At 63.5% G+C, this 55,826-nt stretch carries 55 protein-coding genes and 3 riboswitches (1 of these 58 running past the window's edge); of the genes, 19 read left to right on the top strand and 36 right to left on the bottom strand.

Annotated elements, in window-relative coordinates; all coding sequences use genetic code 11:
- Window positions 1-291 precede the first annotated feature (291 nt).
- Complete coding sequence (locus IE224_RS16830; protein ID WP_229849427.1) at window positions 292-576, top strand: HU family DNA-binding protein; 285 nt, start codon at window positions 292-294, stop codon at window positions 574-576.
- Between the two features lie 372 nt (window positions 577-948).
- On the opposite strand, the gene IE224_RS16835 is transcribed toward IE224_RS16830, so the two are convergent.
- The 10 genes from IE224_RS16835 to IE224_RS16880 all read right to left on the bottom strand — a co-directional run bounded on the left by IE224_RS16835 (window position 949) and on the right by IE224_RS16880 (window position 11,485).
- Window positions 949-1,704, bottom strand: a complete 756-nt coding sequence (locus IE224_RS16835) for an SDR family NAD(P)-dependent oxidoreductase (protein ID WP_191312064.1) — start codon at window positions 1,702-1,704, stop codon at window positions 949-951.
- Window positions 1,705-1,716: 12 nt separating this feature from the next.
- Entirely contained in the window at window positions 1,717-2,466 is a 750-nt protein-coding gene (locus IE224_RS16840; RefSeq protein WP_191312067.1) for an SDR family NAD(P)-dependent oxidoreductase, read from the bottom strand.
- On the bottom strand, window positions 2,463-3,953 hold the full coding sequence (locus IE224_RS16845; protein WP_191312069.1) for an FGGY-family carbohydrate kinase: 1,491 nt from the start codon (window positions 3,951-3,953) through the stop codon (window positions 2,463-2,465). Before IE224_RS16845 ends, IE224_RS16840 begins: the two co-directional genes overlap by 4 nt.
- 30 nt (window positions 3,954-3,983) lie before the next feature.
- On the bottom strand, window positions 3,984-4,319 hold the full coding sequence (locus IE224_RS16850; protein WP_191312071.1) for a carboxymuconolactone decarboxylase family protein: 336 nt from the start codon (window positions 4,317-4,319) through the stop codon (window positions 3,984-3,986).
- Window positions 4,312-5,856 (bottom strand): acetoin dehydrogenase dihydrolipoyllysine-residue acetyltransferase subunit, encoded by a 1,545-nt coding sequence (locus IE224_RS16855; RefSeq protein WP_191312073.1) that lies wholly within the window; start codon window positions 5,854-5,856, stop codon window positions 4,312-4,314. The genes IE224_RS16850 and IE224_RS16855 overlap by 8 nt, the downstream gene beginning before the upstream one ends.
- A complete protein-coding gene (locus IE224_RS16860) occupies window positions 5,853-6,848 on the bottom strand; it encodes an alpha-ketoacid dehydrogenase subunit beta (RefSeq protein ID WP_191312075.1) in 996 nt (331 codons plus the stop codon). Before IE224_RS16860 ends, IE224_RS16855 begins: the two co-directional genes overlap by 4 nt.
- Before the next feature lie 13 nt (window positions 6,849-6,861).
- Window positions 6,862-7,911 carry a thiamine pyrophosphate-dependent dehydrogenase E1 component subunit alpha gene (locus IE224_RS16865; protein WP_202380208.1) on the bottom strand — a complete coding sequence of 350 codons (1,050 nt, stop codon included), beginning with the start codon at window positions 7,909-7,911 and terminating at the stop codon, window positions 6,862-6,864.
- Window positions 7,912-7,926: 15 nt separating this feature from the next.
- Window positions 7,927-8,925: an ABC transporter permease gene (locus IE224_RS16870; protein ID WP_191312078.1), complete on the bottom strand. Its 999-nt coding sequence runs from the start codon at window positions 8,923-8,925 to the stop codon at window positions 7,927-7,929.
- Entirely contained in the window at window positions 8,922-10,433 is a 1,512-nt protein-coding gene (locus IE224_RS16875) for a sugar ABC transporter ATP-binding protein (protein WP_191312080.1), read from the bottom strand. The genes IE224_RS16870 and IE224_RS16875 overlap by 4 nt, the downstream gene beginning before the upstream one ends.
- Window positions 10,434-10,534: 101 nt before the next feature.
- Window positions 10,535-11,485 (bottom strand): sugar ABC transporter substrate-binding protein, encoded by a 951-nt coding sequence (locus IE224_RS16880; protein WP_191312083.1) that lies wholly within the window; start codon window positions 11,483-11,485, stop codon window positions 10,535-10,537.
- 174 nt (window positions 11,486-11,659) lie between these two features.
- On the opposite strand from IE224_RS16880, the gene IE224_RS16885 reads away from it, so the two are divergent.
- On the top strand, window positions 11,660-12,631 hold the full coding sequence (locus tag IE224_RS16885) for a sugar-binding transcriptional regulator (RefSeq protein ID WP_191312085.1): 972 nt from the start codon (window positions 11,660-11,662) through the stop codon (window positions 12,629-12,631).
- 230 nt (window positions 12,632-12,861) lie between these two features.
- Here IE224_RS16885 and cobD read toward each other — a convergent pair whose 3' ends face one another.
- The 8 genes from cobD to IE224_RS16925 are packed head-to-tail and all read right to left on the bottom strand — an operon-like array spanning window position 12,862 to window position 18,629.
- Window positions 12,862-13,839, bottom strand: coding sequence for a threonine-phosphate decarboxylase CobD (gene cobD / locus IE224_RS16890; protein ID WP_191312087.1), 978 nt, complete (start codon window positions 13,837-13,839; stop codon window positions 12,862-12,864).
- Window positions 13,839-14,798 carry an adenosylcobinamide-phosphate synthase CbiB gene (gene cbiB / locus IE224_RS16895; RefSeq protein WP_202380209.1) on the bottom strand — a complete coding sequence of 320 codons (960 nt, stop codon included), beginning with the start codon at window positions 14,796-14,798 and terminating at the stop codon, window positions 13,839-13,841. Before cbiB ends, cobD begins: the two co-directional genes overlap by 1 nt.
- Entirely contained in the window at window positions 14,788-15,561 is a 774-nt protein-coding gene (locus tag IE224_RS16900; protein WP_191312089.1) for a propanediol utilization protein, read from the bottom strand. The genes cbiB and IE224_RS16900 overlap by 11 nt, the downstream gene beginning before the upstream one ends.
- The gene (locus IE224_RS16905) at window positions 15,558-16,160 is read right to left on the bottom strand and encodes a histidine phosphatase family protein (protein ID WP_191312091.1); all 603 of its coding nucleotides are present in this window, start codon (window positions 16,158-16,160) and stop codon (window positions 15,558-15,560) included. Before IE224_RS16905 ends, IE224_RS16900 begins: the two co-directional genes overlap by 4 nt.
- Window positions 16,161-16,168: 8 nt before the next feature.
- Window positions 16,169-16,906, bottom strand: a complete 738-nt coding sequence (locus tag IE224_RS16910) for an adenosylcobinamide-GDP ribazoletransferase (protein WP_191312094.1) — start codon at window positions 16,904-16,906, stop codon at window positions 16,169-16,171.
- Window positions 16,903-17,907 carry a nicotinate-nucleotide--dimethylbenzimidazole phosphoribosyltransferase gene (gene cobT, locus IE224_RS16915; RefSeq protein WP_191312097.1) on the bottom strand — a complete coding sequence of 335 codons (1,005 nt, stop codon included), beginning with the start codon at window positions 17,905-17,907 and terminating at the stop codon, window positions 16,903-16,905. Before cobT ends, IE224_RS16910 begins: the two co-directional genes overlap by 4 nt.
- Window positions 17,907-18,410, bottom strand: coding sequence for a bifunctional adenosylcobinamide kinase/adenosylcobinamide-phosphate guanylyltransferase (cobU, locus tag IE224_RS16920; protein WP_191312099.1), 504 nt, complete (start codon window positions 18,408-18,410; stop codon window positions 17,907-17,909). The genes cobT and cobU overlap by 1 nt, the downstream gene beginning before the upstream one ends.
- Before the next feature lie 42 nt (window positions 18,411-18,452).
- Window positions 18,453-18,629: a hypothetical protein gene (locus IE224_RS16925; protein ID WP_191312101.1), complete on the bottom strand. Its 177-nt coding sequence runs from the start codon at window positions 18,627-18,629 to the stop codon at window positions 18,453-18,455.
- An 86-nt stretch (window positions 18,630-18,715) separates the two neighbouring features.
- A riboswitch (cobalamin riboswitch) is annotated at window positions 18,716-18,914 on the bottom strand.
- Window positions 18,915-19,038: 124 nt separating this feature from the next.
- Between IE224_RS16925 and cobF the strand changes: the two genes are divergently transcribed.
- Entirely contained in the window at window positions 19,039-19,806 is a 768-nt protein-coding gene (cobF, locus tag IE224_RS16930) for a precorrin-6A synthase (deacetylating) (protein WP_191312103.1), read from the top strand.
- On the opposite strand, the gene cobA is transcribed toward cobF, so the two are convergent.
- Genes cobA through cbiE form a run of 5 tightly spaced genes read right to left on the bottom strand, consistent with a single transcriptional unit; the run spans window position 19,764 to window position 24,121 of the window.
- Window positions 19,764-20,510 carry a uroporphyrinogen-III C-methyltransferase gene (gene cobA / locus IE224_RS16935; RefSeq protein ID WP_191312106.1) on the bottom strand — a complete coding sequence of 249 codons (747 nt, stop codon included), beginning with the start codon at window positions 20,508-20,510 and terminating at the stop codon, window positions 19,764-19,766. The genes cobF and cobA overlap by 43 nt on opposite strands.
- On the bottom strand, window positions 20,507-21,814 hold the full coding sequence (locus IE224_RS16940; protein ID WP_191312108.1) for a cobyrinic acid a,c-diamide synthase CobB: 1,308 nt from the start codon (window positions 21,812-21,814) through the stop codon (window positions 20,507-20,509). Before IE224_RS16940 ends, cobA begins: the two co-directional genes overlap by 4 nt.
- A complete protein-coding gene (cobM, locus tag IE224_RS16945; RefSeq protein WP_191312110.1) occupies window positions 21,811-22,584 on the bottom strand; it encodes a precorrin-4 C(11)-methyltransferase in 774 nt (257 codons plus the stop codon). Before cobM ends, IE224_RS16940 begins: the two co-directional genes overlap by 4 nt.
- The gene (locus tag IE224_RS16950) at window positions 22,581-22,949 is read right to left on the bottom strand and encodes a cobalamin biosynthesis protein (protein ID WP_191312113.1); all 369 of its coding nucleotides are present in this window, start codon (window positions 22,947-22,949) and stop codon (window positions 22,581-22,583) included. The genes cobM and IE224_RS16950 overlap by 4 nt, the downstream gene beginning before the upstream one ends.
- Window positions 22,946-24,121, bottom strand: coding sequence for a precorrin-6y C5,15-methyltransferase (decarboxylating) subunit CbiE (gene cbiE, locus IE224_RS16955; RefSeq protein WP_191312115.1), 1,176 nt, complete (start codon window positions 24,119-24,121; stop codon window positions 22,946-22,948). The genes IE224_RS16950 and cbiE overlap by 4 nt, the downstream gene beginning before the upstream one ends.
- Between cbiE and IE224_RS16960 the strand changes: the two genes are divergently transcribed.
- Window positions 24,093-24,863, top strand: coding sequence for a cobalt-precorrin-6A reductase (locus tag IE224_RS16960; protein ID WP_229849428.1), 771 nt, complete (start codon window positions 24,093-24,095; stop codon window positions 24,861-24,863). The genes cbiE and IE224_RS16960 overlap by 29 nt on opposite strands.
- Here IE224_RS16960 and cobJ read toward each other — a convergent pair.
- From cobJ to IE224_RS16995, 7 genes are read right to left on the bottom strand one after another with little or no spacing between them, the layout of a single operon-like run.
- Window positions 24,842-25,576 carry a precorrin-3B C(17)-methyltransferase gene (cobJ, locus tag IE224_RS16965; protein ID WP_202380210.1) on the bottom strand — a complete coding sequence of 245 codons (735 nt, stop codon included), beginning with the start codon at window positions 25,574-25,576 and terminating at the stop codon, window positions 24,842-24,844. The two genes, IE224_RS16960 and cobJ, sit on opposite strands and share 22 nt — an antisense overlap.
- The gene (cobI, locus tag IE224_RS16970) at window positions 25,573-26,289 is read right to left on the bottom strand and encodes a precorrin-2 C(20)-methyltransferase (RefSeq protein WP_191312119.1); all 717 of its coding nucleotides are present in this window, start codon (window positions 26,287-26,289) and stop codon (window positions 25,573-25,575) included. Before cobI ends, cobJ begins: the two co-directional genes overlap by 4 nt.
- A gap of 2 nt (window positions 26,290-26,291) precedes the next feature.
- On the bottom strand, window positions 26,292-26,921 hold the full coding sequence (locus tag IE224_RS16975) for a precorrin-8X methylmutase (protein ID WP_191312122.1): 630 nt from the start codon (window positions 26,919-26,921) through the stop codon (window positions 26,292-26,294).
- Complete coding sequence (locus IE224_RS16980; RefSeq protein ID WP_191312124.1) at window positions 26,911-28,014, bottom strand: ferredoxin-like domain-containing protein; 1,104 nt, start codon at window positions 28,012-28,014, stop codon at window positions 26,911-26,913. The genes IE224_RS16975 and IE224_RS16980 overlap by 11 nt, the downstream gene beginning before the upstream one ends.
- Window positions 28,011-31,220, bottom strand: a complete 3,210-nt coding sequence (gene cobN / locus IE224_RS16985; RefSeq protein ID WP_191312126.1) for a cobaltochelatase subunit CobN — start codon at window positions 31,218-31,220, stop codon at window positions 28,011-28,013. Before cobN ends, IE224_RS16980 begins: the two co-directional genes overlap by 4 nt.
- Window positions 31,220-32,236 carry a cobalamin biosynthesis protein CobW gene (gene cobW / locus IE224_RS16990; RefSeq protein WP_191312129.1) on the bottom strand — a complete coding sequence of 339 codons (1,017 nt, stop codon included), beginning with the start codon at window positions 32,234-32,236 and terminating at the stop codon, window positions 31,220-31,222. Before cobW ends, cobN begins: the two co-directional genes overlap by 1 nt.
- A gap of 1 nt (window position 32,237) precedes the next feature.
- Entirely contained in the window at window positions 32,238-32,588 is a 351-nt protein-coding gene (locus tag IE224_RS16995) for a DUF1636 domain-containing protein (RefSeq protein ID WP_191312131.1), read from the bottom strand.
- A gap of 124 nt (window positions 32,589-32,712) precedes the next feature.
- Window positions 32,713-32,923: riboswitch (cobalamin riboswitch) on the bottom strand.
- 37 nt (window positions 32,924-32,960) lie between these two features.
- Between IE224_RS16995 and cobO the strand changes: the two genes are divergently transcribed.
- The 3 genes from cobO (at window position 32,961) to IE224_RS17010 (ending at window position 36,059) form a co-directional block, all read left to right on the top strand.
- Window positions 32,961-33,584 carry a cob(I)yrinic acid a,c-diamide adenosyltransferase gene (cobO, locus tag IE224_RS17000; protein ID WP_191312134.1) on the top strand — a complete coding sequence of 208 codons (624 nt, stop codon included), beginning with the start codon at window positions 32,961-32,963 and terminating at the stop codon, window positions 33,582-33,584.
- 11 nt (window positions 33,585-33,595) lie between these two features.
- A complete protein-coding gene (locus tag IE224_RS17005; protein ID WP_191312136.1) occupies window positions 33,596-35,029 on the top strand; it encodes a cobyric acid synthase in 1,434 nt (477 codons plus the stop codon).
- Between the two features lie 104 nt (window positions 35,030-35,133).
- Window positions 35,134-35,351, top strand: a riboswitch (cobalamin riboswitch).
- Between the two features lie 30 nt (window positions 35,352-35,381).
- Complete coding sequence (locus IE224_RS17010; RefSeq protein ID WP_191312139.1) at window positions 35,382-36,059, top strand: energy-coupling factor ABC transporter permease; 678 nt, start codon at window positions 35,382-35,384, stop codon at window positions 36,057-36,059.
- A gap of 75 nt (window positions 36,060-36,134) precedes the next feature.
- On the opposite strand, the gene IE224_RS17015 is transcribed toward IE224_RS17010, so the two are convergent.
- Window positions 36,135-36,356: a hypothetical protein gene (locus IE224_RS17015; RefSeq protein ID WP_191312141.1), complete on the bottom strand. Its 222-nt coding sequence runs from the start codon at window positions 36,354-36,356 to the stop codon at window positions 36,135-36,137.
- 181 nt (window positions 36,357-36,537) lie between these two features.
- Here IE224_RS17015 and IE224_RS17020 point away from each other — a divergent pair, with 181 nt between their 5' ends.
- Window positions 36,538-36,831 (top strand): hypothetical protein, encoded by a 294-nt coding sequence (locus tag IE224_RS17020; RefSeq protein WP_191312144.1) that lies wholly within the window; start codon window positions 36,538-36,540, stop codon window positions 36,829-36,831.
- Between the two features lie 258 nt (window positions 36,832-37,089).
- Here the strand turns inward: IE224_RS17020 and IE224_RS17025 are convergent, their stop codons facing one another.
- The 3 genes from IE224_RS17025 to IE224_RS17035 all read right to left on the bottom strand — a co-directional run bounded on the left by IE224_RS17025 (window position 37,090) and on the right by IE224_RS17035 (window position 39,128).
- Window positions 37,090-37,590 (bottom strand): lysozyme inhibitor LprI family protein, encoded by a 501-nt coding sequence (locus tag IE224_RS17025; protein WP_191312146.1) that lies wholly within the window; start codon window positions 37,588-37,590, stop codon window positions 37,090-37,092.
- 326 nt (window positions 37,591-37,916) lie between these two features.
- Window positions 37,917-38,372 carry a DUF2934 domain-containing protein gene (locus tag IE224_RS17030; protein ID WP_191312148.1) on the bottom strand — a complete coding sequence of 152 codons (456 nt, stop codon included), beginning with the start codon at window positions 38,370-38,372 and terminating at the stop codon, window positions 37,917-37,919.
- A gap of 591 nt (window positions 38,373-38,963) precedes the next feature.
- On the bottom strand, window positions 38,964-39,128 hold the full coding sequence (locus IE224_RS17035) for a hypothetical protein (RefSeq protein WP_158248114.1): 165 nt from the start codon (window positions 39,126-39,128) through the stop codon (window positions 38,964-38,966).
- Between the two features lie 532 nt (window positions 39,129-39,660).
- On the opposite strand from IE224_RS17035, the gene IE224_RS17040 reads away from it, so the two are divergent.
- The 3 genes from IE224_RS17040 (at window position 39,661) to IE224_RS17050 (ending at window position 42,213) form a co-directional block, all read left to right on the top strand.
- Window positions 39,661-40,764, top strand: a complete 1,104-nt coding sequence (locus IE224_RS17040; protein ID WP_229849429.1) for a hemerythrin domain-containing protein — start codon at window positions 39,661-39,663, stop codon at window positions 40,762-40,764.
- A gap of 126 nt (window positions 40,765-40,890) precedes the next feature.
- Window positions 40,891-41,346, top strand: a complete 456-nt coding sequence (locus IE224_RS17045; RefSeq protein WP_191312153.1) for a hypothetical protein — start codon at window positions 40,891-40,893, stop codon at window positions 41,344-41,346.
- A 414-nt stretch (window positions 41,347-41,760) separates the two neighbouring features.
- Window positions 41,761-42,213: a hypothetical protein gene (locus IE224_RS17050; protein WP_191312155.1), complete on the top strand. Its 453-nt coding sequence runs from the start codon at window positions 41,761-41,763 to the stop codon at window positions 42,211-42,213.
- 1,043 nt (window positions 42,214-43,256) lie between these two features.
- Here IE224_RS17050 and IE224_RS17055 read toward each other — a convergent pair.
- Window positions 43,257-43,430 (bottom strand): hypothetical protein, encoded by a 174-nt coding sequence (locus IE224_RS17055; protein ID WP_164555323.1) that lies wholly within the window; start codon window positions 43,428-43,430, stop codon window positions 43,257-43,259.
- Entirely contained in the window at window positions 43,427-43,555 is a 129-nt protein-coding gene (locus IE224_RS21305) for a hypothetical protein (RefSeq protein ID WP_268236168.1), read from the bottom strand. Before IE224_RS21305 ends, IE224_RS17055 begins: the two co-directional genes overlap by 4 nt.
- Window positions 43,556-43,919: 364 nt before the next feature.
- On the opposite strand from IE224_RS21305, the gene IE224_RS17060 reads away from it, so the two are divergent.
- The 8 genes from IE224_RS17060 to IE224_RS17095 all read left to right on the top strand — a co-directional run.
- Window positions 43,920-44,126, top strand: a complete 207-nt coding sequence (locus tag IE224_RS17060) for a cold-shock protein (protein WP_126156212.1) — start codon at window positions 43,920-43,922, stop codon at window positions 44,124-44,126.
- A 59-nt stretch (window positions 44,127-44,185) separates the two neighbouring features.
- The gene (locus IE224_RS17065; protein ID WP_202380211.1) at window positions 44,186-44,422 is read left to right on the top strand and encodes a hypothetical protein; all 237 of its coding nucleotides are present in this window, start codon (window positions 44,186-44,188) and stop codon (window positions 44,420-44,422) included.
- Between the two features lie 457 nt (window positions 44,423-44,879).
- The gene (locus tag IE224_RS17070; RefSeq protein ID WP_191312157.1) at window positions 44,880-45,770 is read left to right on the top strand and encodes a transglutaminase-like domain-containing protein; all 891 of its coding nucleotides are present in this window, start codon (window positions 44,880-44,882) and stop codon (window positions 45,768-45,770) included.
- 27 nt (window positions 45,771-45,797) lie between these two features.
- A complete protein-coding gene (locus IE224_RS17075) occupies window positions 45,798-46,019 on the top strand; it encodes a hypothetical protein (RefSeq protein WP_103175206.1) in 222 nt (73 codons plus the stop codon).
- Between the two features lie 278 nt (window positions 46,020-46,297).
- Complete coding sequence (locus IE224_RS17080; protein WP_191312159.1) at window positions 46,298-46,459, top strand: hypothetical protein; 162 nt, start codon at window positions 46,298-46,300, stop codon at window positions 46,457-46,459.
- A gap of 103 nt (window positions 46,460-46,562) precedes the next feature.
- Window positions 46,563-46,997 carry a hypothetical protein gene (locus IE224_RS17085; RefSeq protein ID WP_188716496.1) on the top strand — a complete coding sequence of 145 codons (435 nt, stop codon included), beginning with the start codon at window positions 46,563-46,565 and terminating at the stop codon, window positions 46,995-46,997.
- Window positions 46,998-47,207: 210 nt separating this feature from the next.
- Window positions 47,208-47,696, top strand: a complete 489-nt coding sequence (locus IE224_RS17090) for a hypothetical protein (RefSeq protein WP_188716498.1) — start codon at window positions 47,208-47,210, stop codon at window positions 47,694-47,696.
- Window positions 47,693-55,826, top strand: the 5' portion of a protein-coding gene (locus IE224_RS17095) for a glycoside hydrolase family 94 protein (RefSeq protein ID WP_191312161.1). 260 nt of this gene lie beyond the right edge of the window; only the first 8,134 of its 8,394 coding nucleotides appear in the window; the start codon lies at window positions 47,693-47,695; the stop codon falls past the right edge of the window. The genes IE224_RS17090 and IE224_RS17095 overlap by 4 nt, the downstream gene beginning before the upstream one ends.

Genomic DNA, 55,826 nt, shown 5'->3' on the forward strand with positions numbered 1-55,826 from the left:
GATGTTGTAGGTGGCGATCCGCACGGCCCTGCCCTTCCTCTCCCATCAGGTGCTCTGGCTTTGAGCCTCGTTACAGGCGCCGCTCGCAGCAGGGGCCGGGACGCCGTTTGCCGGCAGATTGTGCCGCACTTGCACCTGCAACGGTCGGCGCTTGCCGACGCCTCAATCTCGTCTTGCAATAAGCATATCCCACGGGTCCCCTCCCGAACTTGGCCCAATCGCATTCAGGTGGCAAAACCAGCCGGCACTGGCTACCCCTATCCCAAATATTCACATGACAAGGACAGAACGATGAAGCCGATGACGAAGACTGAGCTGCTTGCTATCCTAGCCGAGAAGTCTGGCATTGAGAAAAAGGATGTCTCTTCTGTCCTTGATGCGCTTTCCGAAGTTGCGACCTCGATCGTGGCCGAAGGCGGCGCCCTCACCCTTCCTGGCTTGGGCAAGCTAGCCTGCCGCGATCGTCCCGAACGACAGGTCCGCAATCCGTCCACAGGCGAGGCCATGACAAAGCCTGCCGATCGCGTGGTAAAGTTCACGGTAGCCAAGGCTCTGAAGGACACCGTCAACTCTTAATTGCTGCCGACAACGAACATGGCTTGCTCCCGCATGCAGAAGGGGCAAGCCATATCAGCCGAAGTAGATAACGGGTCCATTCGGGCCCGTCCCGCGCAACCCCAGATAATTGCCAATCGGCATCGATGGCTATCAACGGGTTTTATGGAATGGCCGGAGAATAATCTGCAGCGTTCCGCGGGCCGTGCAACCGATGGACATCATCGAAGCGAATGGCGCTTCGCAACGTCGCAACATAGGTCTGCATCGTCTTTCTCCCCGGAACACCCGCCAAGTTATTGCATTGAAGCAGAGAGAGTATCCCCCTCTGCCGCTTATATACTGAGCGGCAAACGGTCTGAGCATCGATCTGGCTCCGCAAACAGAACAGCGTCAGCTTAGTACAATCCCGCCATCCACGTTCAACGTCTGCCCGGTTACAAAGGCGCTGTCATCCGAGCAGAAGAACGCGACCGGACCAACAACATCGTCGGGGTCGCCGATCCGCGCCATCGCGGTCTTTGCCTGCCACGCGCCGCGCACCTCGGGATCGTCCAGGTTTACACGACCCATGTCGGTCAGGATAATGCCGGGACAGATGCAATTCGCCGTGATACCGAAAGGTCCAACCTCTTGCGCCAGGACACGGGTAAAGCCCATGACGGCAGCTTTCGAGGCCGAGTAATGCGCTTGCTCGGGCGCGCCATGCTTGCCGCCAATCGACGAGATATTGCAGATCCGGCCATAGCCCTGCGCCTTCATGACCGGCAATAGCGCCTGCACCACCAGGAAGGTGCCCTTGGCGTTCACGTCCATCACGCTGTCCCAGTAGTCCTCGGGGCAATGTTCTACATCCGAGGCACGCAAGATGCCCGCGTTGTTGACGACCGCGTGGACCGTGCCTAGCCGTTCCACTGCGGTCTCGACCATCGCCTGCACCTGCGTCTTGTCCGAGACGTCTGCGTGCAGCTCCTCGACCCGTCGGCCAAGTGCGCGCGCCTCATCTGCAGTGGCTTCCAGCGCCTCGGCCTGGGCCGCGATGTCGTTCAGCGCGAGGTCAAAGCCCCGCTGCGCCAGTCCCAAGGCGATGGCCCTGCCGATGCCGCGGCTAGCGCCCGTCACCAAAGCGATCTTTCCGTTTGCAGTCATCTTCAAGTCCTTTCAGATTGCCGTATAGCCGCCGTCCACTGTCAGCACGATGCCGGTCACATAGGACGCCGCATCGGAGGCGAGGAATGCCACGGCGAGCGCGATCTCGCGCGGCTCGGCCAGTCTTCCCATCGGCGTGCCGGTGATCCAAGTGTTGAACCATTCGGGCTTAGACCGGCCCAGCAGGGTCAGTTCCGTTGCCGTATAGCCAGGTGCAACCGCATTGACGCGGACCTTTCCTGCCCACTCCACCGCCAGCGATTTTGTCAGCAGGTTCACCCCGGCCTTTGCCGCGTTATAGGCAGCTTGAGGCTGGGGATGGACAGTCACTTCGCCGCAGATTGAGCTGATGTTGACGACCGCACCCTTGCCCGCTGCGACCATGTGGCGGCCAAAGGCCCGAGAGGTATGAAAGACCCCGTGCAGGTTCACGTCCAGCACGCGGCGCCAGTCGGCCAGGTCGACCTCCAGCGAAGGAGCGTTCATTACAATGCCGGCGTTGTTGACCAGGATATCGGGCGCACCGTGTCGGGCGACCAGATCCGCCGCAGCAGCTTCGGCCGCCTCAGCGTCAGTTACGTCCAACGGCAGCGCTTGGCCCTCCAACCGCTCAGCCAGCGACATGGCGGCGGCCTCGTCCCGGTCCACCACGACGACAGTGGCGCCCGCCTCGGCGAGAACCTCCGAGATAGCGCGACCAATGCCCGCAGCCCCACCAGTGACGACCGCCAGCCGTCTAGTCAGGTCGTATTCACGGATCATGCCAGGGCTCCCTTCAAGGCAGGATAGAGCGCCAGGTAGCGCTGGTAGATGTCCTGATACATCGCAGTCTCGCGTGGACGGGGATCGATGCTGGTGCCGGGACGAACCATGGCGGCAATGCCATCGTCGATGTCGGAAAATCGGCCGGCGCCATGCGCCGCCAGCACCGCCGAGCCCGTCGAGGGAGCATCAGCTGATGCGGGAATGCGCACCGGCAAACCGGCGGTATCGGCGTGGATCTGCATCCACAGAGGCGATGCGGTCGCCCCTCCGCCAACCGTGATCTCGGTCGAGGCATAGCCGCCGGCCTGAAATGCATCCAGGATCGCGCGAGTGCCAAAGCCAATCCCTTCCATGATGGCGCGAAACACATGATGCGGCTCATGCGCCAGCGTCAGACCGACAATGGCGCCGCGGCTCAGGGGGTCGGTATAGGGCGTCCGATTACCCTGAAAATGATCCTGCACAATCAGCCCGTCGGAACCGGGTTCCAGCGCCTCGGCCTTCCGGTTCAACACGGCTAGATCCAGATTGCCGCCGCAGAAGCGCCGCAACCAGTTGATGATCGAACCGGTCGAGGTCTGCCCGCCTTCAACGATCCAGCGGTCAGGATAGACGATATCGGGATAGGCGCCCCATACGCCCGGAGCATGCAACGGCGCCTCGGTCACGCCAAACTGCAGATGCGAAGAGCCGGTGATCAGGGCAAGCTGGCCGGGCTTGGCCACACCCAATCCAATCATGCCGATCAGCGCGTCGGCCCCGCCCTGCACGACCTTGACCTCTGGCCGCAGTCCAAGGGCCTCGGCCGCCCGGGGGGTGAGGGTGCCGACGACGTCACCAGGGGGCACCACGCGGTCTGGCCACTTCTCGGCCAGATCCTCGATCCCCAGTGCGGCCAGAATACCGCGCGCCCATCCGCCGTTGCGGCTGGAATAATGCCAGCGCAGGCCCGTGTTGTTCAGGCTCGCGCAGCGTTCCCCTGTCAGGCGGAGGGTCAGAAAGTCCTGGTATTCGCAAATGGTATGGGCCGCATCATAGACATGCGGCTCGTTGCGCTTCAGCCACAATGCCTTCGGGATCATCCACTCGGCCGAAACGGGCCCCTGCCCCGACCCATTGATTGCCAGCGCCGGATCACCAGTGGCTAAAACTGCATCGGCCTCCGCATTGGCGCGGACATCCATCCACATTAGTGCCGGGCGCAGCGGATTGCCGTCCTGGTCCAGCGCGACAACGGTGCAGCAGGTGGTTGCGAAGCACATGGCCTCGATCTGGGACGCGTCGATCCCGGCGTCTCCGACCGCCCCTACCGTTGCTGCGACAAGCGCATTCCACCAGTCCTCGGGCGCTTGTTCCGCACGGGCGCCAGAGGCGAAGCGGGTTTCATAGCTGACCGCCTTCTGTCCAAGGCATTTACCCGACAGGTCATAGACGCGCGCGCGCAAACTTTCGGTGCCGCCGTCGGCGGTCAGATAATAGGCCATTCTCTCCTCCCGTTCGCCTCGCGCCGGTCCTCAGGCCAGCTTGCGAAAGGCCTCCAATGCCTTGCCGGAATACATGATCGCCGGGCCGCCGCCCATTTCCACCGCGACTTCCAGGGCCTCGATCAGATCACTTTCGGTCGCACCGTGGCGCCTGGCCGCGTCGAGGTGATACAGGATGCAATCCTCGCAGCCCTTGGCGACCGAGATGGCGACGGCCACTAGTTCCTTCTGCGCGGCACTGAAGCCGCCCGCTTGGGTCGCTTGACGGCTGATTGCGGCAAAGCCCTGCATTAGTGCGGGCGCGGATTTCGCGAATGCGCCAAGCCGGGCCTTGGCCGCGGCAAGATCGGCAGGGGTATCAGCCATGTTTGCCTCCGTTCAGGATGAAGTCGGCCAGCTCGCGCGGGGCGTCCCATTGCGGCATATGGCCTGTGGGCAGGAAATGTGCGGCGACGTTCAAGGGCAGGTTCAGTGCGTCGGTCGCCGCGACAATCCGGTCGTCGGTCCCGAACACCGCCGAGACCGGCAGATCCAGTTGCGCCAAGGGCCGCAGGATATCGATGCGCTGGCGGCCGTCCGGAGTCGCAAGCTGCGCGGCCAAGTCCTTGAGCCGTCTCCGTGCCATCTCCCCTGCCATCTGGCGCAACGCTGCATCGGACAGCGCGCCGCCCTTCGGTCCCAGAAGGCGCAGCAGATGCGCGACCTCTCCGGAACTGTCGGCTTGCGCCATGCCATGAACGAAATCCGCTCCAATGCGGGGGCCGCAGCCTGCGGGTGTCAGCAGGACCAGCCGCGCAACGCGAGAGCCGAGCCGGGAAGCCGCCGCCACCGCAGCCGCCGCTCCGAGGCTATGGCCAACCAGCGTCGCGCCGGCGGGCAAGGTCTCAGCCAGCCGTGTCACGGCATCAGCCAGGGCAGCCAAGTGCGGCCCTTCAGCCTCGGTCGCGCCATGGCCGGGCAGATCCAGCGCCACAGCGGTATGGCCTGCCCGCGCGATGGCGGCCGAGAGTTGCGCCCAAGCACTGCCATCCCCCGCAAAGCCGTGGACCAGCAGATGCACCCGACCGCCGGTGCCCGTAATGGTATAGGCCACTCGGCCCACCGGGGTCTGCAGCCATTGCAGATCGCCTGCGGCAGGAGCAGCACCCCCCGACAGACGTTGGACATCGGCACGCTCGATACGGCCCCGCCGCCCGGTGCCGGTGATCTGGTCCAAGGCAATGCCATTCTGCCGGGCTAGTCTCCGAGCCAGCGGCGTTGCCCGCAGGCGGTCCGAACTTGCGCCAGGACGAGGAATTGCCGGAACCGGCACCGTTGCATGGGCGGTTTCCACAGCAGCCTCGCCGGCAACCTCCTCGACGCGGCCCTCGACTTCGGCGATAGGTGCCCCGACCGGCAGCTTTTCACCGGGCTGCGCCAAGATACGCAGCAAGCGTCCCTCGTAGAGTGCAGGCACCTCGGCCACGGTCTTGTCGGTTTCGACCTCAAGGATCGCGTCGCCACGGGCATATGCCGCGCCCTCAGCCACCAGCCAGCTCGAGATCACGCCTTCGTCCATGGTCTCGCCCAGCTTGGGCATTCGCAGGATCGACACCGGCGTAGCCTCTTCGGCGACGGTTGCCTCGGCGGGCGCCGCATTCTCGTCGGCCCAGTCTGCCTCACTGAAGACTTTGGCGCGGGCAATCGGCTTACCGACCTCGATCCTGTCACCGGGGCTAGCAAAGGTTTCTTCCAGCATCCCATCGCCCAGAGCAGGAAACTCGACCACGGTCTTGTCGGTCTCCAGCTCCAGGATCGGCTGGCCGCGCTTGAACGCCTCGCCCGGCGCGACCATCCAGCCGACGATCACGCCCTCGTCCATGGTCTCGCCGAGGCGCGGCATGGTCAGGGTCAGGCTGTTCATGCCGCCACCCTTGCGCCTAGTAGCTTGCGGGCTGTCTCGAGGATCAGTTGTGGTCCGGGCACCGAGCCGGTTTCCAGCGCGGTCGAGACCGAGATCGGGATATCCTCGCCAGCAACGCGGACCACCGGGTCTTCGAGATAGTCAAAGCACTCCTCGGTAATGCGCGCCGAAAGCTCGGCCGCAACGCCGGCGGTCATGACACTTTCGCTGACCACCATGGCGCGGCCTGCACGTTCGACATGCTCGCGGATCGTGTCAAAATCCAGCGGGTTCAGGGTGCGCAGATCGATGACTGTCGCCTCGATCCCGTCCGCCGAGAGTTTCTTCGCCGCCTCCATGACATAATGCAGCTGCCGCGAATAAGTGACGATGACCAGATCCTTGCCCTCGCGTCGGACGGCCGACTTGCCCCAGGCCAGAGGCTCGGCGTCGAGATCGACCGTCTCCTTCATCGTGTAGAGTGCCTTGTGCTCGATGAAGACGACCGGATCGGGCTTGGTCAGCGCCATGCGCAGCAGGTGATAAGCGTCTGAGACCGTGGCGGGCATTGCCAGCCGCAGGCCGGGGGTGTGCATGACGTAAGCTTCAAGGCTCTGGCTGTGCTGGGCACCCGCCGAGCGGCCGGTGCCGCCTTGGGTGCGCAGGACCATCGGCACGCCGATCTGGCCGCCGAACATGTACCGGATCTTGGCGGCCTGATTGCCTAGTTGGTCCATCGTCATGCCGATGAAATCGACATACATCAGCTCGGCCACCGGACGCAGTCCCGCCATCGCAGCGCCAACCGCCGCGCCGATGATCGCGGGTTCTGAAATCGGCGTGTCAATGACGCGTTCGGCACCGAATTCCTTGATCAGCTCCTTGGTGACGGCATAGGCGCCGCCGTAGCGCCCGACCTCTTCGCCCATGATGATCACGTCGGGGTTCTCGCGCATGGAGTCGATCAGCGCCTGACGCAGGGCGTCGCGGTAGGTCAGTTCCTGAAGTGCCATTTTCTCTTACCTTTCAGGCGCGGGCCAGGATGCGGTCGATGCGGACCCGGACCGGCTCGGGCTCGGGCTCCTCGGGCGCATAGACATCGCGGAACATCGTCGATAGCGGCGGTTCGGTCTGCGCGACGGTGAAGTCGATGGTGGCGTCCATCTCGGCGTCAATCTGGGCATCCAGCGCATCCAGTTCGGCAGCATCGGCCAAACCGCGCTCCAAGAGGGCCGCACGGGCAAAGGCTACCGGGTCCTTCTGGCGGCCCGTTTCCTCCTCAGTCGCATCGCGGTAGGGGGACTTGTCCTTCCGCGCATGGCCGTAGAAGCGATAACAATCGACAACCAGAAAAGCTGGCCTGCCTTCGCGCGCACCAGCAACCAGACGCTCAGCCGCCTCGGCCACAGCCTCTACATCCAGCCCGTCCACGGTCTCGGCCACCAGCCCAAAGGCATGGGCACGCTCATGCAGCACGGCATTCGCAGTCGCCTGGTCGATCCGCGTGCCCATGCCATACTGGTTGTTGATGCAGACGAAGACGCAGGGCAGCCGCCAGAGCGCGGCCATGTTCATGCTTTCGTAAAGGATGCCCTGCCCCGTTGCCCCGTCCCCAAAGAATGCAACTGAGATCTTGCCGGTCCCGTGGTGCCGTGCGGCCAAGCCCGCGCCGATGATTGCGGGGATGCCGCCGCCGACGATGGCATTGGCGCCCAAGTGCCCCAGCCCCATGTCGGCGATGTGCATCGAGCCGCCCTTGCCGTGGCAATAGCCTGCTTCCTTGCCGCCGATCTCGGCCATCATGCGGTTGGGATCGGCGCCGCGTGCCAGGAAAATACCATGGCCGCGATGGTGAGTGGTGAAGGTGTCGCCATCCTGCATGTGGGCGCAGAACCCGGCCGCCGCGCTTTCCTCTCCGATGGAGAGATGCAGCATCGATCCTGCGGACTGGCCGCGGACGAACAGCTCGCCCACGCGTTCCTCGAAGGTGCGGATGCGGCGCATGGTGCGATAAAGCTGCGGCAGGTCCGTGTTGGGCCTGGCAGGTGCAGCGTGAATGGCCTCGGGCTTGGTCATCCCATACTCCGTCAATTAGAGAAGATTGAGCTTTGTGCTGCGCGACACGATCGCGACGGCCACAAGAATGATCGCGCCCTTCACGATGGACTGGATGTAGGTATCCATGCCCATCAGGTTCAGGCCGTTGTTGATGATGCCGATGAACAGCGCGCCGAAGAAGGTCCCAAGAACAGTCGCCGTTCCGGGGCGCAGCATCGTCATGCCGATGAAAACCGTGGCAAGGCCGTCCAGCAGGTAACGTTCGCCCGCGTTAGGTTGCCCCGAGCCGAGCCGCGCAGCCAGCAGGGTGCCCGCGATCACCGCGAACAGCGAGCAAACGACCAGCGACGCGGCGCGATAACGGCGCACCTGAACGCCGGACAGTTCGGCCGCCTTCTGGTTGCCACCAACGGCGTAGACGTAGCGGCCGAAGACCGTCCGCTCCATCACGAACCAGGCTAGGGCGACCGCGCCCAGCATGAAGAAGGCCAGAACCGGGATACCCAGGATCCTGCCCTGTCCCAGCCACAGATAGGCCGGCGGCAGACCCCCATAGATCGCGCGACCGCCTGTCATTAGAAAGTTGATGCCGAAGAGGATCGACCCTGACGCAAGAGTTGCGATCAGTGAAGGAATGCCGACGATCGTGACAAAGAAGGCGTTCATCAGCCCGACAGCCAGACCCGCGCCAAGTCCCGCCAGCAGTGCCAGGGGCAGGGGCGTGCCCGCGACCAGCAGCAGGGGCACGAGCACGCCTGCCAGGCCGACGGTGAACCCGACCGACAGATCCATCTCGCGGGCGGCGAAGCCGAAGGTGAGACCCGCGCCCACGATGGTCAGCATCGAGATCTGCTGAGCGATGTTCAACAGGTTCTGAGAGGTCAGGAAACGGTCTACGGTCAGGCTGAAGACGATGAACATCAGCACCAGCACGACAAGGGTACTGTAGCGCTGGACGTGATCCTTGCGGACGATGCCCAACACCATGTCGTGGCGGGCGGGGGCAGCGGCGCCAGAGGCGGTATCGCTCATGCTGCGGCTCCTGAGATGGCGGTGATAAAGGTGCTTTCCGAAAAGTCGGCGGCGTGGATTTCCGGCCCAGGACCTTGTCGGACGAAGGGGATGACGCGATGCGCGACGGATTCGATTTCCAGAAGGTCAGACGAGGCAATGATGATACCCACGCCCTGCCCGGCCAGCCTGCGCATCTCGGCATAGATCTCGGCCTTGGCGCCGATATCCACGCCCTCGGTCGGCTCGATGAAGATCATCACGCGATAGCGGTCGGACGCACCGTAAAGCCACTTCCCGATCGAGATCTTCTGTTTGTTGCCGCCCGACAGCTCGCGCAGCAGTTGGCGCGAGGAATGTGCCTTGACGTTCATCAGTTTCATGACGCGGCGAGCCTCGGTCTCCTCGCGCCGGGGTGACAGAATGCCGCCCGCGATGGTGCCGTGGTTGGGATGAACCATCGACAGGTTCTCGCGCAGCGTCCATTCGCCGATCAGCGCGTATTCCATGCGGTGATCCGGCACCAGGGCAATGCCAGCGTCCTGCATCTTCCGGGGCGGGCCCAATTCAGTTGGCTTGCCAGCGATTGTCAGTGTCTGGCAGCGAGCGCCGGCGGGATTGTGCAGCGATCGGGCAAAGCCGAAATGCCCGGCGCCTGTCAGACCAATCAGGCCCACGATCTCGCCAGCCCTCAGGCTAAAGTGCGGGACATGGACAGCCCCGACATGCCAGTCGCGCACATCCAGGACCAGGGGCGCATCAGCCTGTGTGGTGGATGCAGCGGCCCCCCGCAGTTGCGCCCCACCCGTGCGGCGCAACATCAGTTCGACCAGTTGGTCTTCGGACAGGGCCTCGGCAGGTTCGGAACAGATATGGCGGCCGTCGCGCAACACGGTGATGCGGTCAGACAGCGCCTTGATCTCGGACAGGAAGTGGCTGATCAGCACGACCCCTACGCCCTGCGGCGGCAGGGACCGGATGATCTGCCATAGCTGTTCCTTTTCGCGCGCGGGCAATGTTGCCGTCGGCTCATCAAGGATGACGATCCTGGGGCTGCCGCGCAGGGCGCGGACGATCTCGATCACCTTGCGGTCTGCCATCGGCAGTTCCGCAACCGGCCGATTCAGATCGATCGAAACCTTGGGAAACCATTGCGACACCAGTTCGGCTGCATGGCGCTGCAGCGCTCCCTTGCGGATAACGATGCCTGCCAGCTTCGGCTCATGACCAAGCAGGATGTTCTCGGCACCATTCAGGCCGGGAACAAGGCTGCCTTCCTGGCTGACATGGGCAATTCCCTGCAACAGGGCGTCATGGGGAGACGACAAGCGAACCGCCTTGTCCCCGATCATGACCTGTCCCTGACTGGGCTGCAGGCTTCCGCCTAGAATGTTGACCAGCGTCGATTTGCCGGCGCCGTTTTCACCAATCAGGCCATGGACCTCATTGTTTCGAAAGGTGACGCTTACGCCATCCAGCGCACGAGTGCCGGGGAACTGCATCACGATGTCTGCCAAGTGGACGTCCATGGTTCTGCCCTTCACATTGAGAAGCCGGGGCCGATCAGGCAAACCCATCCGTCACGCAGCGGCAGGCTGCCTGCGCAGGGATCGGCCCCGGTTCATGATGGTTACTGCAGAAACTCCTGGCAGTTCTGCTTGGTGATCAGCGGCGCGTCCATGTAGACGGTCTTCGTGGGGATCACCTCGGCGGCAGGCTTGCCGTCGACGACGATAGCCTGGATCCATTCTGCGATCTGGCCGCCCATCTTCTCAAAAGGCTGACCCACGGTGGCGATCATTTGGCTTTCGGGCTTGCAAACTTCGGCCACAGCCTGCGGATGACCGTCAATGCCGATAACCTTGACGTCGGTCAGACCCTGCGCGTTCAGCACGTTCACCACCGCTTGCGCCGGTTCATCCCAAGGCGCCCAGACCGCGTCGATATCCGCACCGAAGCGGGCCGCGTAATCCTCCATCGTGCGCGAGGTGTCCTCGAAGAAGGCATTGTAGTCGATGTTGTGCTCGGCCAGCACCTTTACGCCCGGATACTCTTTCAACACCGAGGCCATGACGTCTCCGCGTTTGCGCGTCCCGTGGTGCTCGGCCATGCGGAAGAAGACGAGATTGCCTTCCCCGCCCATCTGGTCGAGCAGATAGACCGACACATCCGAGGACATTGCCCAGTTGTTCGTCGTGACGTCCACGACGATGCCCTCCACATAGCCGGAGTCCGCGGCAAAGACCGGGATGTTGGCTGCCTTGGCTGCATCCAGGGCCGCGCGGCTGGCGCGCAGGTCGGCCATGGTCATCACGATCGCATCGACGCCGCGGCTGGCCGCATCCTGAATGTTCGAGGCAGTCGCCTCGCCGGACCCGCCGCTATCGAGATAGCTGACGTTCCAATCGGTCTTGCCATTCTCCTCGATCCAAGCCTCAAAGCCCGCCTTGGTCCGCTGGTCGGACTGAGCGGCGGCATTGGAATGCACCATCGCGATCTCGAGTGCGCTTGCCGCTCCCGCCGCGCCCAACAGCGCAGCGACAGAACATGCGACCGCAATACCGGAAATCCGGTTCCTCATCTGCAAATTCCTCCCTTTGCCAGCTATCTGAAAGGTTCCAGTGCTGGAATCTGGTTTGCCGGTCCTCTTCCGACAGACGAAGCATGCAGCAGAGGATTACAGTTGTCAACAGCCGTGACATTTGTCACGACACGGATCAGAGTGGGAGACAGAATGCTGGTGAACGGAGCCGGAATGCAGGAAGACGATGTGATGATGTCCCGTGCCGCCTGGCTCTATTATGTCGGGGGTTTGAATCAGGAGGCGACGGCCAAGCGCCTTGGAACAACACGGGCGCGAGTGAACAAGCTTCTCTCCGATGCGCGCGAGGCGGGTCTGGTCAGCATCACGATCAATCCCTCGAATGTCGGCCTGCTGCCCGTGGAAGAAGCGATACGCACGAAATACGGGCTGGAGTTCTGCATCTGCACCCCTGCCCTGCGCTTTGACACGCAGGCAAAGCATGATGAGGCCGTGCTGGCGCCATTCGCTTTTCGCGCTGTGGGCTCAGCAGCCGCATCCCACCTGCGCAGACATCTGTCGGAAACCCCGCAAGCAATAATTGGCACCGGATGGGGCCGCACCCTGGAGCAGATGACGCTGCAAATGGCCGGAGTCAGTGCCCCCAAGGCTAGGTTCATCAGCCTGATGGGATCCCTGACGGCAAATTCCGCCTACAACCCATTTGAGGTCGTTCACTCGCTAGCCAAGACATCAGGCGGCGAAGGCTACTTCCTTCCAGTGCCGTTTATCGCTGATACGATTGAAGCGCGCGAGGTGTTGGTCTCGCAGCAATCCGTGCAGCACGCGCTAAGTTTGGCCAAGGCCGCGACAATGGCTTATATTTCTTTGGGCGAACTGCGTGAAGACTCCTTGCTGCGACGTCAGAACATGATCACCGCACACGAACTTTCCGAGCTCCGTGAATGCGGAGCGGTCGGAGACACAAACGGTTTGTTCTTCAACGCAGCTGGCGCAGCGGTTGACCATCCGTTGAATCATCGGACCATCGGCTTGGGGCTGGAAGATTTACGCAACATATCGACCGTCGCGCTGGTAGCTGGGGGCAGCAAGATCAACGCGGCGCGTGGATTTTTGGTAAGCGGTATTGCTAGGGGACTTATCATTGACGGAGATACGGCACTGGAACTGATCAGTGCGTCCTAACCGCAAAGCATGCAGCGCTGACCGTAGAGTTTCCACACAGCCTAAGCTCAAACTCGCTCTTCTCCGGCCCGCATCCTCAGTCTTCCGGGTGCTGCTCCAGGGCAGTACGGGTTTTATGGAATATCCTTTCATTTCCCAAAAACTCCGAGGTCGTCGAGAGATCCATACCGGACATCACACCAGCCCGATTACTGTCCCATCTTGCAGCAGAACGACATCCTGGCCAACCACTACGGCAGGTGCGCGTCAACGGCACCAGGTGTGCCCAGAGCTGCGGTCACCCGCTGCCATTCGCCTTCGTTTCCCGGCAGCCCCAGGCGGAGCCATGTTCCGGAATATGGAAAGCGGCGCGTCCAGATGTGATGGCACGCGAGGGCACCCTGCGCCTGTTGCGCATTGGGGGTGTTATAAAGGCGGAACAGAAGGGTACCGCCTGCTTGGATCCAACCGGCGCTTGCAGCCAGGCGATCGAGCCTTTCGGCTTCACCGGAAAGACGCCTGACAGTCTTATCACGCCAGTCCCGGTCAGCAAGCGCCATACGTCCGATTTCGAGCGCAGGACCTGAGACCGGCCAAGGGCCAGCGAGCGCGGACATCCGCCGGATCACATCTGCGCCCCCGTAAACAAAGCCAAGCCGCAGCCCGGCAAGCCCCCAGAACTTGCCGAAAGACCGCATAACCAGCAGACGGTCGGAGGCTTTAGCAACAAGGCTTTCTGCCGGGACCGAATCCGCGAAGCTTTCATCAACGACCAGCCTTCCGACCGACAGGCTGAGGAGGCTCTCCTTGCGGCAGGTCCGTCCGTCCGGGTTGTTGGGATTTACGACGACCGCAAGATCGGCGCCGGACAGTTCTTCCAGCCGAGCCACCTCCTCGACATGCCAGCCCGCCTGCCGCAGGCAGGCCGCGTGCTCGTTATAGGTCGGGGCGAGCACGCGGGCGAGGCCGGGTCTATCCAGCAAGGGGATCATCTGGATCGCCGCCTGCGCGCCTGCCATCGCGAGCCCCGGGGCGGCGGTGCCGAAGGCCGTGGCGGCGGCCTCCATCAGGGCGGCCGTCGCGCTTGCCGTGGGCAGGCTGGTCCATGCCCCAGGGGAAAGCCGGGGCACCGGGTAGGGCTGGCGGTTGATGCCGGTGGAAAGGTCGACCCAGTCCCCCTGCCCCCATCTCGCCTGTGCTTCGTCAAGGTTTCCGCCATGGTCGCGCATCAGGATGCTCCGGTGATGATGGGAAGCAGCGACCAGACCATCAGGCCAGCTGCCAGCAGAAGCATGGCCCGCCTATAGAGCCCGAGCCCCTGGGTCACCGATGCCGGCGAGGGATCCGGCGCGCCCTCGTTGAGCCAAGGCTCGGGGGCGACATGGCCATCGTAGATCCGGGGGCCGGATAGGCGCACGCCCAAGGCTCCGGCCATGGCACCCTCGGGCCAGCCGGCATTCGGCGAACGGTGCCGGCTTGCGTCACGCAGCATGACTTGGCCTGCGCGCAGGGGGTTGCCGCAGACAAGCGCGAACAGCACGCCGGTAGCCCGTGCAGGGATCAGGTTCACCAGGTCGTCCAGTCGGGCCGAAGCCCAGCCGAACTGCAGATAGCGCGGATTGCGATGGCCGATCATGGAGTCCAGCGTGTTGATTATCTTGTAGACGGCAATCCCCGGCAGCCCGGCCACCGCGCCCCAGAAGACCGGCGCGACGATGCCGTCCGAGCTGTTCTCGGCCAGGCTTTCCAGCGCGGCGCGGGCGACGCCAGCCTCATCCAGAGCATCGGGATTGCGTCCGACGATCATTGACACGGCGTGCCGTGCGGCAGGCAGTTCCCCTGCAACCAGCGGCTTTGCAACCGCCGCGACGTGGTCCTGCAGGGAGCGCATCGCGACGAGGGGCCAGGCAAGGCAGCCACTCACGAGAATACCCGGGACACTGGCGGGCAGCAAAGCTTGCGCAACGGCAGAGGGCAAAAGGGCTGCGGCGATGCAGATAATAAGGACCAGCACCCCCATCGGCTTTCCGGGCGCGGCGGCCCGGTTGAGTCTTTCGTCGAGTGAGGCGATCAGATGTCCTGCCCATGTCACCGGATGGCCAATCCGCGCATAAAGCCAGTCCGGCCAGCCGATCAGCCGGTCAAGGGCAAGCGCCACCAGCATCATCGCGGGGAAATCAGCAATCATCGCTGCCGAACTTCAGAAAGCCGACAACCCCGGCAGCCTCCAGCACAGAGGCCGCATCAGGCGGAACCTCTCCCTTCGGGAAGATCAGGCCGCGGGCCGAGCCGGTATGCGCCATAAGGAAACCCGTCGCCCCAAGGTGGCGGGCCAGTCCTTCCGTTGGATCGCCCGCCGGTCCCCGCATCTTCAGGCAGCGCCGAGCGCTTTCAGAGGCTAGCTCGGCGAAGGCGTTCAACTTGCTGGCTCGCTGCCAATCCGAGACGATATCCGAGACATCCGGGAAATCCACGTCGGCGGGATCGGTGGAACAAGGCAGACCAAAATAGCCACCGACGATCTCGTGGGCAGGTAGTGCAGGCAGTTGCTGCAGGATGCGACCTTCGCGGGAGGCCCAGAGCAGACGTTCGGGACGGGTGAAAGCAAGCGGGTCCGAAGCCCCTTCCTCAGCTACGCAGGCCGCCATGAGGCGCCCTGCCGGCCCCTGCCAGCCATGAAGCAGGGCCGCCGCGATCAGCCGGGCGGTCGAGATGCCTGTGCCGGCCCCTGGAGGGGATAGTGTCGAGACGACCACCTCTCCCTGTCCGGCAAGCCCTAAGGCCCGCAGGAATCCGGAAAGTGGATTGGCCTCCTGCCCGCCCCTGTAGCGGAGTTCCGCCCGCAGTCCGGTCCTCGAGCAGGGAACCGTGATCAAGCCGAGCGCGCCGTTCGGCCCCAGCCTGCCCTGCACATATTCGCCGAAATGGCCGCGGATGCTGACGGTCCTCATGGCTGCCAATTGACCTCGGCAACGGACCAGTGGCCGTGCGGTCCGACGTAGAACCGGGTCAGCGACAGGGGCGCCACATGGAACGACAGGGCGCCGGCAACTGACCCAACGGCAAGGGCAAGCGCCGCCCGAACGGTGCCTGCATGGGCAATGACGATCTGTGTGCCCCCTGCGCGGGCAAGATCCAGAAGGGCGGGGGTTGTCCGGGCGCAAAGGTCCCGAAAGCTCTCGCCCTGTGGGGGGCGGTGATCGGCCAGAGCCTCGGGGGCCAGGGTGCCAAGGTCGGGGATTGCTGTATGGTCCAGGCCTTCCCATTCCCCGAAGTCCTGCTCCCACAACCTTTCGTTCGTCCTCACGGCCAGTCCCGGCATCAACGCCTCGGCGGTCATCAGACAGCGCCGGGCCGGCGAACTGGTCAGCATTGCGCCTTCCGGAAGGCAGGCCGCCAATGCCGAAAAGCCCGCTTGGTTCGACAGATCCGCCGGCAGGTCAAGGCGGCCGGCAAGGCGCCCGGCCCCTGCCACCGGAGCATGGCGGATCAGGAACATCTCAGCATGGCGAAGTTCAGACACTGCCCACGGCTCTCCCGTCAGTTTCATTGTCCTGTTTACGCATGGGCGCCGAGCGTGAGCAGCATCGCCGCCTCGGCGACCTGCTGGCCTGCCCCCAGCACATCGCCGGTCTGTCCGCGGAGCTTCCTCCAAGCGATCACAGCCAACACCGCTACCGCAAAGGCCGCAACGCCAAGCGCGGTCCAGCCCTGCGGCAGGAGCAGCATCGGCAATCCCCCCAGCAGGGTTGCCAGGATAACGCTTGCAGTACCAACGCCCTTGCCCTGCGCTCCAAGCCCGTCCGGGCGTGCGGCCGGCAGCCATGCCATAAGCGCGGCCGGCGCCACGCGGCTGGCCATCGCAACGGCGATCAGAGCACCGATGGTCTCAAGCTCGGCAAGCGTCGCCAGTCCCAGCCAACGCAGCCCGAGCGACAGGATCAGCCCGACCGCCCCATAGCTGCCTATCCGGCTGTCGCGCATGATCTCAAGCCGCCGCTCGCGCGTGGTGCCGCCCCAGAAGCCGTCGCAGAGATCGGCGAACCCGTCCTCGTGCAGCGCCCCAGTCGTGATGACCTGGGCGGCAAGCGCAAGCCCGCCCGCGACCGGTGGGGACAGCCCAAGCGCCAGAGCCGCCACCATCACCCCGGCTGCAATAAGACCAACCGGCAGACCGGCCAGGGGAAAGGCCCAGGCCGCCGCGTCCAGCCTAGGAACGGGGTCGCGCAGGCGTCCGAACGGCACGCGCGTCAGCAGGATGACCGCTAGCTGCATCTCGGCAAGGCGCTGCCTCATGCGCCGCTGATCCCGGCGTCGGCAAACGTGGCCATACCATTGTGGCAGGCCAGCGCCGAGCGCGCGATGCCAAGGGCCAGCACCGCCCCCGACCCCTCGCCAAGCCGCATGTCGAAATCGAGGATGGCCGTCCTGCCCATGGCCGACAGCAGCTTCCTGTGTCCCGGCTCGACCGAGACATGGCCGACCAGGCAATGATCGAGAAGCCGCCGGTCCGCCGCGAACAGGGGCGCAACGGCGGCGGTGCAGATGAAACCATCCAGGATTACCGGAATGCGGGCAGCGCGTGCGGCAAGAACCGCCCCGCAGATCGCCGCCTGCTCGCGGCCGCCAAGGGCCACAAGGGTTTCAATCGGGGCAAGGCCCGGATGGCGCGCAAGCCCGCGCGCGATCGCATCAATCTTGCGCCGGACGCCGTCGTCGTCCGAGCCAGTGCCCCGGCCTACCCAGTCCGCGACCTCGCCTCCGAACAGCGCAGCACAGAGCGCCGCAGAAATGGTCGAGTTGCCGATGCCCATCTCGCCCAGGGTCAGGATGTTGGCTTGCGGATCGACGGCGGCCGCGCCACGGTTCAGGGCATCCAGCGTCTCGGCCTCGGTCATGGCCGGGCCGGCGGTGAAGTCGGCGGTCGGACGGTCTAGGTCCAGCGCGATCACCGACAGATCGGCGCCATTCACCCGGCAAAGCTGGTTGATCGCCGCACCGCCTGCCTCGAAGTTGGCCACCATCTGCGCGGTGACCTCCTGCGGGAAGGGGTTGACCCCCTGAGCGCAGATCCCGTGATTTCCGGCGAAGACAAGCGCCTGCGCCTTGGCGATCCTTGGCCGGTCATTTCCCTGCCAGGCAGCCATGAACAGCGCGATCTCCTCAAGCCGGCCCAGCGAGCCGGGCGGCTTGGTGAGGCTGTCTTGGCGGCGCGCGGCGGCGGCGCGGGTGCCTTCGTCGGCGACGGGCAGGGTGTCGGCGAGACGGGCGATCTGGGCCAGCGTTTCCAGCTGCATTATTTCACTTTCATGGGGAGGCCGCACACGGCCAGGATGACCTCGTCTGCGACCTGCGCGACCTGCTGGTTCAGGGTCCCCGCAGCGTCCCGGAAGATCCGGGCAAGCCGGTTCTCGGGCACAATTCCGGCGCCGACTTCGTTGGTGACCAGCACTACGGGCGCAGCCTGCGCGCCAAGCGTCTCGACCAGTCGGGCAGCTTCGACCCGCCAGTCGCGCCCAGCCAGGATCAGGTTCGACAGCCACAAGGTCAGGCAGTCGACCAAACGGGGAGTCCCGTCCGTCAACGTCAGCGCAGTGCAAAGATCCAGGGGTTCCGCATGAGTGCGCCAGGCCGCGCCTCGCCGCGCCTTATGGGTGGCGATCCGATCTTCCATTTCTGAATCGAAGGGCTGCGCGGTGGCAATATAGATCGCAGCCTTGCCAAGCGAGAGTGTCCGGCTCTCCGCGATCGCGCTCTTGCCTGACCGGGCACCACCTGTGACAAGGATGATCGATCCCATGAACATTCTATCCCGTGGTATTTCTGGCTTGGCCGCCGCCAATCACACCGTCATTTGCAAGATGGCGCGCAATCGGCGTGAGCTCGAGATGATGATTTCGTCCAAGATGACCGGATCCTGGGCATTGGTGGACATGGCTGGCACCGCCGCAGCGATGGCCAGAACGGATAGCGACGAGAGCCGCATGGTTCCCTCCCCGATTGGCCCGATGGGCCGCATGACAATCTGCCTGTGGGGATGCACCCGCAGACGGTTTCATTGTCACCGCTGCGGAATTGCCGCTCCTCGGACGCACCCCGCGCCGCGGATGGGTGATCGTCGAGGCAGGTCTCCTGACTTGCGGATCATCGCTCCGGCCAGCCTTCCCATGCCCGAAGACACAGTGGCAAATTGACCGTCGCTCACCGCTTACAGTTGCGGGGGCAGTCCGGGATTTGCCTGCAAGAGGCGCACCCGGTTCCCACATTAAGCCGCTCTCGCGGCACCACGACGCGTCCGTTCTGCGCCGGGCACGCTCCGGCTGTCAAGGCTGCTCTGCAGCCCTCCCAAGGCGTGCTGCGCGACCCTGCTCTTGCAAGCGAGTGACATTTCCCACTAGGCCATGCCGGAAGCCCTGAGGAGCCTTGCCATGGAACTGACACTCGTCGGCATCGGGACCGGCAAGCCGGACCATCTGACCCTGCAGGCGGTCGAGGCGATCCGGGCGGCTGACCTCCTGCTGATCCCCGAGAAGGGCGAAGGCAAGCAGGAGCTCGCGGACCTGCGCCGCAGGATCGTCGCCGGTTGCGTCGAGGATGACGGCGTCAGGGTTCTGTCCTTTGCCATGCCCAAGCGAGATCCCGCAGTGCCCGACTACAAGACGCGGGTCAAACTCTGGCATGATGCCATCGCGCAAGCCTGGCTTGATGCGCTGGCCCCTTATCCTGAAGCGCGGAAGATCGTGCTGCTCGTCTGGGGTGACCCGGCCTTGTTCGACAGCACGCTGCGCGTTGCCGAGCGGATCAGGAAGGCCTGTCCGCTAGAGCTGAAGGTCGTGCCAGGCCTGACGTCGCTGCAGGTGCTTGCCGCATCCCATGCCATCCCACTCAACCGCCTGGCAGAGCCGTTCCTAGTGACCACCGGCAGGCACCTGCGCGAGCATGGCTGGCCCGAGGGCATCGATACGCTTGTGGTCATGCTCGACGGCGAATGTTCGTTCACCACGCTCGATCCGGCTGGGGTTTCAATCTGGTGGGGCGCCTATCTGGGCATGGAAGGTGAAATCCTCGACCAGGGGGCGCTGTCAGAAGCCGGCCCGCGCATCGTCGAGGCCCGTGCCGAGACACGGGAACGGCGGGGCTGGATCATGGACATCTACCTGCTGCGCCGCGAGACTTCCTCCGCAAGCGCGCCGTAGAGGATCAGCGTTGGGGCTATCGAACGCGTATTCGCGCGGCAAAGATCGACCAGCTTGCCGATCGTCGCCCGGTGCAGCGCCTCCGCAGGGGTGGACACGCCGGCCGCCAAGATCGCCGGAGTCTCTGCCGGAAGTCCATGCGCAATCAGATGGGCAGCAAAGGCCGGAAAGGTGGCGCGCGCCATGTAGACGGCCGTGACCGCATGCGGGTCGGCCAGTGCGGCCCAGTTCAGATCGCCAGGCAGACCACCGGTAACATCATGCCCGGTCACGAACTGCACCCGTCGCGCGGTCAGGCGCCGGGTCAGCGGGATGCCCGCAGCTGCAGCGGCCGCAGCCGGAGCCGTCACGCCGGGAATGACCTCGTAGCCAATCGTAGCGGTGTCAAGAGCCGCGACCTCTTCCTCCAGACGCCCGAACATGCCCGCATCGCCGGATTTCAGCCGCACCACGCGGGCGCCCGCTGCCGCGTGGTCCACCAGCAGGCGGTTGATGTCATCCTGCCGGGCTGAGGCCCGGCCTGCGCGCTTTCCGACTGAGATCAGCTCTGCATCCGTGTGGGCAAAATTGAGGATCGGCCCCGAGGAAAGGTCGTCGTAGAGCACGACCTCAGCCGCCTGCAGGCGCTTCATGGCCCGAATAGTCAACAATTCAGGATCGCCGGGACCGGAGGACACGAAGCTGACAAAGCCCGCCTCTCTCATGACACCTCCGAGATCAGGTGGAAGAACGTGCCGGTGACGTTCCCCCGGCGAGAGCCTGTTTCCGGGACAGCATTGCCATCCGCATCGAGAACCTCGGCGAGAGGGGCGTCAGGCTGCAAGAGGATGGTGGAATAGTGGAACTCATGGCCGAGCAGCCTCTGGCCGGCGCCCTGGCCCGGCAGCGGAAAAAGGAGCCTCGCCTGTCGATATCCCAGATGCATCCTGCGGGTCGCGTAGCTCGTTTCCAGGCCCAGCAGCCCCGCCATCCGATGGATTTGCCCGTCTGCGTCTGTCAGGCTTACGCCAAGCACCATGTATCCGCCGCATTCGCCATGGACGGGCCTGTCCCGGGCAAAATGCCTCAGACCCGCAAGGAAGCTCTGTGCCCCGGCCAGGCGGCCCGCGTGAAGTTCCGGATACCCGCCGGGCAGCCAGCAGCAATCGGCATCCGGCGGCGGCTCATTGGCAAGGGGGGAAAAAGCGAGGATCTCCGCCCCGGCTTCTCGCCAGCCGGCAAGAAGATGCGGATAAGCAAAGGAAAATGCCTCATCCCGCGCCAATGCGATCCGCTGGGCTGGCGGGCGGATGCGCCTTGGCGGCTGCAGGGACCTGCCGCCCGCCGTCAGCGCGCGAAGGGCCGTGAGATCAACATGCGCGCGCAGGAAACCGGCATAGCCGGCGATCGCCGCATCGAGGTCCGGATGCTCGACCGCCTGGACAAGCCCGAGGTGACGTTCGGGCAGCGTCAGATCGCCACGTCGAGGCAAGGCCCCGAATACCGGTATGCCGGCGTTGTCCAGGGCCAAACGGCACAGCCGTTCGTGCCGGGGCGAGGCGACCCGGTTGAGGATGACCCCTGCGACTTGCACGTCCTGTCGGAAGTGCCGCAGTCCCAGGGACAGCGCGGCGACGGTTTGGGCATGGCCGGACACGTCCATGACCACCACCACCGGCCAGCCCGTCGCCGCGGCGATATCCGCCGTCGATCCGTTGCCAGAGGCCCCTGTCTGGGCCACCCCGTCAAACAGCCCCATCGAACCCTCGGCGACCGCCATCTCGCCCGGCAGCCCAAGCTGGTCGGCCAGCAACCCTGGGTCCATCGCCCAACTGTCGAGATTGCGGGAATCCTCGCCGCAGGCGGCGCGATGGAAGGCCGGGTCGATATAGTCCGGTCCGCACTTGTAGGGACGAACCTTTACCCCGTCCTCGGCAAGGCAGCGCAGCAGGCCCAGCATCACCGTGGTCTTGCCCGCGCCCGAGCGGGGGGCCGAGACGATCAGCCCGGGGATCGTAGCCTGGTTCATCCCTTCACCGCATCGGCACGGCCGGCACGGAAGCGGCGGTCGTAATCAGCCGCGTAGAGCCGGCTCTCGTCGAAGCCTTCGGCCGCCAATGCGCGGCCCACGAGGATCAGCGCCGTCCGCTCCATCGTCTCGCCCACGTCGGCGGCGATGGAGCGGAGCGTCCCCCGCACGATCCGCTGGTCCGGCCAGCTCGCCCGCCAGATCACGGCGGCAGGACAGTCCATGCCGTAATGCGCGCCGAGTTCGGCGGCGACCTCCTCCAGCCGGTGGATGGACAGATGGATCGCCAGCGTCGCCCCGGTGGCTCCGAAGGCGGCAAGCGTCTCGGCCGACGGCATGGGCGAGGCGCGGCCCGAGGTCCGGGTCAGCACCACACTCTGGGCGATGCCCGGCAGGGTCAGTTCCGCCCCCAGGGCGGCGGCGCCCGCCGCAAAGGAAGGGACGCCCGGCGTGATGTCATAGGGGATGCCCAGCTCCCGCAGCCGGCGCAACTGCTCGCCCATGGCCGACCAAACGGACAGGTCGCCCGAGTGCAGGCGCGCCACGTCCAGCCCCCGAGCGTGGGCGGCAACAATCTCGGCCATGATGCCGTCGAGACTCATAGGCGCGGTGTTGATGATTCGCGCGCCTTGGGGACAGTGCTGCAACATCTCTTCCGGGATCAGGGACCCGGCGTAAAGGCAGACAGGCGAGGCCGCGATCAGGTCCCGCCCCCGCAGCGTGAGAAGGTCGGGCGCGCCGGGGCCTGCGCCGATGAAGTGAACGGTCATGGAACGTGCCTTTCGGACTGGGCAAGGGCGGCAGTGACGCATCCGTCGGCCGAAATCACGCGCGGCTCGACAAGGCGTGCACCGGGGCCGGCAGCGATAATGGCGCAAGCCTCGGCAAGGCTGCCGGTCCCGAAGCGGGCCAGGATGCGGGGGCTGCGGGTGGGCGTGCTTACGCTCAGCAGCATAGCCTCGGGGATCGGGACGAGCCTGAAGCCGGCCGCCTGCAGGCTGGCCACGACGGGATGGGCCTGCCGGAAGGCAGGCACGGCAAGCGTCAGCGGGGGCATGACCTGCAACTGCCGGAACAGGTCCTGAACGCCTTCAAGTTCGGCTGCTGCCCGCAGACCAAGTCCGACCACTCTCATCGTGTGACGCTCCATTGCACCACCGGATAGCTGGCCTTCCAACCGCGCCTGCTGCCCAGTGGCGCCGCTTGCGACAGCTCGATCCGAAGAAGCGTGCCCCCAAGCCGCGCTTGCGCACCGGCAATCAGGCTTTCGGTTTCCAGTGTGACGCCATGGGCGACGATGCGGCTCTTGGCGGGAAGGATTGACCACAAGGCGTCCAGCAGCGGAGCGTCCAGACCGCCGCCGATGAAGACGGCATCGGGCGCGGGAAGGCCGGGCAGAAGCGCCAGCGCTCGACCCTCACGTATCTCGAAATGCGGCACCCCGAGGGAGCGGGCGTTGACACGCGCCCTTGCCGCGCGGATCGGATCGCGCTCGACGCCCACGGCGCGATTACGGGGATGGGACAGAAGCCACTCGATCCCCACCGAGCCGCTGCCTGTGCCAAGGTCCCACAGCAGTTCGCCGGGATGGGGCGCAAGCGCGGAAAGAGCCAGGGCGCGCACCGGGCGCTTTGTTATCTGGCCATCATGATCGAAAAGATCATCCTCCAGACCCGAGGAATGCGGTAATCCCTTCCCACCCCGGACCTCGACGGCACAGGCGACAAGGTTCTCGCATTGCGGCAGCGCCTCCTCGGCGAGATATCGGCGGACACGCTCTCTAGGGCCACCCAGATGTTCCAGCACGTGCAGCGTGGAGGCGCCAAAGCCGAGCGAGGTCAGGTAACCCGCCAAGGATGCGGGCGCTGATCCATCCCTCAGGGTGACGATCAGCCTTGCACCGTCGGATAAGTGTCGGCGCAGCTTCTCGACCGGTGCGGCGTGGAGGCCGAGGCACAGAACCTCCTCCAGGCGCCAGCCGAGGCTCGCGGCGGCCAGGGACTGCACAGAGAGGGCGGGATAGGCGCGCCATTCCCCGGGTTGCAGTTCCTGAGCAAGGCTGCCGCCCGCGCCGTGCCAGAAGGGATCACCGGAAACCAGCGCGACCACCCGCTTGCCGCGCAACGTCAGCAGGGGCGCCTGCGAAAACGGCACCGGCCAGGGCGACTTGCAGGCGTGGTCCACCATCGCCAGGTGGCGCGGACTGCCGAAGACGACTTCGGCCCGTTCCAGCGCATCACGGCTTGCCTCGGACAGATCCTTCAGGCCATTTTCCCCAATGCCGATGATCGACAGCCACTCAGCCATTCCGCCCACCCTCATCCTGGGCGGCACCACCGAGGCGAGCCACCTTGCGCAGGCCATGGCCGATGCGGGCCTGCCCGCGATCCTGTCTTATGCCGGACGGGTTGCAAGTCCCCGCACGCATCCGGTGCCCGTCCGCAGCGGCGGCTTTGGCGGGGCCGAGGGGCTTGCCGCCTTCCTGAAGACGAACGGCATCGGTCAAGTGGTCGATGCGACCCATCCCTTTGCCGCCCGGATCAGCGGCAACGCCGCGCTCGCCTGCGCTGCCGCCGGGGTGCCGCTCTGCGCGCTTGAACGGGCGCCCTGGATAGCCGAAGCGAGCGACGACTGGACTCATGTCCCGGACATCGAAGGAGCCGTGGCCGCCTTGGACGGTCCCGCCAAACGGGTGTTCCTGGCGATCGGACGACAGCATCTTGCCGGCTTTGCCCATCTCGGACAGCATCGTTTCCTGGCCCGGATGGTCGATGCGCCCGCCGCGGACTTCCCCCTGCTGGGCGCCGAGGTGATCGTCAAACGCGGTCCCTTCAAGGTTGAGGACGACATGGACCTGATGCGCGTGCATGGCACCGAGCTGCTGGTCGCCAAGAACGCGGGCGGGGCTGGAGCCGAGGCAAAAATTCTTGCTGCCCGGGCACTCGCCGTCCCCGTCATCATGATCGACCGGCCGGAACTGCCCGACCGTCCCCTGCGCCGGACTGTGACAGAGGTCATGGACTGGCTTCATGCCCGCCTCGGCGTATAGACGAAGCGCCCGACTTGCCGAGTGGCTGACGAGCCGAGAATGACCACCGTGCGCATGTCCGCCATCTCAGCGCGTGCCTCCCGCAGAGGCACCACGTGGATCTCTTGCAGAGGGGTCGAGACCGCACGGGCGAAGATCATCAGGCGTCCAGACTCGGCGCGTGCTTTCAGCAGGTCCAGCACGGATGCAAACTGATGCGGGCGCGAGGCCGAGCGCGGATTGTAGAAGGCCATCGCGAAGTCGGCCTCCAGCGCCAAGTGTACCCGCCTGAGCACCAAATCGAAGGGCTTGAGGTTGTCCGACAGGTTGATGGCGCAGAAGTCATGACCCAAGGGCGCGCCGGCTGCGGCAGCGGCAGCCAGCATGGCCGTGATGCCTGGCAGGACGCGGATGTCCAGGTCGCGCCAAGGGGCGGGGCCGCTCTCGACGGCCTCGAAGACCGCCGAGGCCATGGCAAAGACGCCGGGATCGCCCGAGGATACGACCACGGCGCGGTTGCCTTTCGCCGCAAGCTCCAGCGCGTGCCGGGCGCGGTCAAGCTCGACCCGGTTGTCGGAAGGGTGCAGGCGCAGGCCGTGGCGCGGGGGAATGCGGGACACATAGGGGATGTAGCCGATGACGTCGGTCGCCCCATCCAGCGCCTCCGAAACCTCGGGCGTGACCATCCCCTCGGCGCCGGGACCAAGACCGGCGATAACAAGAGAGCCCGTCACGGCCTGCGTCCTTGTCCATGAACCAGCACGATCGAAAAGTAGGGCACCGGCCCTTCGACTTCCGACAACATGCGAACCCGCTCCTCGGCCATGGTGCCGTGCTCGACCAGCCATGCCTGATCCACCCTGCCTGCGGCCTGCAGTGCCGCGCGCAGGCGCGGCAGGTTGCGGCCGATCTTCATGACAACCAGCGCATCGGTATCGCGGATGCGCCGCGCCAACTCATCAGAGGGCAAGGTCGCCGGCAGAACCGTAAGGATGTCATCGCCCCAGGTGATCGGGAGGCCCGTGGCGGTCCAGCAACCGGCCATGCCGGGAATGCCCGGGACCACCTCCACCCGCTCGCGCGGGAGGCGGGTATAAAGATGCATGAACGAGCCATAGAAGAAGGGATCTCCCTCGCACAGCACGACCAGGTCGTCATCCTCGGACTGCCGCAGAAGCTCAGCCGTCCAATGCGCGTAGAAACCTGCAAGCGCGGCGTTGTAGCGCGGGTCCGAAACGGGGATCTCGGTGGTTACGGGATACTCCATCGCGATCTCGACCGCCTGTGACGGAAGGAGCCCCTCGACAAGCCTGCGCGCCACGCCCATGGCGCCCGCCTTGCGGAAGAATGCCACGCGCCGCGCACGTGTCAGATAGCGATGGGCCTTGACGCTCATCAGCTCGGGGTCACCGGGACCGAGGCCGATGCATATGATCTTGCCGGTCATGCCTACTCCCGCGCCGAGGCGAGCGCGTTGACCGCAGCCACCGTCATGGCCGAGCCGCCCGGACGCCCCTCGACGACGCACCACGGCACGGGGTTGTCCTGGATCAGCGCGGCCTTGGACTCCGCCGCGCCAACGAAACCCATAGGGCAGCCGATGATGGCGGCCGGACGGGGAAAGTCCGGCTCGGCCAGCCGGTTGAGAAGGTGGAACAAGGCGGTCGGCGCATTGCCGATGGCCACGACCGCGCCCTGCAGATGCGGTCGCCACAGCTCGATGGCCGCCGCCGAGCGTGTATTGCCCAACTCAAGCGCAAGGGCAGGCACGCGCGGATCCTGCAGGGTGCAGATGACCTGATTGTCCGCAGGCAGACGCGCCCGGGTCACCCCTTCTGACACCATGCGCACATCGCAGAGAATGGGCGCGCCCTCCTGCAACGCCTGACGCGCCGCCCGGGCGAAACCGGGGGAAAAGCGGATCAGGGACGCCAGCTCCACCATGCCCGCAGCATGGATCATGCGGACTGCGACAACCTCCTCCTCCGGCGAAAAGCGGGCCAGGTCCGCCTCGGCGCGGATGGTGGCGAAAGATGCGCGGTAGATGGCCGCGCCATCAGTTTCATAGCTATGAGCCAAGATGGCCTCTCATCATATCTGGAATGTCTATTCCGGTCAGTCCGCACAGAGCGGGCTTCCCCCCTGCGGGACCATTGAGGACCAGGTCGAAGCGCCCCTCGCGCCCTGTCAGGGTGACATGCGCCGGCGCGGGATGGGCGCAGCCCTTTCCACAGCCCGACACATGCAGATGCCGCCCTTCTGGCACAATGGCGGCGAGGTCTCGCGCCAGGGCGCGGGTCTCGACGCTGCTCGAGGCGCAGCCCGGCGCGCCGATACAGGCACTGACGCGCAGCAGCGGATGGCTGGGATCGGTCAGCCACAGCTCGCTGCGCGCATGACCTTCGGGCAGAACCGCCCGCCAAGGCGTCAGTCGCAGGGCGCTGCCCGTGAGTTCGGCCAGGATCTGCGAGGTCACTGCCCCGAAGGGCGCGAACAGAAGCGGAGCAGCACGCAGGATCTCGTCCAAGGGTGCCTGCGGGTCGGGTGCCGCATCCGCGTGGAGGGCGGGAACAATGCCTGCGGCCACTGCCTTCGCCATCCGGGCCTGCCCGCAGGAGGCAAACCAGTTCAGCAATTCGAGGATGCGTGCCATGGCCGCCTGCGGCTCGACGCGTTCGCCCCGGGCCATTCCATCGGCACGCAGCAGCAGATCTTTCCCGGCGCGTTCGATCCGGATATCCGCCAAGGCATCCTGCAGTGCCGGGCATTCCCCCGTGTCGATAGCAAAGCCAAACTTGGGCGGCAGATCGGGGGCGTTCAGCAACGCCTCCTCAAGTCTGCGGACAAGCTCCAGGGTTCCATCTCCCTCACGCCAGAAAGGCGTCGTCATGATGTTGCGCCTCGCTTCAACCCGAGGATCGGGATCCAGCAGGTCAAGCGCCTGCAGCCGGCGATGCACCTCGGGCAGGCTGCCTTCGCGGACGCCTCTCAACTGCAACGTCGCTCTCGATCCGAGATCAAGTTGCCCATTGCCGAAAGACTCGGAAATCCTGACCAGTCCGGTCCCTTGGTCCGGATCGAGGCGCGAACAATGCGGACGGACCCGCAGCAGCAGGCCATCGCCTGCCGGCATCGGGCGAAGCGCGCCGGGGCACCAGCCTTTGCGGGTCATGTGGGAAGCCTCGCGACAGAGTTGCGGCGCAGGTCGTGCCCGATCCCGAGTTCCGCAAAGATTGCCTGCATCGCCGCCAAGGCACCCGGATTTTCCTCCGCGAGGAAATTCCGCACCTCGGCCGAGCCGAGGGTTGCTTCATGGTAAAGCGCGAAAAGATGCTCGGGCACGGCATGCGCCATCCGGGCAAAGGCCGCCATGTGCTCCAGCGTGGCCGCGATCTCGGCCGCGCCTCGGAAGCCGTGGCGCATCACTCCCGCCAGCCACCGGGGATTGGTGGCACGGGCCCGGACAACGCGGGCGATTTCCTCGGGAAGAAGCCGCGCGCGGGGCGTGTCGGGGCGCGTTGCGTCCAGATGGTAAAGCGCGGTCGGCCCCAGTCCCAGGGTAGCGCGGGCTGCGGCGAAGCCGGCCTCATGCGCCGCATAGTCCATCGCCAGAAGAAGATCGCTTTCCGGAAGGTCCTGCGACAGCACGAAGCCATCAGCCGCCCTGAGCCGCGCCTCGAGCACCGCGCGGTCGGGCGTGCCGTCGGAACCAAAGGCTGAAGCCTCCAGCCATGCCCTGCCTGCGGCCTCGGCGGTCATGTCGTCGGTGATGCCGGTGCCGAAGCGGCCCGGTGCAGGAGCGAAGACATGCGAGCCGGGAACCGCAGCGACATAGGGGTTCATGTCTTCGGCCTCGTCCCGTGCGGCAAGTGCCGCACAGCCTTGCTGGAACAGCACGACGAGGTCCGGGAACGTGTCGCGGAAAAGGCCCGATACCCGAAGCGTCACCTCGATCCGCGGCCGGTCCATCAGCGCCAGCGGCGTGACCTCAAAGCCTGTGACGCGCTCGGAGGCCGCATCCCAGATCGGCTCGAGCCCGGCAAGGTGCAGCGCCATGGCGAAATCCTCGCCTGCCGTCCGCATCGTGGCCGAGCCCCACAGGTTCACGACCAGTCCCTGCGGATAGTCGCCGTGATCCTGCAGATGGCGGCGCACGAGCTCCTCGGCCAGCCGGACACCCTGGGCCCATGCTGCGCGCGAGGGCACCGCGCGCGGATCGACCCCATAGAGATTGCGCCCCGTCGGAAGCACGTCGAGCCGTCCCCGATAGGGCGAGCCCGACGGGCCTGCCGTGATCCGGCGCCCTTCAAGGGCGGCAAGGATCGCGGCGCGTTCCGATGCAAGGGATACCGGATCGCCCTGCGCCCTGCCCGTCTCATCCGGGGTGCCCTCCCCCCAGACATGCAGGCCGTCACCGAACTGGCTTTCCTTGAGGTCGCAGACGAAGCGGTCGATGGCGGTGATCGCTTCGGCGGCTGATGCGTCAGGCTTGATCCCGAGTTCAGCCTCAAGATCCTGTTCGTGCGCCTCGGCCCGGATCAGCGTGACAAGCCTCAGACGGCGGGCCGGGTCCAACCCATCGGCGGCCGAATATTCGTCCAGCAGGCTTTCCAGCCTCAGCAGCCTTTCGGGCATTCCCGACCTTACGAGCGGCGGCGGAAGATGGCCCAGCGTCAGCGCGCCCAGCCTTCGCCGAGCCTGCGCGGCCTCTCCGGGATCATTGACGATGAAGGGATAAAGCACGGGAAGGCCGCCGATCAGCGCCTCGGGCCAGCAGTCCCGCGACAGGGCCGCAGCCTTGCCCGGCAGCCATTCCAGCGTGCCATGCGCGCCAACATGGATGATCGCATCGATTTTGGCACCATGTCTGAGCCAAAGATAGAAGGACGCGTAATCGTGGCCCGGCACATGCGACAGGTCGTGGTAATCGGCCTCTCGTGTGGCGGCCTTGCCCCGCTCCGGCTGCAGGGCCAGAAGCAGGTTTCCGGCCCAGAACGCCTGAAACTCAGGGGGGGCAGTCAGCTTGCCATGAGCCTCTTCAAGGTTCCCGCGTAGGCGTTCGGATAGGGAGGACAGCGCCTCTTCATAGTCCGTCAAAGACCAGCGAAGCCGCGTGGCCTTGAGGTCACGAAGGATGGCTTCGGGCGTCATCTCCTGGCCAAGCTGCCGGGCAATGGCCGCCGCCGAGGCCAGGGCGTCAAGCCCGACCGCATGGGCCATCCGCCACTCCTTGCCGGGATAGGTGGACAGGATCAGCGCCACGCGGCGTTCGGACGATGCCAGTTCCTGCAAACGCCGCCAGTTCATCACCCGGGCAACGACGGCATCGATCCGTTCCGCATCCGGGCTATGACGCTGAAGCCGAAACTGCAGCGCGGGGTCGGTGTCCGTCACGTCCTTGAAGGAGATGACCCCGGCCTGAATGCGCCCGTCCAGTTCAGGCAGCGCGACATGCATCGCAAGATCGGCGGCGGAAAGGCCGCGTTCTGATCCCTCCCATGCGGCATGGTCGGACGTCGCGTGAATGACCTGGAACACCGGCACGCCGGGGACGTCGAGGGGCGACGCATCCCTTGCCCGCCCCGAAAAGGCGGTGGCGTTGACGATGGCTGCGGGTGCGAGCTGGGGCAGCATGGCCCGGAGCCAATCGGCCGCCGCTATATCCTTGAGGCTGGGAAGAAACAGTCCCACAGCCTGCATGTTTCGAGCCTCAAAGGCGCGGATCAATGCGTCCACCGAGGCAGTGTCGGAGGCAGCGACCCAAGCGCGATAGAATGGAATGAGAACCAGCGGGCGATCATTCCGCTGAAGTTCGGCTGATGGACCTTGATCAGGGTGCCAGAAGCCATGGTTCGGCAGCATCGGGGCGCCATGCGGCGGCGCCGGCTCCAGACGAGTAACCGAGGTGAGCAGGGCCAGTGCATGATAAGCGGCAAGTTCGCCCCCGGCCTCGCACAGATCCGTCAGGTGCCGAAGGGTGGGAACCGGTAGAGTCGAAGCCTGGTCGAGCACAGGATCCGGCTGGCCGTCCGCCGGAAGGAAGGCCAGGGCAATCCCCTTCTCACGCGCCAGGCGCGAAAGCTCGTCAACGCCATAGGGCCAATAGCTTCTGCCGCCGATCAGGCGCACCAGAATGCCCTTGGCCGCCGACAGGGTGCGCTCGGCATAGGTATCAACGGACAGCGGATGGCGAAGGCGCGAGAGATTGGCCAGACGCACGGTGGGCAGCCGCTCCCTGCCCCGCCGCCAGCCTGCCGCGAAAGCCCCAAGGTCGCTGTCCGAGAAGGACAGGACCACCAGATCCGCAGGCGACTGCCCCAAATCCTCCGGCTGGGCGTTTTCATCCAACCCGTGGCTTTCGCGGAAGAGGACGTGCATCAGGCCAGCGCAGCCCGGATGGCAACGGGGTCGATGTCTCCTTTTTCCGCGATCACGACAAGGCGGCCGTGTCGGGGCTGATCCCCCCACGGACGGTCGAACTGGTGGCGCACCCGCGCTCCCACGGCCTGAACCAGAAGCCGCAGCGGCTTACCCTCGACTGCGACATGGCCCTTGACCCGAAGGACCTTCTGCACTTCGGCCAGTGCCGCGATCTTGCTGGCCAATGCCTTGGGATCCGCCTGTTCGGGCAGGTCGATCACCACCGTGTCAAAGTCGTCGTGGTCATGCTCCTCCTCGCCCTCGTGGTGCGAAGGACGTGCGGCCAGATCGTTCTCGGCCGCCGCGTTGATCCCCAGAACCACACGAGGATCAATCACGCCCTCGGTCAGGGCCACCATGGGCAGCGGACGCGGCGCCTCGGCCGTGATGATCTCGCGGGCAGCAGCAAGTCCCCCACTGCCAGCCAGGTCAGCCTTGGAGAGCAGCACGATATCCGCGCAGGCGATCTGGTCCTCGAAGACCTCGGACAAGGGCGTTTCGTGATCAAGCTCGCTTGCATCGCCGGGATGCGCCGGATCGGGGGCAAAGCGGCCTGCCGCCACAGCCTCGGCATCGGCCACGGCAACCACGCCGTCGATGGTGATGCGCGAGCGCAGGTCGGGCCAGTCGAAGGCCTTGAGCAGAGGCTTGGGCAGCGCAAGCCCCGAGGTCTCGATCACGATATGGTCGGGTTTCGGATCCAGCGCCAGAAGCCGCTCAATGGACGGGATGAACTCGTCGGCGACGGTACAGCAGATGCAGCCGTTGGTCAGTTCGACAATGTTGGCCTCGGGGCAGTTGGCATCGGCGCAGGCGCGGATCAGGTCGCCATCCACACCGACATCTCCGAACTCGTTGACCAGCACCGCCAGCCTGCGCCCTTCCGGGTTCTGCAGCAGATGGCGGATCAGCGTCGTCTTGCCAGCACCCAGAAATCCGGTGACGATAGTGACGGGTGTTTTTTCAAGTGACATTTCAGACCTCGATCGGGGGAATGCGGGCAATGGTGTTCTTGCGGATGACTTCAGGACGGGAGCGCCAGGGCACGATGCCATCTGGCGTTGCCGCATAGGCACGGGCCATCTCGGCCACGTCGTCCGGATGCAGATCGGGATCGAGGCCCCCCTGCACATAGGTCCAGCGGCCAGGTCCACGGAACACGACGACGCAGGAGCGCTCGCAGGCCGAAAAGCATTCCTGGCGGTCATGAGGCACACCACGCACGGCCAAGGCATCAGACAGCCGCGCCCCGTCTCGCGGTGCCTGCGGATCGGTGCCGGCGCGCCTGCAGGTGACGCAGACCGTCAGCGCATTCTTCTTGGCCATCTGCCCTCCCGGCAAGCCAATGGAGCGGGGGCTAGGATTTGCGCGCAGGGCATGCGTCGGCCCGGTGGCCGCCGTCATGGCTTGCACACGGTTCACCCCGACCGCAACACAACGCAGATGCGAGATCTCGCACCGCACGCTGGCAGGTCTCCCGGCTTGCGGATGACGGGGATTTTTCCCCGACGGTCACCCGACCTTCCCAGGCTGTTTGGCCCAGTGGCATCCGGGTGACCTCTCCGGTCACGGTCGCGGGGGCGGCTGCGCTTTGCTGGAAACCAGCTATCGCATTCCCTCTTAGCTCGCTCTATGCGAGAACCAACGATGCGCGAGGGAAGCCACGATACAGCCTCGCTTGTCAAGAGAAAGGGAGCCATGGCGGAAGGAACAGTCCCCGACGAGGCCGCGCGCCATACCGAGAAGAAGGCACGGATCAAGGCGGCCCGCGACCGGATGATGGCAGAAAAGACCGGCGAGAAGGGTCTGATCCTGGTGCTGACAGGCCCGGGAAAAGGCAAATCGTCCTCGGCCTTCGGCATGGTGATGCGGGCGATCTCGCATGGGATGCCGGTGGCGGTCGTCCAGTTCATCAAGGGGGCGATGGCGACGGGTGAGCGGGACTTCCTGCTGACCCATTTTCCCGACCTCTGCGAGTTCCACACCATGGGCGAAGGCTTCACATGGGAAACCCAGGATCTGGAGCGTGATCGTGCCGCCGCTGCTCGTGCCTGGGTCAAGGCGAAGGACCTGATCCGCGACAAGCGCAACCGGTTGGTTCTGCTGGACGAGATCAATATCGCGCTGCGCTATGACTATCTCAATATCGCCGAGGTTGTGGATTTCCTCCGGTCGGAGAAGCCCGAGATGACCCATGTTCTGCTCACGGGCCGCAACGCCAAGCCTGACCTGATCGAGATCGCCGATCTGGTGACGGAAATGACAGTTGTGAAGCATCCCTTCCGACAGGGAATCAAGGCTCAGGCGGGGATCGAGTTCTGACACATGCGCTGATGCTCCAGGGAACCGGATCGAACGTCGGAAAATCCCTGCTTGTTGCCGGCCTCTGCCGAGCGGCTGTCCGGCGCGGTCTGTCCGTGCGCCCCTTCAAGCCGCAAAACATGTCGAACAACGCTGCCGTTACGGTAGACGGCGGCGAGATCGGCCGCGCACAGGCGCTGCAGGCTCTCGCCTGCGGGGTCGAGCCGCATACCGACATGAACCCGGTCCTGCTGAAGCCCGAAACCGACATCGGCGCGCAGGTTATCGTGCAGGGAAAGCGGCGCGCGACCCTGAAGGCCCGCGACTATGCCCGGCTTAAGCCCGAGCTGATGGCGCCGGTGCTAGAAAGCTTCGAGCGGCTGAAGGCCGAGGCTGATCTGGTTATCGTCGAAGGCGCGGGCAGCCCGGCCGAGATCAACCTGCGCCAGGGAGACATCGCCAACATGGGATTTGCCGCGGCCGCAGACATTCCCGTGGTGCTCATCGGCGACATCGATCGCGGGGGTGTCATTGCACAACTGGTTGGATCCAGGATCGTCCTCGACCCCGAGGATGCCGCACGCATCAAGGGTTTCATCGTCAATCGATTTCGCGGCGATCCCTCGCTCTTTGACGACGGCTATCGGATGATCGCCGAGCAGACCGGCTGGCCAGGCTTTGGCGTGCTTCCATGGTTCGCCAGAGCCACGCTGCTTCCTGCTGAGGACGCACTCGACCTGCAGCCCTTTGGGGACGGTGCGATCAAGATTGCCTGCCTCGCCCTGTCCCGCATCGCGAATTTCGACGATCTCGATCCCTTGAAAACGCATCCCGGCGTCAGGCTCGAAATGGTTCGGCCGGGACAAGCCATTCCGGGCGATGCAGCTGTGGTCATTATTCCGGGCACGAAGTCCACACGGACCGACCTTGCCTTTCTGCGGGCGCAAGAGTGGGACATCGACCTCAAGGCCCATCACCGCCGCGGCGGCCGAATCCTGGGGATCTGTGGCGGGTTCCAGATGTTGGGCAACAGCATTGCGGATCCACATGGCATCGAAGGAGAGGCCGGTGAAACCGAGGGTCTTGGCTACCTGGATGTCCAGACGGTGCTGGCAGCCGACAAGCGCCTGACCCGCGTTACCGCCGTCCATGCTCTTTCCGGCCTGCAGGTCGCGGGTTACGAGATCCATCTGGGCAGAACCGAAGGGATCGGTTGCGTGCGCCCCTTTGCCCATATCCATGATTGCCCGGACGGTGCGCGTTCGCGGGATGGACGGGTGGAGGGAACCTATCTGCACGGGCTGTTCACATCGGACCCGTTCCGCAATGCCTGGCTTCAAGGCCTGGGCGCAAGAACAAGCGCCTTTTCCTATGCCGCAGAGATCGACACGGTGCTTGACGAGCTTGCCCTCCATGTCGAGGCCCATCTTGATGTGGCGGAGTTGTTGAGGCTGGCTCAGGTGTAAGGCTTAGAGCTGGCCTTCGCTCATCCTTAAACGAACCTGTATCCGAAAGAGGTGTGCAGCGTCGGCCACGAGGCGCAGATCCTGCTTGACGCATGACAACCAAGGCGCCCACAAGGGGCCATGGCGTTCAGTCGGCACAACCCGACTGGACTTAATCGGGAATGGGGAACGGGCATTCCGCAAGGATGCTCCAAGCCTCAACCGCCCCCGCGACTGTGTGCGGAGAGCGGCCTTCCAAGAAGCCACTGGTCCGATGGACTGGGAAGGGGGAAGGCAGCTGTGACCCGCAAGTCAGGAGACCGGCCATGCATGTAATGTCAAACGCTGTCGGTGGGACGGCAAGGAGAGACGGATGCATATCGAACCAGGCCTCGTTGATGGGGCCAAGATTTTTCTGAGCTATGTCACTGCAGCGGGAGCTGGCACCTATGCGCTCCACCGTGCCTGGATCACGCTGCGCGAGCAGGGTGTGGCTTCCTTTACCGGGCGTGCCATTGCGAGCACGGCCTTGGTATTTTCCTTTTTCGAGATACTGCCACACTTTCCGGTCGGTGTGTCCGAGGTTCATCTCATTCTCGGGTCGACACTGTTCCTGATCTTCGGCGTGGCGCCTGCGGCGTTCGGCCTGGCTCTGGGGCTGCTTTTGCAGGGGCTGCTGGTCGCCCCCTTCGACCTGCCACAATATGGCATGAACCTGACCACCCTGCTGGTGCCGCTTTTTGCACTTGAGGCTCTCGCCCGCCGCATCATTCCATCCGGTATGGCTTATGTGGATCTGAGCTATGGCCAGGTCCTGTCGCTGTCGCTGGCCTTTCAGGGCGGTATTGTTTCCTGGGTGGCATTCTGGGCCCTTTACGGTCAAGGCCTGACTGCAGCCAACCTGGCAGCCATCAGCACCTTTGGTGGCGCCTACCTTCTTGTGGTCCTGATCGAGCCGGTGGTCGATCTTCTGGTCCTCGGCAGCGCCAAAGCAATCCGCGGCCTCAAGGGGTCAAAATGGGTCACCCCACGCCTGCACTCGGCTGCCTGATCTCTGTCCGGGCTCGAGTGTTTCCTATCCAGAAACACAGCCGCTCAGGCAAGATCTCGTTCCTGAAGCCCTGCCTCACGGCGGGGCTTTTTGCTGAAGCCTCTGACTGCAGGGCCAAAAGGGGTTTGCGGCCTGGCGGGTTTTTAAGAAGGCGTGAAGCGTGCCTGATGCTATCAAGACGACATGCAGGTGAATGTCATACTTCTTGGCCAGCTCAGCCGTGGTTAACTCCTCGCAAATGGCTTCCAGAGGCAAGGTCGCTTTTAATTTGGTCGAATAGCGCTTCCGTTTCGTCATGCGGATCAGTGCTTCGTCAATTGCCAAAGCTTAACGACTGGTCCGAATTCATGCGACCACCTCTCTCTATGACGGCCAAAAATGCGCGATCGATCAGCTTGCGCACGGATGCCCTAGTGATCTGGCGCACCCCCGGCGTCGTCATAAGGGCGACAGGTATTTAAGAGTTAGCCTCCAAAGAATGGCCAAGGGATTTAGACTTTCCTCAACCGACTTGACCAGCCAAGTCGTACAAGTGCCGCCGCAGATTCTAACGGGTTTTATGGAATGCCCGGAGAAGAACTCGCGGCGTTCGGAGGAGCGGGGGACCGATGACTTCATCGAAGTTAACGGCGCTGCGCAGCAACGCAATATAGGTCTGTGTAATTTTTATTCCGGTGCGATAGTGCCCAGTGGCGTGGTGCAGCCGGCACTGGTCGTCACCGAATTGTTCGCTGCGGGCCTGCTTCATAGGGATGCCGCTATTGCAAGCTGATGACGGGTTCCTCTCCCATCGGCACGATAGTTTCAGCATCATGCAGCAGGCTCGTTGGACAGCCCACTTGTGATCCTGTTCCACCAACAAGGGCCCGACCAGGCGAACGGTTGCATCATCATAGGGAAAGATACCGAGCAAATCGGTTCAGCGCTTGATCTCTGGTCTGCGACGACGTGCCACGAACCCCTGCCCAATGGCTGATATGTCAAAGCCCAGGGCATCCGCATGATCCGACTGGCCACCTAAACGGCTTCGTCATGCCCGACCTCGTTGATAGGCCATCAGCAGAATCATCTGCCGTGCGGTCTCGTTCAGCTTGCACTTGGCCTCGGCGACTGGACTGCTGGTGTTGATGATCCGGTCATAGGCGCAGCGAGCATCCCGGAAAGCGATCCAATCTCGTTCCATCTTGACCAGGGCGTCCACATGTTCAGCGCCGCGTTCATCCTCGGTCGCCTTTAGCCGGTCATAGGTCTCGGTCAGCCGTGTTTCCCAGACCTGCCATTCGGCATCAAGACAGTTCAGCTGCCGGTCCACCACATCAACATCGCCATGCTCAGCCTCAGCATAGGCGAGGCAGCTTTCCTGTCCCACCCCCGCACAATCCAGTCGCCCCCCGTCCGTTGAGGCGTCAGCCAGGCATTGGTCGATCAGTGCAGGATCGAGACCGGAACTGTCGCCCGCCAAGGCAGGCAGCACCAGCCACAGGGCGATTGGTAAAGCAAGCGCGATGCGCAGCGGAGCAGAAAGTGGCATGATCAGTCTCCTTCACGATGAGCCGAGCGGTTTGCGGCGCCTTCAGGGTCCCCAGAGGACACCCTTGTCTCTGCGCCCAGACGCCCAGCCGTAATCTGGAACGTGAGCCGTTCCGTTCGGAACCGGCTGTTGCCCCATAAAGCCGCAAATGTCTTGTGCAGAGGCTCCACATAGAATTGCCAAACAGATCACACCTGTCCCTACCGGGAAGGTTTAAAAATGCTGCCGGAAAACGCTGCCCGGGGATTGCTTGCGGCTCGGCGGCGCCAGGGTGATGCTCTTTGTGGTGGCCCTTGCGCGGTGTTCCTCACGCAGCTCCTTAATCGTTATTGCGACTGGAACTCGCGGGTTTGATGCCAATTTTTGTCGGCTCCGCCGTCCGGACTCCCCTCTTGCTGCCACAGAACATAGGCACGCCCCTTGATATGCTGCTCGAGTGCACGATGCCAGAACTCTTCAGCGCGTCCGTCTGGCCGCCCTTCCTGTTCCCACAGGGCATAGGCTTGCTCGCGAACCACCTGTTCCAGGCCGAGCCTTGTCTGCGATGTGGTGCTGATCTCGTCACTAGAGGGCTGCAGTCGGCCTGCCCGGCTTTTGTGCATCCGCGCGCTCAAGCCTAGGAGTTCGGTGTCGGAAACGAGTTGGCCATGGGCAGCAGCCTGCAAGGCTTTGGTTTGGTACTCGGCGTCGCCGGCACCTTCGCCGGTCTCACCAAGTGTAATGGGATAGGTGTGAAGAACCCGTCCATTGCTGTCGATGATATCCACAAGACGTTCTTCCATAGTGATCTCCTAGGATTGCCAAGGTTGTTCTGGCTATGGCGTCTCCTTGACGCCAATGATGACTCTCACAGTTGAACTCGGCAGAGCAGGAAGGCAGCGTCGTGGCGCTCACGGCAGAACCGCCCGACAGTCCTGGTCGACACCTCCAATCGCGCGAGCACCTTTCGCTTAGCCCTGATTGGCCTGTGCCGTCCGACCATATGGCGGGGCCACTTCCTCGATCGCAGACATGACCGCATCGGTGAGGCTCGGTGGATCATGTGGCCCGCAGTTCAAGGTGCGATAACGGGCCCATGCTTTTGCCACCTAGGTCTCTTCAGACCTCAACGTCGCCGGAAGGCGTCATAATCCCTGTTAATCCTGGCGTAAGCCAATGATCGCACAAGGCTTGGCTTGAGTGCAGCGGGCCGCACCTCGAACCATCCGATAGCCCGTCTGAATGCTTTTGCAATAATCCGCCGTATTCGATGGGACTTGCCAGAGCGTCCGCTGCAGTGAGGTTGGCACATTCGTTCGACATTCTTATAGGGAACATCTTCATTTTAAGTGCCTTAACAAAACCCGGCGGGCCATGGCATGCGGCTGCATGGTTTACTGCTCGGAATAATGGTTCTTTTTCCAAGGAAACCCCGCTTCCTCGGCTATCTTCCGCGAGGCCTCGGCATCTTCAGGATCTTGCTCGCGATGGTCGACAGGGTACTCACCGATGGGTTGGTGCTTGGAGCGTTTGGAACTGGCAGGAAGTCGTACGGCCATGATGAGGCCCTCCATATGTCACGGGCAGAGTAGTCTGCCGCAACCTTTCAAACATGGGGTTGAGGAGATCACTTTACATCGGCCACCCCGACGCTAACTCGCAACGCAATGGGAAGGCAGGAAAGAAGGGCGGCCCCCATCCGGCAGGAATGCGGCCCTTGGCCACCCGCCGTCCCGATCAGCATGACGCCTGCGGTGAGCAGCTATTTCCAAAGCTGGAGTATCCTTCTTCGAGGATAAAACAGGCAATCTAAAGCAAGGCAATGATATTTCTCACAGGTCCGCCCTGTTTTCTCTGTAGCGCAGCATTATGGAGTCAAGTATCGGCTCGGCTTGCCCTATAATCAGCATTAGCCTCTTATAACTGTCATGTTCTCTGGTTATGTTGCACTGCAGCAAGACATTCGGCGAATCCTTCTCGGATGATCCTGCCTGAGCTTCCTTGAGCAACCAGCATGTGATGTCTCCGCACTTCGGTGGGGCCTTTGTTGCTGGTTTCGGGTTCAAGCAAGCATATACGGAAGATATTTCCATGACCCTCCGCCAAACGATCCAGGCTGCTCCGGAAAAAGCCGCCGCGTTGATCACGAAGCTTTCGGCAACGTCGAACCAGGCGGTGAAATCCCGTGAAAGCCTCTACACGGAACTGAATGACGAACTTTCCCGCTACGTCGAGCTCGAAGAGCAGCACCTTCTGCCGCTGCTGCGCAAGCATCCGGAAACTAAGGATCTCGCCGTCAGCGCCCTGAAGGGCAACAAGGACCTTAAGGCCTCTCTTGAGAAGCTGTCCGGTTTGCCGAAGGACAATGATGCGTTTCTGGCCGCGCTTGCCGACCTGAACAAGGGTTTCCAGCAGCATGTTCGCAACGAGCGCAAGGAGCTACTCCCCGCCGTCCTCAAGGTGCTCAACGATGATGAGGCGGCCGCTGTAGCCTCCGACATCGAAGGTGCCGTCAAAGAGGCCGAAACCGCCAAACGCGACGAAAAGCGCGAGGAGCGGGCGCAAGCCAAGCGGAACGCCGAAAAGGCCGAGCAGGCCGAAGCCGACGAGCGTGCAGCGGCCAGGGAGGCCAAGCGCGTGGAGCAGGCCGAAGCAGAGCGTCAGGCGGCAGAGGCCGAGCGCGCCCTCGCGGCCGAGCAGGCTGTCGCCCGGACCCAAAAGGAAGCGGAGCGTGTCGCCCGTGAAGCCACCGAACAGGTGGCCGAGGTGATGGAACGCAGCAGGGCCGCCGCCCAGGATCAGGCGCGCCAGATCGGCGAAAGCCTGACCGAGCGCGCCCAGCAGATGGCCTCTGACAGCCAGGAGGCCATGACGGTCTACCGTGACGCCGCGCGGATGCTGGCCGGGGATGTGCAGGTTGTCTCGACAACGTCGGCGGTCTCGGTGCAGGCGCTGTCAGACGTCTCTTCCGCTTGGATGGACTGGTTCGGCAAGGCTGCCCGCACCAACGCCGAGCTTTCCCAGCAGTTGATCGGATCGAGGACCTTGAAGGCCGCCGCAGAGGCTCAGAGAGCGTTTGCGACGAGTGTCATGCATAACTGGATGGAACGCCGCACGGCGATGCTGCAGATCGCGCAGCGGAGTTCGCAGCAGGCCTTGAGCCCGCTTCAGGCGCGCGTCACGGAAACGGCGTAACAGCGCTCACGCTCGCATGAAGGGTTGCTGCACCATACGGTTGCGCAACCCGGCGGCAGCATGGGGCGAGAATGGGACATTCTGCCCTGCCGCCGCGTCACTCGCTTGGACAAGGATAAGCTGATGATGATCGCTGCCATGAACGCTTGGGCCGAACTGGCAAAGGCCAGTTCCAATATGATGAACACCCATCTGCGCCTGAACGAAACAATGACCGCTTCCCGCAGCGTCATCGGAGCCCGGATGACGGTCATGGGCAAGGCGGCTTGCCGCCCTGCCCAAGGGGATTATGCCGAACTCGGTGGAATGATGCATGAGAAGGTTGTGGCCATCGCCAAGGTCAACGAGGCCCTTGTCGAGCAATGGTCGGCAATGATGGCTGACGCCACAAAGCAGGCGCAGCACCTCTGCGACCTGCTACTGGGCGCGCGCCCTTTGCGCGCGGGCGATGTGCTGGGCTTGGCAGAGCGTTCGATGGAGCATGCTACCCGCATGATCACACGCAGCATGGATACCGGCGGATTGGCCTTGGCGCCGGTGCATCTGCAAGCCACAGCCAATGCACGACGCCTGAGCGAGTAGGTTTGCGGCCGAGACGGTGATGACGCCTGGAATGGACCGATGCAGTTTGTATAACGAGTGACGCCTCGCCTTCGGCGGCGGGGCCTTTTTTGCCGGTGTCGCGCGAAGACAGCAAAGATCGGAACGCCATCGCATAGTTGCCGGTGATTTTCGATAATGCCTCCATTTCACCATCTGCCGCTGCGAGGAGAAGCCAGCTTCTCCTGACGGCCAGGCAGAGAGTTGCAGAGGCGGGAGACCTGGGGACCAAGTGCATGCGCGAAACATCGGCGCGGAGCAGTTCGTCCTTCTTTCCTTTCTTCCCCTGGGCTTGGCACTTAGGGGCAGGATCACTGATGCAAAACGACCTTATGCACCCCATGTTTTAAGAGGTGCGACAGAATGTTCTGTTCCTGCCTCACAGAGGGCCGGACAATGGCCGTACGAATTCCTGCCTCTCCAAAAGATGCACGAGCCGAGCCCAAGAGCGAGGACAAAGCCCTGGATGGCCGCCAGAATAGCCAAGACGACGAGGCTTCCCGGAAGATGGCCGACGAAGGCGACGTGTCCCAGAAGAAGAACCGCCTTCCTGATGAGGACGGTGCGATTGTCCACGTTATCGGTTCAGGCAGGAGTATCTGCCTTTACCTGATGAAAGAGTACAGAATGAACATAATTTACAAAACATCACAGAACGAACGCCCGACGCTCCTTGCAAATGCAGATGCACTGGTAAGTCCCGCAGCACAGCATGGTCTGTTCGCAAAAGCATTCTGGCGGGCTGTTGACTGGCTCGCTGGCGACCCTGCTGTTGTCACCCCAGTCAGGGTGCGGTCTCTGGCTGATGTCAGGATCAACAGCCATTACGACGCGCTTGGGCGCAGCTGACGTCTGAATGGATAAAGGTGGCGGCGGGGGAAACCTTGCCGTTCTTGGAGGGAACGCAACCCGCCTGGGTTCGCGCGTGCCTCTGCGCATTCAATGGTCGCGGGGCATGTTGCCTCACCCCCTCTTGCTTGTCGCCTCCCCCGGCATCCGTATCGTCTTGTGGTCCCCTGGCCGTCTCCTCCTTGAAGGCTCTTCAAGACCAGCGGTTACGATAAGACGTAAATGCCGAACAGCATTTGATGGGCAGATGGTCCTGCGCGGGCAGCGGGCTTTGTGGCCTCACCTATAATATCAAATGGCTGTTCTTCAGTCTGCGCCATCTCGACGTTAGGGGGACGGGCTAGCCCAAATGCGACTTCGGCTGCCGGGAGAGTTTCTCGCGTTTCTAGCCGCGTCCCTGGAGTGTAGCAGGGGCGGCGGCTTTGCTGTCGGTTACGGACAAAGCGTGCCACCTTTAGCGCGGCAGTTCCAAAGTTTGACTGCTTCTTCCAACGTCCGTAAGGCGCGCTGAATTTCATCTTGGATTTCTGCGATCTCATCCTCTCGGCAGGATTGGAAGGCTGTCACGCCATTGCGATAAGCCTCCATTTCCTGGAGGCAGCTATCGAAAGCATAACGATCTTCGAAGGTATTAGAGGACCTGACGCAGTATGGCTCGGACGGCTCAAAGCACATTGCGCCCGCCGCGCCTGGTGAGACGAACGGTAACAAGGCGATCAAGGCGGCACGGATCACGAGCATAAGAAGTTGCCGCAGGTCACTTCAGCATCCGCAAGGGCATGCCTGGTCACATGCATCTGGAATACATTCTTTTCCAGATCGAACCCGACCGTGAAAACTTTCGACATGACCGCTCCCCTTTGTGGACCGATGCAGACCCACCTGGCATATCAGATGCCGTCAGGGGCGGCCGCATCATCAACGCCAACCCGACGCCTCTCGCCCCCCACCCCCTTGTTGGGGAAGCGCCCGCAGCGCCAAATTCGGAGGGCAAGGCTTAATTTTTCAAATGCTGCTCCGGACAAGGACTGAGCGTCTGCGGCTTATCTGACGCTCTGGGTTCGACGCAGGTTCATGACTGAGCGGACGGCGATGCGTTTTGCCTCCTCGGGCGCAACCCCGAGGGCGGCGCAGTTCTTCAGGATCGCCTGCATGATCACCATCTCGCCCTCATGGTTTGCCGGCCCGGCCTCTGGCGGCACGGCATCAACCGTCATCTGCTTGGCTTCACAGCAAGACCTGCCACTGTTCCCTTGGTGCTAGGTGCGGCGGCGATGACCTTGGGCTTTTCCTTCTTGGGCTTTTTCTCGTCACGTTTTCGCTTGTTCATGCCTTTGGCCATCGGTCAGTTCCTTGTTGGCCGTCGATGCGCGACGGATTTTCGCAGGGTAGGCCGTCGAATTCAGAATAGATAGACACGTCTCCGGCATCCACGATTGGCGGATGCGCGATCAGTCTTCTTTCCGCTGCGCCAAACGCGATCCGGGCCGGTTGAAGGAATAACGTCGGGCAATGATGACCCCTGCCAGCGACGCCACGCCTCGGGACGCCATCGCACCGCCCTTGTAATGGGGCGGTATGATGCCCACCTGTCTATGGCAACGCTGTTCCTTCGACTTCTGTCTCCTTCTGGCTTCAGTCGCTCTTTGATGACGCCAAGCCAGGCCATCGCATTCAGCGGGTGGCACCAATGAGGAGATCTCACGATGGCCAACGGCACCGTGAAATGGTTCAACGCAACTAAAGGTTTTGGCTTCATTGAGCCCGAACACGGCACGAAGGACATTTTCCTTCACGTCTCGGCGCTGGAACGCGCCGGCATCCATCAGGTGGCTGATGGTCAGGCAGTGACCTTCGATGTGGAACGCGGTCGCGATGGCCGTGACTCCGCCTCGAACCTTACACTGGCCTGATCCCAGACTCCCAGTGCCCGGCCCTGTCAGGGCCGGGCAACTTATCGAGGAGCGACACAATGGCCGCAAAAAAAGCCGAAGCCCTGTTCAAGGTCCCGGCGTCACAGACCCTGTGGGATCGAACGAACGACGCGGCACGAGAGATAATCTCGAGCGAGATCAGCCAGCGAGACGCCAACAGCAAGCGATTGCGAAGGCTCAGACTGGCGCGGGATGCCGAGGCGGCCGCCACCCCTCTTGAACAACCAGCGGCCAAGCGGCCGCGAAAGAAGAAGGCCTGCGCACAAGCCGCATAAGCCGGTTATCATCGCCTTCGCAAACGCCATGCTGAAAAACGGCGCGCCTTGGCAGCATCAGACCCACGCATAGACAGAAACGCCAGGCAATTGGGCGCAGTTGACGTTTGAATGGATAAGGTTGGCGGCGGGGGAAGCCTTGCCGTTCTCGGAGGGAACGCAACCCGCCTGGGTTCGCGCGTGCCTCTGCGAATTCAACGGTCGCAGGGCATGTTGCCTCACCCCCTCTTGCTTGTCGCTTGCCCCGGCATCTGTACCGTCTTGTGGTTCCCTGGCCGTCTCCTCCTTGAAGGCTCTTCAAGACCAGCGGTTACGATAAGACGTAAATGCCGAACAGCATTTGATGGGCAGATGGTCCTGCGCGGGCAGCGGGCCTTCTTCCAGGCGCCACACGGCAGCGCCGTTCCGCCGCAAAGGCGGCCTTCCGATCAAACCTGCCCCTTGCAAGGAGGCCCTCATGCTTGTTCGCTTTGGTTTCGAGATCGTCATAAGCACGCCAGGACCTGTTCCCCTGATCCTGGCCCTCTCGCCCCACCCTTCCGTTGCAGGCCGCATCCTGGGCGCCAACAAGATCATGACGGAACCGTCCGTGCCGATCGAGGAGTTTCTGGACCCCTTCGGCAACCGACGGGCACGGTTGGTGGCGCCCCGCGGACAGACAAGGCTCTGGTCCGATGACGTCATCGAGATCGAGGGAGAGCCTGACGTCTTTGACTGGAACGCCCGACAGCATGAGGTCGCGCACCTGCCCCCCGAGACATTACCCTTCCTGACGGCCAGCCGTTATTGCGAAGCAGACATGCTGTCGCAACAGGCCTGGGATCTCTTTGCCGGCACCAAGCCCGGCTGGGCGCGTGTCCAGGCAATCTGCAACTTCGTCCACAATCATCTGACCTTCGGCTACAAATTCGGGCGGCCCACGAAAACCGCGGTCCATGCCATGTCCGAGGCGACGGGCGTATGCCGGGACTTTGCGCACCTGGCAATTGCACTCTGCCGCGCCACGAACATTCCGGCCCGCTATGCGAGCGGCTATCTCGGCGATATCGGCGTTCCACCGTCAGGTCCCGGCGACTTTTGCGCCTGGTTCGAGGTTTATCTGGAAGACCGCTGGTATACCTTCGATGCGCGCTACAACACGCCCAGGATCGGGCGCATCCTGATGGTCCGCGGACGCGATGCGGCGGACGGCGCCATGATCACGTCCTTTGGAACCTATCAGCTGGATCTGTTCCGGGTGTGGACGGACGAGCTTCCAGAAACGATGACGCAGGCCGATGTTCTGAAGGAGCTGGAGCACCTGCCGGAGGCCCCTGCCCTGACACTGGCCATGGCGGGGTCGTCCTGACACGGACCGCGTAAGGAGAGACCAAAAATGGTTTTCGTGGTATTTCATCTGAACGAACCGGGGCGGCCAGCCAGCAGGACCGCCATCGCGATCCATCACATTGTTTCTGTAAGGGAAGCAGCAGACGATGCGGGAACCGAGATCAAGCTCACCGACGGCACCCTGATCAACGTGACCGAGCCCTTCAAGACCATCATGGAGGAGGTTGCCCGGATGGGGAGTCCTGCGAAAGCGCCTGAGGATGGATGACAGATTGGTGCAGAAGCAGGGATGACAGTTGGGCCTTCCCATTCAGGCTCAGGCCGACCGTCGCTCTTCATGTTCCATCAAGGCAAGACCGTGCCGGAGGCCAGACCACCTCGGCTTGATACCCCGACGCTGCCCCTCTTGAATGCGCATCGTTCTTTAGCGCGTGACCAGAGGCTTGCACGATTGTGCCGCCAACGCTCTCGCAATCCCCAAGGATGGTTCCCATCTTTGAAGGGTCACAGCGGACTGCTCTGCTTGTGACTTATGGAGGACCCCCGATGGGGACCCTGCGCCCAGCCGACAATCAGAACAATGACCCGCGCGATCCACAGCTGGATTACGGTGATCCCGGTCGCCTGCAAGATCGAGAGGACGCCGAGACCTGGCAAAAGCCGGATCACGAAGGCGCATCAGAGAAAAAGAGCCATTTGCCTGATTAGGGCAGCATCCAGTTACGAGCGTCAACGGTTCGGGCGGGGTCAAACTCCGCCCTTTTTTCAGGGGACTCCGTCTTGCCGCAGCGCTCTTTGCCAGGAAATCCAGATGTCCACGCGGTCCACAACCTCTGCCGTTGAATTCAAGCACGCTTTCGTTGTGCCCGGCTCCAACAAGGAGTTCCCGCCTGGTCGCTATGAGGTCTTGGTTGAGGAAGAGCTTCTCGAAGGTCTCAGTTTCGCTGCATACAGGGAAACAGGGGCCTATCTGATGATCTACGGGAAGGGGCACAGCTCGGGGCCGACGGAGATGCGCGCCATTTCATCGGCCTATCTCACCATGGCACTGAAGCGTGATGCCCTCCTGGATGGGCCGGCTGAAAGCGCAGAGTCGGCACCTGCCTCTGAAGCTGTCAGTCCGTATAAAGGTGGCTCCCCTGATCAGGATGTGCAGGCACAGGATCTGGAGGCGAAGGAGGGCGCGACCGTCGGCAACAGGATCAAGCGATGGATCGGGACTGTGACATCGCTACTACCACGCTGACTCGTCTTCAGAACTCTCGACTGCCGCGTAATTCAGACGAGTGGCATTTGGCTGCCGCTCTAAGATCTTGCTTGCCTCCGAAGAGAGTCCCAATCACGGCCACTGCTTTCACCCTGCGAAGCAAGCACTTGGTTGGTCCTACGTTCAGGCGAAACTGTAAGCGCAAGTGCCCGAACGGCTGACATAGCAACCCTTTTGGAGGGAGCCGAATTGACCGGTTCAATCAAGACCACCGCCATCTTCCTGCGGGCCTTCGAACTTCCGAGCTTCAATGAGCCCCTGCCTCCTGGTGAATACGAGGTGGAAACCCAATTCTCCCCTCCTTCAGCCGGGGTCAGCCCAGATGCCTGGAAGGCGTCTGTTCTGGTGCGTCTGCACCCCCGCACCTCCCATCCCGGTCTCAGTCGAACGCTGACCGTCCCATTTGCGGAATTTGAACGGGCGGTGGCAAAGGACAAGCTGACAGGCAAGGCACTGACAGATTTCTTCCTGGAGGAAATGCTGGCTGACCCAATGATCCGTCTTGTGATGGAGGCCGATGGTGTGGGCGAAGCCGAACTGCGCGACCTATATTCGAGGACCAGAAAACCGCCCGCGGATCCCCTGCAAGGTCAGCAAGAGCCAATCACACCCCGCGACGGCAAGGGTGCCGATGATGAGACGCAAGTCATTGGTACTCAAGGATCCGGTAGCCTGTGACGGCGAACCTACGCCAAAACCAACCCGCCTCAACGCATAGGATAGATCACCTGGAAGAGCGTATCACGGCCAGGAACTGGCCCCTGCTCCCTGCCCTCATCCGCCACGAGGTCTGGCTTGATCGCAGCCCTACCGAGGCCGGCATCGCTCTGGCGGCGTCATCGGCTCCCGCATTGCCTGCATGGCACATGTTTGAATTTCTCGGTCGCTTGACGAATAACCGCGCGGCTGTACGAGCCACTTATCTTTCGATTTTTAACGAGGTTCGCAACAAGGGTACTGTAACCCCTGCCGCTGAATGGCTGCTGGATAACCACCACGTTGTTGACGAGACCTTCCGCCACCTGCACCGGGATCTGCAGCCGAAGTTCTACGGCAGCCTGCCTTCTCTTCAACTGGCAGGCGGAGCGCGCGTCCCTCGCGTGTTGGCATTGGCGTGGACCCATGTCGCGCTGACCAACTCTGCCGTGACTCTGGAGGAATTGAGCCAGCTCGTCGGTGGAATGCAGCGCCATACCGATCTGACCATCGGTGAGGTCTGGGCTGTCCCTTCTCTGCTGCGCTTCGTGCTGCTTGAAAACCTGCGTCGCCTGTCCGACCGGATCGAGGATGGCAACCGCAAGCGTGCGGCAGCCAATGCACTGGCCGACTGTTTGGTGGGAGCCGCCCTCACGGAAGCAGCGGCGTTCTTGGCGTCAGAGTCTTCAGCGGCCCGTGACGCGACCTTTGCTGCGCAACTCCTTTATCGCCTCCGGGATGGTTCGGGAACGACAGCCCTGGCACTAGACTGGCTCGAGGCACAGTTAGCAGCTGCGGGGCAGACTCCTGACTCGATTTTGGCGGCCGAGCATGCCCGCCAGTCCAGCGGCAATGTCACCATGGGCAACATCATCAGAAGCCTGCGCCTGATCGACGAAACGGACTGGCTGGAATGGTTCGAGAGCGTATCGAGTGTTGATCGGGAACTGCGCCGCGCACCAGAGTTTGCTGCCCTGGATGGCGCAACTCGCAACACGTACCGCGAACAGATCGAGCGGCTGGCCCGGCGATCCGACTTCACCGAAGTGGAGGTGGCTCGCGCAGCGCTCACAGCCGCGGATGGTGCGGACCCGGGGCGGCTGCTGTTGGCCGAAGGCTTGCCAGGACTCGAGGCGCATATCGCCTATCGTCCCACGCTGGCCGAGCGCCTGCGCCGCAGAAGCCGCCGCGCAGGCTGGGCTGCCCTGGCCGGCCCTGTGATCGTCGTGACCCTGCTGATTGCCGCGTTGATGGTACAGGGGCTTGACGCCCCCGCCTGGGTGGCCGTGCTGCTGTTTGTCCTCGCCCTGTTCCCTGCCTCCGAGGCCGCGCTTGCCATTGCACAGGCTACTGCGGCCCGCCTGTTCCCGCCCCGGCGCTTGCCTGCCTATGATTTCGCCAGCGGGGTGCCAGAGACATCCCGTACGCTGGTCGTGATCCCCTACCTGCTGACTTCACGCGACGACACAGACGAGGTGCTACGGACCCTGGAGCTTCACTACCTGTCCAACGCATTGGGTGCGATCGATTTTGCATTGCTGTCGGATTGGGGCGACAGTCCGACCGAAACCCGTTCTGACGACACCCTGCTGCTGGCTCACGCACGCGCCGGGATCGAGGCGCTGGCCAGCCGCTACGCGGCCACTGGCCGCCGCTTCTACCTGCTCCACCGTCACCGTGTTCGCAACTTGCAGGAAGGCATCTGGATGGGGTGGGAGCGAAAACGCGGCAAGCTGATGGAGCTGAACGCCCTGCTGCGTGGGAACGCCGACACTTCGTTCATGGAAACTGGGCCCTTGCCCCCTGCTGACGTGCGCTTTGTGCTGACGCTGGACAGCGATACGCGTCTTTTGCGCAATTCGGTGTCGGCCTTGGCAGGGAAGCTGGCCCATCCGGTGAACCGCCCCATATCCGACGCCACGGGCCGAGTGGTGTCGGGGCACGCGATCCTTCAGCCCCGGGTCACGCCATCGTTGACGTCCGGCAACGAAGCGTCGGTCTTCCAGCGGATCTTCTCGACCAACAGAGGTCTGGACCCTTACGTCTTTACGGTGTCCGACCTTTACCAGGACCTGTTCGAAGAAGGCAGCTTTACCGGCAAAGGCATGTACGACCTGGATGCCTTCACTCAGGCGACAGAAGGGCGTATTCCCGACAATACGGTCCTGTCCCACGACTTGCTCGAAGGGGCGCTGGCCCGATCTGCACTGGTGACCGACGTCCAGGTGATCGAGGATTTTCCCACCCACTATCACGTGGATGCGGCACGTCAGCACCGCTGGATTCGAGGGGACTGGCAGCTTCTGCCGTTTATCCTGTCGCGCGGCAACGGGTTGGGCAGGCTTGCGCGGTTCAAGATGATGGACAACCTGCGCCGCTCGCTGGTGCCGACAGCATGGATCGCGGCCTCGGTGATGGGATGGCTCGCCCTAACACCCGGCGTCGCCCTGCGGTTGCAGATCCTGTTGATCCTGACCTTGTTCATGGGATCAGTGATGAGCTTCTACGCCGGACTGGTGCCGGGCCATCCTTTCGCTTCGTCCCAGCGGCACCTTCGAGTGGTGCTTGCCGAGGCGAAAGGGTATCTGTCGGCGGTTCTGCTGCGCCTGTCCTTCATGCCCCATCAGGCAGTGCTGGCGCTGGACGCGATCGGCCGGACCCTGCACCGCATGTGCGTGAGCCGCCGGCACCTGCTGGAGTGGCGCAGCAACTCAGACGTTGCGGCGGGTGGGGCGGGCAGCCGGACCGACTATCTGCGGCGCATGGCCGTGGCTCCGGTGACGGCGATCGTGGTGCTGATCCTGGTCGCGCTGATCAACCCTGCGAACCTGCCCTTGGCTGCATTGGTCGCGCTGGCCTGGCTTATCGCCCCGCTACTGGCATGGGAGACAAGCCGCACATTGGAAACGCAGGACCGGCTGAATGTCGCTCCAGCAGATGCTGCAGCGTTGCGCCGCACCGCCCGGATCACCTGGCGCTTCTTTGAGGAGTTCGTCGGTGCCGACACTCATCACCTGCCGCCAGACAACTTCCAGGATACTCCTGAACCGAAGATAGCCGAAAGGACTTCGCCCTCCAATGCGGGCCTGTATCTTCTGGCGACACTCTCGGCACGCGATTTCGGCTGGATCGGCCTGCCCGAGACGCTGGACCGCATCGAGGCTACTTTGTCCACGCTGGAGCGGATGGAAAAGTTCAATGGCCATCTGCTCAACTGGTATGACACGCGCGACCTTTCGGTGCTGCAGCCACGCTATGTATCATCAGTGGACAGCGGCAATCTTGCAGGCCATCTGGTAACGCTTGCCTCCGCATTGCGGGGGTGGACGCATGGAGCCATCGTCCATGTGCCCACCAATCCGCAAGGGGTCGGCGATGTGCTGAACGTGCTGGCACGCCAGCTTGAAACCATTCCTGATGACCGCCGCGCCCTGCGGCCCCTGCTCCGCCGCCTGCAGGAACGCATTGACGGCTTCTCAAGAAGCTATGCAGACATACTGACCGAGCCACATTTGGCAGTGATGCAGGGCCTTAATCTGACGGTGATCGCAGGCGATATCCGTCAGTTCGCTGAGGCCTATGTGGGGGAACTCGAAACCGACGGCAGCGACCTCCTCTGGTGGGCCGAGGCACTGCAACGCGCTTGCGAGGCCGCGATACGACCACCCGGAAATGCTCCAAAGGTTGAGGAACGCCTGGCCTCCTTGTCCGAACGCGCCCGGGCACTTGCCTTCGGGATGGACTTTGGTTTCCTGATGAACCCGCAGCGGCAACTCTTGTCTATCGGGTATCGTGCCGAATCCAAGCAACTGGACGAGAGCTGCTATGATCTGATGGCGTCCGAGGCGCGGCTGGCAAGCCTGTTCGCCATTGCAAAGGGCGATGCCCCGAACGAGCACTGGTTCCGCCTGGGCCGACCGGTGGCCGCCCTAGGCACGCACGGGTCCTTGTTGTCCTGGTCGGGATCAATGTTCGAATACCTGATGCCGCCTTTGGTGATGCACGAACGGCAGGGCAGCCTGCTTTCGCAATCCTGCGTGGCGGCGGTGGATGTCCAGATTGCCCAGGGGCGCGCTCGGGGTGTGCCCTGGGGCGTATCCGAAAGCGCCTTCAACGCCCGCGACCGCGAGATGAACTACCAATACTATGCCTTCGGCGATCCGGCGCTTGCGCTGAAGCGGGCGGGGACAGAGGATCTGGTTGTCGCCCCCTATGCCACCGCGCTGGCCAGCCAGATCCGTCCGCGCGCGGCGGTCGCCAATTTTGACCGCCTGGAGGGGATCGGCGCCCTAGGGCCGTATGGCTTCTTCGACGCCATCGACTTCACCCCTGCCCGCCTGCCCACAGGCTTCGATATGGCCATCGTCCGCACCGTCATGGCCCACCACCAGGGCATGAGCATTGTGGCGATCGCCAACGCGCTCCTAGAAGGTATTCACCGCGACCGCTTCCACGACGATCCGGTCATCAGGGCGGCTGAGTTGCTGCTGCAGGAAAAGGCCCCGCGAGAGATCGTGCCCATCACGCGCCCCGCCCCAGGCCACAGCCGCGAGGGCGGTACGGAACTACCCCCGGCATTGCAGACGATCCTGGAGAATCCGGCCGAGGCGCCACGGGCCATCGGGCTTATGTCGAACGGCCGGTACACCCGAATGGTCACTGGAACCGGCACCGGCTGGTCGCGGTTGGACGACCGGGCCGTCACCCGTTGGCGTCCGGACCCAACCTTGGATCGCGACGGACTGTTCCTGTTCTTGCGCGACGCCCAGACGCAGGACTGGTGGTCCGCAACGTCTGCACCGACGGCAGAGCCTTCCGAGATAGCGCGCGCCATCTTTTCTGGCCACAAGGCGGAATTCCTCAAGACTGCCCACGACATCGAGAGCCATCTTGAGATCATCGTAGCGTCCGAAGCGCAAGCAGAGGGGATGCGCCTGACGCTTCGCAACCTTTCAAAGCGACCGCGCGTGATCGAAGTGACGAGCTATGGAGAGATCGTGCTGGACAGGCCGCAGGCGGACTTGGCCCATCTGGCATTTTCCAAGATGTTTGTGCGTACGGCAATCGAACGCGATGGCAGCGCCGTCACCGCGCGCCGCAACCGACGTGGGACCGAACCCGTGCTGTATCTTGCGCATCTGGCGGTTGGAGGAACGCCCTTGGGGGCAGAGACTGACCGTCGCACCTTTATCGGCAGGGGGCAGGACATTACCCACCCGGCTGCGATGGAGCCAGGCATGCGGCTGGGCGGCGGGCAGGGCTTCACCCTGGACCCGATCTTCGCGCTGCGCCGTCGGCTCCGCATTGCACCGGGGAAAGAAGCATCGCTGACCTTCTGGACCATTGTCGCCGATGACGACGCATCCCTTGACGCTGCGCTGAACCATTATGCGGATCGCGCCGCATATGACCACGAAAGTCGTCTGGCCTGGACACTTTCACAGGTGCAGCTGCGCCACATGGACAGTTCGCTGGAAGAGGCGGCGATGTTTCGCGCCTATGCTGCCCAGCTGATCTGGCCAGATGGTCAAATGGCCGTGCAGGATGCCGAACTCCGCACCGCCATCGGTCCGCAGTCCAGTCTTTGGGGGCTCGGTATCTCGGGCGACTTGCCGATCATGATACTGCGGATTGATACCGAAACTGATCTACCCATCGTCCGAACCGCGCTGCGCATGCAGGGCTATTTCCGCCACCATGGCGTTCGGGCCGATCTGGTGATCCTGAACGACCGGGCATCCAGCTATATCCAGGACTTGCAGAGCGCGCTGACAGCGTTGTGCGACACATTCCTGCGCACACATCTCGATCCCGCCGCGCGTCACGTCTTTGTCCTGCGGCAGGACCAGATGGATCCCGGCCAGATGCGGGCTCTGTTGGCAGCCGGACGGGTTGTCTTGCACAGTCGCAACGGCACGCTGGCGGAACAACTGGCTCGGGTTCAGGCCGCTGCGGTGGCCGTGCCGACAAACCGCGATCGACCCATTTCATTCGGACATGCCGCGCCGCGCGATATGCCGGATTTTCCTGTAGAGGACTTGCGTCACTTCAATGGATACGGCGGTTTTTCATCTGACGGACGCGAATATGTCATTCGTCTTCGTCATGGCGAATCCACCCCCCAGCCCTGGATCAATGTCATTGCCCGCGACGGCTTCGGCTTCCATGTTTCGGCCGAAGGAGTGGGCTTTACATGGGCCGTAAATTCGCGCGACTACCAGATCACTCCATGGTCGAACGACCCAGTCGAGAACCGCCCGGGCGAGGCAATCCTGCTGAAATGCCGCCGAACCGGGCGCATCACGTCGCCCTTCTCGGCACTGTGCTCTGATCCGGGCGCAATCCATGAAGCGCGGCACGGGCTAGGCTACAGCCGCTTCAGCTCCTGGAGCAACTGGATCGATCTGGAGGCAGTTCAGACGCTGGCGGTCAATGGACCCGCCAAGCTGACCCGTTTGCGTGTGACCAATCGAGGGAAGGAACAGCTGGAGCTCGATTGTCTCGCCTATGCCGAACTGGTGTTAGGCAACGACCGCGGCCGCACCGCTTCGGTGATCCGCGCACAGGCCGGCGCCAATGCCGTCATCGCCTGCAATGCGGGGTCGATTGAGTTTCCAGGCCGGGCCGCGGGCCTCGCTTGCGACCTCGCAGTGACAGGGTGGCTGGCCTCGCGTTCGGCGATGCTTGGCGCGGGCAACGTGCGCTGCCCCGAGGCTCTGGTCGGATCTTGGCCCGCCAATTCGACTGATACGGGAGGCGATCCCTGCCTGGCGCTGCGGACCCGCCTTGCCGTGGCGCCTGGAGAGACGGCCGAAGTGGTTTTTGCCTTGGCCGACGCGCCCGAAGCCGAGTTGCCCAGTATCCTTGGCGCCGTCACCAGCGTGACGGAGGTGGCGCAGTCGCTTGAATGCGCGGCAGCGGAATGGGAAGGGTTCCTAGACACGCTTCAGATCCAGACGCCCGACCCGAAGCTGGATCTGATGATCAACACCTGGCTGCCATATCAGGCGTTAGCGTGCCGCATCCGGGCACGCTCGGCCTTCTACCAGGCATCCGGCGCCTTCGGGTTCCGAGACCAGTTACAGGACACGTCGGCGCTGATCCTTCACGATCCGGACCTGTGCCGCCGCCAGATCCTCAACGCCGCCGCACGCCAGTTCACCGAGGGAGACGTGCAGCACTGGTGGTTGCCTTCAAGTGGCGCAGGGGTGCGGACGATGATTTCGGACGATGTCATCTGGTTGGGCCACATCACGGAACGCTATGTCCGCCTGACAGGTGACCGCGCCATTCTGGATGAGCCGGTGCCGTTCATCACCGGTCCTGTGCTGGAGCCTGGACAGCACGACAACTTCCTGACACCCGAGCAATCAGGCGAAGTCGCCCCCCTATACGACCATTGCGCCCACGCACTGGATCTGGCCGTGGCGCGGACTGGATCGCACGGGCTTCCGCTCATGCTAGGTGGTGACTGGAACGACGGCATGAACCGAGTGGGCGAAGAAGGACGGGGCGAGAGCGTCTGGCTTGGCTGGTTCCTGTGCGCCACCATCGATGCGTTCATCCCTTTGGCCGAGGCGCGAGGTGATAATGTCCGCGCCGCCGTTTGGCGCACGCACCGCACGGCGGTGGCCGAGGCACTGGATGCCGCAGGCTGGGATGGCGCCTGGTATCGGCGCGGCTATTTCGACGACGGCAGCCCCTTGGGTTCGGCGGATTCAGCAGAATGCCGCATCGACTCCATTGCGCAAAGCTGGGCCGCAATCTCGAAGGCGGGGCGGCCTGACCGGGTCGGGCCCGCGATGGATGCCGCCCTGACCTGGCTACTGGACCAAGACGCACAGGCGTTGAAGCTCTTCACGCCTCCTTTCGAGAATACCGACAAGGAACCGGGCTATATCAAAGCTTATCCTCCCGGCGTGCGGGAAAATGGCGGCCAATACACTCACGCCGCAAGTTGGATGGTCTATGCCCTGGGCAGGATGGGCAGGGGTGCCGATGCGCACCGGCTGTTTGATCTTCTGAATCCGATTTCTCACGCTGCGAACCGGGCCGATGTCGACCGCTATCGTGTGGAACCCTATGTTGTCGCAGCCGACGTTTATGGCGAAG

The sequence above is a fragment of the Paracoccus aerius genome, from assembly GCF_014656455.1.
In the GTDB taxonomy this organism is placed as follows: Bacteria; Pseudomonadota; Alphaproteobacteria; order Rhodobacterales; family Rhodobacteraceae; genus Paracoccus; species Paracoccus aerius.

Coding starts and splice junctions, on each gene's coding strand:
- IE224_RS16830 (WP_229849427.1), top strand. CDS start 292: ATGAAGCCGATGACGAAGACTGAGCTGCTTGCTATCCTAGCCGAGAAG.
- IE224_RS16835 (WP_191312064.1), bottom strand. CDS start 1,704: ATGACTGCAAACGGAAAGATCGCTTTGGTGACGGGCGCTAGCCGCGGC.
- IE224_RS16840 (WP_191312067.1), bottom strand. CDS start 2,466: ATGATCCGTGAATACGACCTGACTAGACGGCTGGCGGTCGTCACTGGT.
- IE224_RS16845 (WP_191312069.1), bottom strand. CDS start 3,953: ATGGCCTATTATCTGACCGCCGACGGCGGCACCGAAAGTTTGCGCGCG.
- IE224_RS16850 (WP_191312071.1), bottom strand. CDS start 4,319: ATGGCTGATACCCCTGCCGATCTTGCCGCGGCCAAGGCCCGGCTTGGC.
- IE224_RS16855 (WP_191312073.1), bottom strand. CDS start 5,856: ATGAACAGCCTGACCCTGACCATGCCGCGCCTCGGCGAGACCATGGAC.
- IE224_RS16860 (WP_191312075.1), bottom strand. CDS start 6,848: ATGGCACTTCAGGAACTGACCTACCGCGACGCCCTGCGTCAGGCGCTG.
- IE224_RS16865 (WP_202380208.1), bottom strand. CDS start 7,911: ATGACCAAGCCCGAGGCCATTCACGCTGCACCTGCCAGGCCCAACACG.
- IE224_RS16870 (WP_191312078.1), bottom strand. CDS start 8,925: ATGAGCGATACCGCCTCTGGCGCCGCTGCCCCCGCCCGCCACGACATG.
- IE224_RS16875 (WP_191312080.1), bottom strand. CDS start 10,433: ATGGACGTCCACTTGGCAGACATCGTGATGCAGTTCCCCGGCACTCGT.
- IE224_RS16880 (WP_191312083.1), bottom strand. CDS start 11,485: ATGAGGAACCGGATTTCCGGTATTGCGGTCGCATGTTCTGTCGCTGCG.
- IE224_RS16885 (WP_191312085.1), top strand. CDS start 11,660: ATGCAGGAAGACGATGTGATGATGTCCCGTGCCGCCTGGCTCTATTAT.
- cobD (WP_191312087.1), bottom strand. CDS start 13,839: ATGCGCGACCATGGCGGAAACCTTGACGAAGCACAGGCGAGATGGGGG.
- cbiB (WP_202380209.1), bottom strand. CDS start 14,798: ATGATTGCTGATTTCCCCGCGATGATGCTGGTGGCGCTTGCCCTTGAC.
- IE224_RS16900 (WP_191312089.1), bottom strand. CDS start 15,561: ATGAGGACCGTCAGCATCCGCGGCCATTTCGGCGAATATGTGCAGGGC.
- IE224_RS16905 (WP_191312091.1), bottom strand. CDS start 16,160: ATGAAACTGACGGGAGAGCCGTGGGCAGTGTCTGAACTTCGCCATGCT.
- IE224_RS16910 (WP_191312094.1), bottom strand. CDS start 16,906: ATGAGGCAGCGCCTTGCCGAGATGCAGCTAGCGGTCATCCTGCTGACG.
- cobT (WP_191312097.1), bottom strand. CDS start 17,907: ATGCAGCTGGAAACGCTGGCCCAGATCGCCCGTCTCGCCGACACCCTG.
- cobU (WP_191312099.1), bottom strand. CDS start 18,410: ATGGGATCGATCATCCTTGTCACAGGTGGTGCCCGGTCAGGCAAGAGC.
- IE224_RS16925 (WP_191312101.1), bottom strand. CDS start 18,629: ATGCGGCCCATCGGGCCAATCGGGGAGGGAACCATGCGGCTCTCGTCG.
- cobF (WP_191312103.1), top strand. CDS start 19,039: ATGGAACTGACACTCGTCGGCATCGGGACCGGCAAGCCGGACCATCTG.
- cobA (WP_191312106.1), bottom strand. CDS start 20,510: ATGAGAGAGGCGGGCTTTGTCAGCTTCGTGTCCTCCGGTCCCGGCGAT.
- IE224_RS16940 (WP_191312108.1), bottom strand. CDS start 21,814: ATGAACCAGGCTACGATCCCCGGGCTGATCGTCTCGGCCCCCCGCTCG.
- cobM (WP_191312110.1), bottom strand. CDS start 22,584: ATGACCGTTCACTTCATCGGCGCAGGCCCCGGCGCGCCCGACCTTCTC.
- IE224_RS16950 (WP_191312113.1), bottom strand. CDS start 22,949: ATGAGAGTGGTCGGACTTGGTCTGCGGGCAGCAGCCGAACTTGAAGGC.
- IE224_RS16960 (WP_229849428.1), top strand. CDS start 24,093: ATGCCGATGATCGACAGCCACTCAGCCATTCCGCCCACCCTCATCCTG.
- cbiE (WP_191312115.1), bottom strand. CDS start 24,121: ATGGCTGAGTGGCTGTCGATCATCGGCATTGGGGAAAATGGCCTGAAG.
- cobI (WP_191312119.1), bottom strand. CDS start 26,289: ATGACCGGCAAGATCATATGCATCGGCCTCGGTCCCGGTGACCCCGAG.
- IE224_RS16980 (WP_191312124.1), bottom strand. CDS start 28,014: ATGACCCGCAAAGGCTGGTGCCCCGGCGCGCTTCGCCCGATGCCGGCA.
- cobN (WP_191312126.1), bottom strand. CDS start 31,220: ATGCACGTCCTCTTCCGCGAAAGCCACGGGTTGGATGAAAACGCCCAG.
- cobW (WP_191312129.1), bottom strand. CDS start 32,236: ATGTCACTTGAAAAAACACCCGTCACTATCGTCACCGGATTTCTGGGT.
- IE224_RS16995 (WP_191312131.1), bottom strand. CDS start 32,588: ATGGCCAAGAAGAATGCGCTGACGGTCTGCGTCACCTGCAGGCGCGCC.
- cobO (WP_191312134.1), top strand. CDS start 32,961: ATGGCGGAAGGAACAGTCCCCGACGAGGCCGCGCGCCATACCGAGAAG.
- IE224_RS17005 (WP_191312136.1), top strand. CDS start 33,596: ATGCTCCAGGGAACCGGATCGAACGTCGGAAAATCCCTGCTTGTTGCC.
- IE224_RS17010 (WP_191312139.1), top strand. CDS start 35,382: ATGCATATCGAACCAGGCCTCGTTGATGGGGCCAAGATTTTTCTGAGC.
- IE224_RS17015 (WP_191312141.1), bottom strand. CDS start 36,356: ATGACGAAACGGAAGCGCTATTCGACCAAATTAAAAGCGACCTTGCCT.
- IE224_RS17020 (WP_191312144.1), top strand. CDS start 36,538: ATGGCCAAGGGATTTAGACTTTCCTCAACCGACTTGACCAGCCAAGTC.
- IE224_RS17025 (WP_191312146.1), bottom strand. CDS start 37,590: ATGCCACTTTCTGCTCCGCTGCGCATCGCGCTTGCTTTACCAATCGCC.
- IE224_RS17030 (WP_191312148.1), bottom strand. CDS start 38,372: ATGGAAGAACGTCTTGTGGATATCATCGACAGCAATGGACGGGTTCTT.
- IE224_RS17035 (WP_158248114.1), bottom strand. CDS start 39,128: ATGGCCGTACGACTTCCTGCCAGTTCCAAACGCTCCAAGCACCAACCC.
- IE224_RS17040 (WP_229849429.1), top strand. CDS start 39,661: ATGACCCTCCGCCAAACGATCCAGGCTGCTCCGGAAAAAGCCGCCGCG.
- IE224_RS17045 (WP_191312153.1), top strand. CDS start 40,891: ATGATCGCTGCCATGAACGCTTGGGCCGAACTGGCAAAGGCCAGTTCC.
- IE224_RS17050 (WP_191312155.1), top strand. CDS start 41,761: ATGGCCGTACGAATTCCTGCCTCTCCAAAAGATGCACGAGCCGAGCCC.
- IE224_RS17055 (WP_164555323.1), bottom strand. CDS start 43,430: ATGACGGTTGATGCCGTGCCGCCAGAGGCCGGGCCGGCAAACCATGAG.
- IE224_RS21305 (WP_268236168.1), bottom strand. CDS start 43,555: ATGGCCAAAGGCATGAACAAGCGAAAACGTGACGAGAAAAAGCCCAAG.
- IE224_RS17060 (WP_126156212.1), top strand. CDS start 43,920: ATGGCCAACGGCACCGTGAAATGGTTCAACGCAACTAAAGGTTTTGGC.
- IE224_RS17065 (WP_202380211.1), top strand. CDS start 44,186: ATGGCCGCAAAAAAAGCCGAAGCCCTGTTCAAGGTCCCGGCGTCACAG.
- IE224_RS17070 (WP_191312157.1), top strand. CDS start 44,880: ATGCTTGTTCGCTTTGGTTTCGAGATCGTCATAAGCACGCCAGGACCT.
- IE224_RS17075 (WP_103175206.1), top strand. CDS start 45,798: ATGGTTTTCGTGGTATTTCATCTGAACGAACCGGGGCGGCCAGCCAGC.
- IE224_RS17080 (WP_191312159.1), top strand. CDS start 46,298: ATGGGGACCCTGCGCCCAGCCGACAATCAGAACAATGACCCGCGCGAT.
- IE224_RS17085 (WP_188716496.1), top strand. CDS start 46,563: ATGTCCACGCGGTCCACAACCTCTGCCGTTGAATTCAAGCACGCTTTC.